General features: G+C 64.3%; 40 protein-coding genes and 3 pseudogenes. 28 read left to right on the top strand and 15 right to left on the bottom strand.

All coding sequences use genetic code 11. The features are described from left to right. Entirely contained in the window at positions 1-474 is a 474-nt protein-coding gene (locus AC5Y21_RS22910; RefSeq protein WP_499915828.1) for an Rv1443c family protein, read from the bottom strand. Positions 475-560: 86 nt separating this feature from the next. Here AC5Y21_RS22910 and AC5Y21_RS22905 point away from each other — a divergent pair. Next, positions 561-1,163 (top strand): annotated as a pseudogene (locus AC5Y21_RS22905) (TetR/AcrR family transcriptional regulator); the annotation flags it as partial. A gap of 19 nt (positions 1,164-1,182) precedes the next feature. Here AC5Y21_RS22905 and bphC read toward each other — a convergent pair. Both bphC and AC5Y21_RS22895 read right to left on the bottom strand, forming a co-directional pair. Then, positions 1,183-2,091 carry a biphenyl-2,3-diol 1,2-dioxygenase gene (gene bphC / locus AC5Y21_RS22900; RefSeq protein WP_499915826.1) on the bottom strand — a complete coding sequence of 303 codons (909 nt, stop codon included), beginning with the start codon at positions 2,089-2,091 and terminating at the stop codon, positions 1,183-1,185. A gap of 9 nt (positions 2,092-2,100) precedes the next feature. Beyond that, positions 2,101-3,291, bottom strand: coding sequence for an acyl-CoA dehydrogenase family protein (locus tag AC5Y21_RS22895; RefSeq protein WP_499915824.1), 1,191 nt, complete (start codon positions 3,289-3,291; stop codon positions 2,101-2,103). Between the two features lie 271 nt (positions 3,292-3,562). On the opposite strand from AC5Y21_RS22895, the gene AC5Y21_RS22890 reads away from it, so the two are divergent. After that, positions 3,563-5,179, top strand: coding sequence for a flavin-containing monooxygenase (locus AC5Y21_RS22890; RefSeq protein ID WP_499915830.1), 1,617 nt, complete (start codon positions 3,563-3,565; stop codon positions 5,177-5,179). Continuing rightward, positions 5,176-5,979: a mycofactocin-coupled SDR family oxidoreductase gene (locus tag AC5Y21_RS22885; RefSeq protein ID WP_499915822.1), complete on the top strand. Its 804-nt coding sequence runs from the start codon at positions 5,176-5,178 to the stop codon at positions 5,977-5,979. The genes AC5Y21_RS22890 and AC5Y21_RS22885 overlap by 4 nt, the downstream gene beginning before the upstream one ends. A gap of 17 nt (positions 5,980-5,996) precedes the next feature. Here AC5Y21_RS22885 and AC5Y21_RS22880 read toward each other — a convergent pair whose 3' ends face one another. The 9 genes and pseudogenes from AC5Y21_RS22880 to AC5Y21_RS22840 form a co-directional block, all read right to left on the bottom strand. Then, complete coding sequence (locus AC5Y21_RS22880) at positions 5,997-8,915, bottom strand: MMPL/RND family transporter (protein WP_499915820.1); 2,919 nt, start codon at positions 8,913-8,915, stop codon at positions 5,997-5,999. Further along, on the bottom strand, positions 8,912-9,340 hold the full coding sequence (locus AC5Y21_RS22875; protein ID WP_499915818.1) for an MmpS family transport accessory protein: 429 nt from the start codon (positions 9,338-9,340) through the stop codon (positions 8,912-8,914). The genes AC5Y21_RS22880 and AC5Y21_RS22875 overlap by 4 nt, the downstream gene beginning before the upstream one ends. A gap of 283 nt (positions 9,341-9,623) precedes the next feature. Further along, positions 9,624-10,235 (bottom strand): TetR family transcriptional regulator, encoded by a 612-nt coding sequence (locus AC5Y21_RS22870; RefSeq protein WP_499915817.1) that lies wholly within the window; start codon positions 10,233-10,235, stop codon positions 9,624-9,626. A gap of 122 nt (positions 10,236-10,357) precedes the next feature. Then, positions 10,358-11,260 (bottom strand): alpha/beta fold hydrolase, encoded by a 903-nt coding sequence (locus tag AC5Y21_RS22865; RefSeq protein ID WP_499915814.1) that lies wholly within the window; start codon positions 11,258-11,260, stop codon positions 10,358-10,360. A 33-nt stretch (positions 11,261-11,293) separates the two neighbouring features. Continuing rightward, a complete protein-coding gene (locus AC5Y21_RS22860; protein WP_499915812.1) occupies positions 11,294-12,187 on the bottom strand; it encodes an alpha/beta fold hydrolase in 894 nt (297 codons plus the stop codon). Between the two features lie 164 nt (positions 12,188-12,351). Then, positions 12,352-13,242, bottom strand: coding sequence for a M48 family metallopeptidase (locus AC5Y21_RS22855; RefSeq protein ID WP_499915810.1), 891 nt, complete (start codon positions 13,240-13,242; stop codon positions 12,352-12,354). Between the two features lie 111 nt (positions 13,243-13,353). Further along, positions 13,354-14,171: pseudogene (locus tag AC5Y21_RS22850) on the bottom strand (SDR family NAD(P)-dependent oxidoreductase). Next, positions 14,171-14,794, bottom strand: a complete 624-nt coding sequence (locus tag AC5Y21_RS22845; protein WP_499915808.1) for a cutinase family protein — start codon at positions 14,792-14,794, stop codon at positions 14,171-14,173. The pseudogene AC5Y21_RS22850 and the gene AC5Y21_RS22845 overlap by 1 nt, the downstream one beginning before the upstream one ends. Before the next feature lie 44 nt (positions 14,795-14,838). Further along, on the bottom strand, positions 14,839-15,714 hold the full coding sequence (locus AC5Y21_RS22840) for an NYN domain-containing protein (RefSeq protein WP_499915806.1): 876 nt from the start codon (positions 15,712-15,714) through the stop codon (positions 14,839-14,841). A gap of 132 nt (positions 15,715-15,846) precedes the next feature. Here AC5Y21_RS22840 and AC5Y21_RS22835 point away from each other — a divergent pair. The 9 genes and pseudogenes from AC5Y21_RS22835 to fadD1 all read left to right on the top strand — a co-directional run bounded on the left by AC5Y21_RS22835 (position 15,847) and on the right by fadD1 (position 25,023). Beyond that, positions 15,847-17,023, top strand: a pseudogene (locus AC5Y21_RS22835) (acyl-CoA dehydrogenase family protein). Positions 17,024-17,038: 15 nt separating this feature from the next. Beyond that, positions 17,039-18,151: an acyl-CoA dehydrogenase family protein gene (locus AC5Y21_RS22830; protein WP_499915804.1), complete on the top strand. Its 1,113-nt coding sequence runs from the start codon at positions 17,039-17,041 to the stop codon at positions 18,149-18,151. After that, positions 18,144-18,644, top strand: coding sequence for a MaoC family dehydratase (locus AC5Y21_RS22825; RefSeq protein ID WP_499915802.1), 501 nt, complete (start codon positions 18,144-18,146; stop codon positions 18,642-18,644). The genes AC5Y21_RS22830 and AC5Y21_RS22825 overlap by 8 nt, the downstream gene beginning before the upstream one ends. 111 nt (positions 18,645-18,755) lie before the next feature. After that, complete coding sequence (locus AC5Y21_RS22820) at positions 18,756-19,199, top strand: MaoC/PaaZ C-terminal domain-containing protein (RefSeq protein WP_499915800.1); 444 nt, start codon at positions 18,756-18,758, stop codon at positions 19,197-19,199. Then, complete coding sequence (locus AC5Y21_RS22815) at positions 19,196-20,398, top strand: thiolase family protein (RefSeq protein WP_499915798.1); 1,203 nt, start codon at positions 19,196-19,198, stop codon at positions 20,396-20,398. Before AC5Y21_RS22820 ends, AC5Y21_RS22815 begins: the two co-directional genes overlap by 4 nt. 2 nt (positions 20,399-20,400) lie before the next feature. Next, the gene (locus tag AC5Y21_RS22810; RefSeq protein WP_499915796.1) at positions 20,401-20,829 is read left to right on the top strand and encodes a Zn-ribbon domain-containing OB-fold protein; all 429 of its coding nucleotides are present in this window, start codon (positions 20,401-20,403) and stop codon (positions 20,827-20,829) included. After that, complete coding sequence (locus AC5Y21_RS22805; protein WP_499915794.1) at positions 20,826-21,800, top strand: alpha/beta hydrolase; 975 nt, start codon at positions 20,826-20,828, stop codon at positions 21,798-21,800. The genes AC5Y21_RS22810 and AC5Y21_RS22805 overlap by 4 nt, the downstream gene beginning before the upstream one ends. Beyond that, positions 21,797-23,389 (top strand): flavin-containing monooxygenase, encoded by a 1,593-nt coding sequence (locus AC5Y21_RS22800; protein WP_499915792.1) that lies wholly within the window; start codon positions 21,797-21,799, stop codon positions 23,387-23,389. The genes AC5Y21_RS22805 and AC5Y21_RS22800 overlap by 4 nt, the downstream gene beginning before the upstream one ends. A gap of 41 nt (positions 23,390-23,430) precedes the next feature. Further along, positions 23,431-25,023, top strand: a complete 1,593-nt coding sequence (fadD1, locus tag AC5Y21_RS22795) for a fatty-acid--CoA ligase FadD1 (RefSeq protein WP_499915790.1) — start codon at positions 23,431-23,433, stop codon at positions 25,021-25,023. Here the strand turns inward: fadD1 and AC5Y21_RS22790 are convergent. Then, positions 24,992-25,915: a DMT family transporter gene (locus AC5Y21_RS22790; RefSeq protein ID WP_499915788.1), complete on the bottom strand. Its 924-nt coding sequence runs from the start codon at positions 25,913-25,915 to the stop codon at positions 24,992-24,994. The genes fadD1 and AC5Y21_RS22790 overlap by 32 nt on opposite strands. Positions 25,916-26,145: 230 nt before the next feature. Between AC5Y21_RS22790 and AC5Y21_RS22785 the strand changes: the two genes are divergently transcribed. The 9 genes from AC5Y21_RS22785 (at position 26,146) to AC5Y21_RS22745 (ending at position 37,468) form a co-directional block, all read left to right on the top strand. Continuing rightward, a complete protein-coding gene (locus AC5Y21_RS22785; protein ID WP_499915786.1) occupies positions 26,146-27,243 on the top strand; it encodes a ferredoxin reductase in 1,098 nt (365 codons plus the stop codon). 14 nt (positions 27,244-27,257) lie between these two features. Next, positions 27,258-28,661 (top strand): fatty acid desaturase family protein, encoded by a 1,404-nt coding sequence (locus AC5Y21_RS22780; protein WP_499915784.1) that lies wholly within the window; start codon positions 27,258-27,260, stop codon positions 28,659-28,661. A 98-nt stretch (positions 28,662-28,759) separates the two neighbouring features. After that, positions 28,760-30,382 carry a class I adenylate-forming enzyme family protein gene (locus tag AC5Y21_RS22775; RefSeq protein ID WP_499915782.1) on the top strand — a complete coding sequence of 541 codons (1,623 nt, stop codon included), beginning with the start codon at positions 28,760-28,762 and terminating at the stop codon, positions 30,380-30,382. Continuing rightward, positions 30,369-31,142: a class II aldolase/adducin family protein gene (locus AC5Y21_RS22770; RefSeq protein WP_499915780.1), complete on the top strand. Its 774-nt coding sequence runs from the start codon at positions 30,369-30,371 to the stop codon at positions 31,140-31,142. The genes AC5Y21_RS22775 and AC5Y21_RS22770 overlap by 14 nt, the downstream gene beginning before the upstream one ends. Before the next feature lie 81 nt (positions 31,143-31,223). After that, complete coding sequence (locus tag AC5Y21_RS22765) at positions 31,224-32,492, top strand: amidohydrolase family protein (protein WP_499915778.1); 1,269 nt, start codon at positions 31,224-31,226, stop codon at positions 32,490-32,492. Between the two features lie 46 nt (positions 32,493-32,538). Continuing rightward, positions 32,539-33,369: a class I SAM-dependent methyltransferase gene (locus tag AC5Y21_RS22760; RefSeq protein ID WP_499915775.1), complete on the top strand. Its 831-nt coding sequence runs from the start codon at positions 32,539-32,541 to the stop codon at positions 33,367-33,369. Positions 33,370-33,522: 153 nt separating this feature from the next. Continuing rightward, positions 33,523-35,136, top strand: coding sequence for an arylsulfatase (locus tag AC5Y21_RS22755; RefSeq protein WP_499915773.1), 1,614 nt, complete (start codon positions 33,523-33,525; stop codon positions 35,134-35,136). Positions 35,137-35,217: 81 nt separating this feature from the next. Then, a complete protein-coding gene (locus AC5Y21_RS22750; RefSeq protein ID WP_499915771.1) occupies positions 35,218-36,441 on the top strand; it encodes an FAD-dependent oxidoreductase in 1,224 nt (407 codons plus the stop codon). A 25-nt stretch (positions 36,442-36,466) separates the two neighbouring features. Next, on the top strand, positions 36,467-37,468 hold the full coding sequence (locus AC5Y21_RS22745; RefSeq protein WP_499915769.1) for a Gfo/Idh/MocA family protein: 1,002 nt from the start codon (positions 36,467-36,469) through the stop codon (positions 37,466-37,468). Between the two features lie 3 nt (positions 37,469-37,471). Here AC5Y21_RS22745 and AC5Y21_RS22740 read toward each other — a convergent pair whose 3' ends face one another. Further along, the gene (locus AC5Y21_RS22740) at positions 37,472-38,290 is read right to left on the bottom strand and encodes a sugar phosphate isomerase/epimerase family protein (protein WP_499915767.1); all 819 of its coding nucleotides are present in this window, start codon (positions 38,288-38,290) and stop codon (positions 37,472-37,474) included. Further along, positions 38,287-38,907, bottom strand: a complete 621-nt coding sequence (locus AC5Y21_RS22735) for a SecDF P1 head subdomain-containing protein (RefSeq protein ID WP_499915765.1) — start codon at positions 38,905-38,907, stop codon at positions 38,287-38,289. The genes AC5Y21_RS22740 and AC5Y21_RS22735 overlap by 4 nt, the downstream gene beginning before the upstream one ends. A 345-nt stretch (positions 38,908-39,252) precedes the next feature. On the opposite strand from AC5Y21_RS22735, the gene AC5Y21_RS22730 reads away from it, so the two are divergent. The 7 genes from AC5Y21_RS22730 (at position 39,253) to AC5Y21_RS22700 (ending at position 47,626) form a co-directional block, all read left to right on the top strand. Then, a complete protein-coding gene (locus AC5Y21_RS22730; RefSeq protein WP_499915763.1) occupies positions 39,253-39,966 on the top strand; it encodes a TetR/AcrR family transcriptional regulator in 714 nt (237 codons plus the stop codon). A gap of 201 nt (positions 39,967-40,167) precedes the next feature. Then, complete coding sequence (locus tag AC5Y21_RS22725; RefSeq protein WP_499915761.1) at positions 40,168-41,370, top strand: cytochrome P450; 1,203 nt, start codon at positions 40,168-40,170, stop codon at positions 41,368-41,370. Beyond that, positions 41,370-42,206, top strand: a complete 837-nt coding sequence (locus AC5Y21_RS22720) for a mycofactocin-coupled SDR family oxidoreductase (RefSeq protein ID WP_499915759.1) — start codon at positions 41,370-41,372, stop codon at positions 42,204-42,206. Before AC5Y21_RS22725 ends, AC5Y21_RS22720 begins: the two co-directional genes overlap by 1 nt. Positions 42,207-42,217: 11 nt before the next feature. Beyond that, positions 42,218-43,189 (top strand): enoyl-CoA hydratase/isomerase family protein, encoded by a 972-nt coding sequence (locus AC5Y21_RS22715; RefSeq protein ID WP_499915757.1) that lies wholly within the window; start codon positions 42,218-42,220, stop codon positions 43,187-43,189. Between the two features lie 7 nt (positions 43,190-43,196). Further along, positions 43,197-45,536, top strand: coding sequence for a CaiB/BaiF CoA transferase family protein (locus tag AC5Y21_RS22710; RefSeq protein ID WP_499915755.1), 2,340 nt, complete (start codon positions 43,197-43,199; stop codon positions 45,534-45,536). Continuing rightward, on the top strand, positions 45,533-46,297 hold the full coding sequence (locus AC5Y21_RS22705) for an SDR family NAD(P)-dependent oxidoreductase (protein ID WP_499915753.1): 765 nt from the start codon (positions 45,533-45,535) through the stop codon (positions 46,295-46,297). The genes AC5Y21_RS22710 and AC5Y21_RS22705 overlap by 4 nt, the downstream gene beginning before the upstream one ends. 3 nt (positions 46,298-46,300) lie before the next feature. Beyond that, positions 46,301-47,626, top strand: coding sequence for a hypothetical protein (locus AC5Y21_RS22700; RefSeq protein ID WP_499915752.1), 1,326 nt, complete (start codon positions 46,301-46,303; stop codon positions 47,624-47,626). The last annotated feature ends 259 nt before the right edge of the window (positions 47,627-47,885 follow it).

Below are 47,885 nucleotides of genomic sequence, written 5' to 3'. Positions count from 1 at the left end.
TCAGCTGGCGTACGCAGGCCCTTGGGCGAGCAAATGCTGGCGCACCAGCTTGTGCCAGCGTCGTTGGCGATATCGAAAAATCCCGATCGCCGCCGTGGCGACGACGCCCGTCGCAGGCCCGGCGTCGATCTCGATGGTGTCGCTGTAGCGGCACGAGTTCTCGTCGACCGCTTCGACGTGCAGAGTGTGGTTCCAAGCCTTGAGCATGCCGCCGTGCTCGTGGGTGCGCACTGTCTTGGTGGCCTCGTCGACCCCGACGATTTCTATCGTGTGCCGGTAAGCGGGTACGACGTGGAAAGCGACCAGCCATCCGGCGCCGCGCTCGCCCGGGCGCAGCGGCTCCGAGCGTCCGGACAGGGCTGGAAAGCCGAACAGGCCTTTGCATAGATAGAGAAAAGTGACTGGAGACAGCATCGCCGGCCAAACGCGGTCGGCGCTGGTAGGCAAGATCGTTTCCAGGTGAACGGTTCGCACGGGCACTCCTGAGCAGCGGTTAGGTTAACCTAATTTTGCTGGTCGCAGCGCCCGTTGACTACTCGCTTTCGCGAAGGAGACCCACCATCGCCCCGCCAGACCGCTTCCGGCAGCGCAAGCAGCCGAAACAGGAACGTGCCGAACAGACCCGGCAACGGATCCTGGACGCCGCAGCTCACGTTTTCGCCGACCACGGCTACGTGGGCGGGACCACCAACCGCATCGCCGAGCAGGCGGGGATATCGATCGGCTCGCTATATCAGTATTTCCCCAACAAGGACGCCATCCTGCGGGCACTTATGGACGCACACGTCGATGCCGGAGCCCGTCTGCTCAGCGAACGCTTGTCCGAGGGCTTGCCGCAAAGCCTCGAGGACGTCCTGCGGCTGTTCGTGCGCGCGACAATCGATAACCACGTAGACAATCCGCGGCTGCATCGGGTGCTGTTCGAAGAGGCGCCCCGGGCGCCGGAGTTCCTGGCGCGGATGCGCGAGTTGGAGCAGCTGTCCGTAGCTGCGGCGGTTCGGCTACTGGAGCAGTATCCCGAGGTGCGCGCCGGCGGCACACTCAACGCCCATATCGTGGTGTCGACCATTGAGTCGCTGGTGCACCGGCTTGTCACATCGCAGACTCCGGTTGATCCGCAAGAGCTCGAAGATGAGATCGTCGACCTGCTCACCGGGTATCTTCGCCGATCCGGGTCCCCTGTCACATCCGCATCGCGGCGGGCATCTCGCCGACCCACTGGTGACCCCAGTAGCTGTCGGCCGTGATCTCCTCTGCGGTGTAATGGGTTTCGTCGACCCGCATACCCTCGGTGCCGAACTCGATGTCCCAGTCGCCGGGTGCGCGGACGTAGAACGAGACCATCTTGTCGTTGGTGTGGCGTCCCAGTGTTGACGACAGTTGAAAGCCCTCAGCGTTGACGCGGTCCAGCGCTTGACCTACCGCGTCCAGCGTGTCGACCTCGACCATGATGTGCACCAGCCGTGGGTCGCGTTGGTGTGCGGCCGGGACGATCGCCAGGCTGTGGTGTCGTTCGTTGATGCCCAGGAAGCGAACCCGCACCGGACCGAACTCTTTCGGTAACGGAACCCGGAATGCGCCGCGGGAGCGGAAACCCAGTGCCTCGGTGTAGAAGTCGAACAGGCCGTTGGGATCGGTGGCCGGCAGCACCACATGGCCCATACCCTGATCGCCGGTGACGAATTTCGCACCGAATGGCGTCACCACCGGACTGTGGTCGAGTACCGCGCCGTGAAATACCTCAAGCGTGATGCCGGCCGGGTCCTCGAAGGTGATCACCTCTTCGACGCGGCGCGCTTCGGCCTCGTCGATGGACAGTTGTTTGGACGCGACCCCCGCACCCTCGAGCGCTGCCAGGACCCGTTGCAGTGCCGCGTGATCGCGCACCTCCCACCCGACGGTAAGCACCCGGTCGCTCTCGCCCGGAACGACGATGATCCGCGCCGCCCGCTCGTCCATCCGCAGATACAGCGCCGACGGGTCGGGACCGGAGCCTTGCGCGAAACCCAGCACCCCGAAGGCGAATTGCCGCCAGCGGTCGATATCTTTGGTCGAAATGGTTATGTAGCCAAGGCTTTTCAGGTCGCTCATCAGGTAACCTCAGATCAGCGCCCGCAGCGGGCCCTGCGGCGGATCGATGCCCAGTGAGCTCAGCGCCGACGCGTGGTACACGGTGCCAGGCACATGGATGGCATGCAGGTGGCCGACATGGACGTCACGCCAGAACCGCTGCAGCGGCTTGTCCATCCGCGCCGCGTTGCCGCCGGAGCGGGCGAAGATCTCGTCGACTGCCGACACCGCGCGCCAGACGGCGCGAATCTGGGTGCGGCGACCGGCCGCGCGGTCCGCAAACGACACCTCCTTGCCGGCGGCGACGATGTCATAGATGCGATCGGCGTTGGCCAACAGCTCTTGGCGTGCGGCGTTGATGTCGGCGGCGGCCTCGCCGATGGAGTGCATGACGTAGGGATCGTCCTTGATCGCGGTTCCGGTGGCCCCGACGCGCTCCCGCTGGTAGTCCAGGTGCGCGGCCAGCGCGCCCTCGGCGATGCCGATGGTGGCCGCGGAGATGCCCAGCGGGAACATCGTCGACCACGGCATCAGATACAGCGGCTCGGTCATGCCAGCTTCGCGCTGGGCGGTGCCGTCCATGACCTTCGTCGCGTCCATGGTCCGGTAGGCCGGGACGAACGCGTCCTTGACGATGACGTCCTTGGAACCGGTGCCGCGCAGCCCCACCACATTCCACGAGTCCTCGACGATCTGATAGTCCTTGCGCGGCAGGATCATGTGCAGCATCTGCGGCGGCATCAGTGGAACGCCTTTCGAGTCGCCGAGCATCGCGCCCAGGATGATCCAGTCGCAATGGTCGGTGCCCGAGCTGAACTGCCAGCGGCCGTTGAAGATGTAGCCGTCGCCACCTTCCACAGGAGTAGCCACCCCTTGCGGCGCATACGGGGAGGCCATCCAGGTGTCGACGTCGTCGGCCCAAACCTCGGCGGGGACCTTCGGGTCCGCATAAGCCAGCTGGTAGGGGTGCACACCAACCACGCCGACGATCCAGCCGGCGGCCGGATCCAGCGCCGCGGTGGCCATCACCGTCTCGGCGAATTCGCGTGGGTGCGCTTCAAACCCGCCGTACTGCTTGGTCTGCAGGAGCCGGATCAACCCGGCCCCTTTCATCATCTTGACGGACTCGTCGGTGAGCCGGCCGATTCGCTCGGCTTCGGCCGCCTGCTCGCGCAGTTGGTCGGCCAGCGCGACCACCTGGTCAAGTACCCGCTCAGTCATGGTGTCGTCCTTACGTGTGTGGGCTTCCTAATGGTGTACCGCAGTCGGTGTCCGGCCTCGTCACCGCTCCCGGTGAGCGGACGCAATGCGGTCAGATACTCCGCTTCCAGCAGCATGTCGGCACCCGCCGCGGGCAGATCCGCCAGCCCGATTGCCGGGAAAATCCGGCCGGACCGTCCGGTGACCGGGACGGGGCTGGTTTCGTTGCACGACGGAGGCCTTACCGTAAGTGCTTGTGAACAACGCCGGTGATCAACTTCTGGACGCCCCCCTGGACGCCCCCCTGGACGTCCCCCTGGACGTGATAGTCGTGGGTGCCGGGTTCGCCGGACTGTATGCCTTGCACAAGCTCCGTAGCCAAGGGCTCTCGGTGCGGGTGCTCGAGGCCGCACCCGAGCTGGGCGGCACCTGGTACTACAACCGGTATCCGGGCGCGCGGTGTGACGTCGAGAGCGTCGACTACTGCTACTCCTTCTCCCACGAACTGCAGCAGGAGTGGAACTGGACCGAGAAGTACGCCACCCAGGCCGAAATCCTCAGCTACCTGAATTGGGTCGCCGACAAATTGGACTTACGTCGCGACATCGCGTTCGACACCCGCGTGGCATCGGCGGTGTTCGACGAGAGAACACTGTGCTGGACATTGAGCACCGACGACGGCCAGGCGATCTCGGCGCGATTCTGCCTGATGGCAACGGGTCCGTTGTCTGCCGCGATCACCCCGGATTTCGCCGGCTTGCACTCCTTCGCGGGCGAGATCTACCACACCGCAGCGTGGCCGCACGAAGCCGTCGACTTCACCGGCAAGCGGGTAGCGGTCATCGGCACCGGATCCGCTGGCATTCAATCGATTCCGATCATCGCCGAGCAGGCCGCCCACCTCTACGTCTTCCAGCGCACTCCCAACTACAGTGTCCCCGCAGGCAATAAGCCCCTGTCAGCCGAGGAACTCGACGACATCAAGACAGGCTACGCGCAGCGGCGACAGGTGTCATGGCGCAGCGGTGGCGGGTCACCGCACATCACCGCACCCAAGCCGACACTGGAGTTCACACCTCACGAACGCCGCGCGGCATTCGAAACACGATGGCAGCTGGGCGGTGTGCTGTTCTCCAAGACCTTCCCGGACCAGATGATCGACCCGGCCGCCAACGAAGAGGCGAGGAAGTTCTACGAGGAGAAGGTCCGCGCCGTCATCGACGACCCCGCTCTCGCGGAAATGCTGATTCCCAACGATCATCCGATCGGAACGAAGCGAATCTGCACGGACAGCAATTACTTTCAGACCTTCAACAAGCCGAACGTGTCGTTGGTCAGCGTGCGCAGCACTCCGGTCGAATCCGTTGACGCGACCGGTATCAACACCACCGACGCGCACTATGATCTCGACGCGATCGTGCTGGCAACGGGTTTCGATGCGATGACGGGTGCGCTGGCCAAGATCGACATCGTCGGACGAGCGGATGCCAAGCTGCGCGACAACTGGGAGCACGGCCCGCGCACCTACCTCGGTTTGGGCGTTGACGGCTTCCCGAACATGTTCCTGATCTCGGGTCCGGGCGCTCCGGCGGTACTGGCGAACATGGTGCTGCATGCGGAAGCTCAGGTGAATTGGATCGCCGCCGCCATCGCGTATCTCGACGAGCACGGTTACGCCGCAATCGAAGCCGCGGCGGATGCTGTCGAGGAATGGGGTGACGAATGCGTGCGACGAGCTGAGGCGACGCTGTTCACCAAGGCGAACTCCTGGTACATGGGTGCCAACGTGCCGGGAAAGCCGCGGGGCTTCATGTTGTTCGTCGGGGGATTCGCGACGTACAACGACATCTGCGACGAGGTCGCCGCCGCCGGCTACAAAGGATTCGATCTGGTCAAGAAGTCGCGATGACCGGATTGCGCGACAAAGTGGTGCTGGTCACCGGTGCGGCCCGGGGCACCGGACGCACCCACTGCGAGCGGTTCGCCGACGAGGGGGCCGACGTGATTGCGCTCGACGCTCCGGCCGCCGCCGATGACTTGCGTCGTCTGGCATCGGCGATCGAACAGCGTGGTCGACGCTGCGCGACGGGCCTGGCCGACGTCAGTGACCGCGATGCCGTCACAGCCGCGGTCGATGCTGGTGTTGCGCAGCTGGGCCGCCTAGACGTCGTCGTCGCCAACGCCGGAATCCACCTGCCGGGTGGACCCGCGTGGGAGATCGACCCGCAGGACTGGCAGCGCACGCTCGATATCAACCTCACCGGCGTCTGGCATACGGTCAGGGCGGGCGTTCCGCACATCGGCGCCGACGGCGGGTCCGTCATTATGATCAGTTCCACCAACGGGATTCGTGGCACCAGCAATTCTGCGCATTACACGGCCAGCAAGCACGCCGTAGTCGGGCTGGCGCGTACGCTCGCCAACGAGCTGGGGCCGCGGAACATTCGGGTCAACACCGTGCACCCCGGACCGGTGGCAACCCCGATGGTGCTCAACGACACGATGTTCAGGCGGCTGCGGCCCGATCTGGAAAATCCGACGGAAGAAGACGCCGCAGCAGTGCTGAGGGCGCGAAACCTACTCCCGGTCCCCTGGGTGGAGCCCGTCGATGTGGCCAACGCCGTCGTCTTCCTTGCCTCCGACCAGGCTCGCTACATCACGGGTACGCAGCTCGTCGTCGATGCCGGTCTCACCCAGAAGACCACCTGACCGACGTGCGGTAGGGGTCACGCGGTGGTCAAGGATTCCGGCGTGCTGACCGGCTTCTGAATCGGATCCGGCCAGGGAGACGGAGCCGGCCGTTGCCGAACCCGTTGCGGCCACCAGAACCACTTGCCCAGCAGCGCGGCGATGGATGGTGTCATCAGCGATCGGACGATCAGAGTGTCGAACAGCAGGCCCAGCCCGATGGTGGTTCCGACCTGGCCGATCACGGTCAGCTCGCTGACTGCCATCGTCATCATCGTGAAGGCGAACACGAGTCCCGCTGAGGTAACCACCGACCCGGTGCCACCCATCGATCGAATGATGCCGGTGTTCAGGCCAGCGTGGATTTCCTCCTTGAACCGGGACACCAATAGCAAGTTGTAGTCCGCGCCCACGGCCAGCAGGATGATGACCGACATCGCGAGCACCATCCAGTGCAGTTCGATGCCGATGAGGTGCTGCCAGATGAGCACCGAAAGCCCGAACGACGCGCCCAGCGACAGCAACACGGTGCCCACGATCACTGCCGACGCCACCACGCTTCGGGTGATGATCAGCATGATGATGAAAATCAAGCACATGGAGGCGATTCCGGCGATCAGCAGGTCGTAGTTGCTGCCGTCCTGCATGTCCTTGAAGGTGGCCGCCGTGCCCCCGAGAAGGATCTTGGAGCCCTCCATCGGGGTGCCCTTGAGCGCCTCGTAGGTGGCCTTCTTGATCGCGTCGATATGCGAAATGCCTTCAGCTGTCATCGGATCGCCGTCGTGGCTGATGATGAAGCGCACGGCGTGGCCGTCCGGCGAGATGAAGTTCTTCATACCCTTCTTGAACTCGGGGTTGTCGAACGTCTCCGGTGGCAGGTAGAACGAGTCGTCGTTCTTGGACGCGTCGAATGCCTTGCCCATGGCGGCCGAGTCGCGCTGCGCCCGCTGCTGCTGCTCCAGTAGACCCTTCTGGGTCGAATACATGGTCAACATCATGGTTTTCATGTTCTTCATGTTCTGGATCATCTCGGGCATCAGCGCATTCATCCGCGGCATCAGCGTGTCCAGGTGCTCCATGACCGGAATCAGGCTCTGGATGTCGTCGGTCATTGTGTCGATGCCGTCGAGGGCGTCGAAGACCGACCGCAACGACCAGCACACCGGGATGTCGAAGCAGTGTTTTTCCCAGTAGAAGTAGGAACGGATGGGCCGGAAGAAGTCCTCGAAATCGGCCATGTGGTCGCGTAATTCGGCAACGTCCAGCGTCATGCTTTTCATCTTGCCGACCATGATGTGCATGTCGTTGGTCATCTGCTGGGTGATGTCCTGCATCTGGACCATGCTGTCGATGGTCGTCTGCATCTCGTCGGACTGACGCCGCATGTCAGCGATCTGATCTTCTTGGTACTTCTGCGTCATCTGCTGACTGACGCCCTGCATGCTGATCTGGAAGGGGATCGAGGTGTGCTCGATCGGCGTGCCCTGGGGTCGGGTGATGGCCTGCACGCGACTGATCCCGGGAACCCGGAAGATGGATTTGGCGATCTTGTCGATGACCAGGAAGTCCGCGGAATTGCGTAGATCGTGGTCACTTTCGATCATCAACAGCTCCGGATTCATCCGGGCCTTGGAGAAGTGTCGATCCGCGGCCGCGTATCCGGCGTTCGCCGGCAGATCGGCGGGCAGGTAGTTGCGGTCGTTGTAGTTCGTCCGGTATCCGGGCAGGGTGAGCAGCCCGACAAGTGCGATACCGATCGTCATGACCAGGATCGGGCCGGGCCACCGCACGACGAGCGCGCCGATCTTGCGCCAGCCGCGAATACGCTGTGCGCGTTTGGGCTCGAGTGTCTGGCGGAAGCGCGATGCCACCGAGATGACCGCGGGGCCAAGCGTCAACGCCGCGAGCACCACCACCACCATGCCGATGGCGAGCGGGATTCCCAGCGTCTGGAAGTAGGGCAGGTTGGTGAAGTGCAGGCAGAACGTCGCGCCGGCGATGGTCAGCCCCGACCCGAGCACGACATGTGCCGTGCCGTGAAACATGGTGTAGTAGGCGTCTTCTCGCGATTCGCCGACGGCTCTGGCTTCCTGATATCGGCCGATCAGGAAGATTGCGTAGTCGGTGGCGGCGGCGATCGCCAGCGTCACCAGTAGATTGCAGGCGAACGTGGACAGGCCGATGATCTTGTAGTAGCCCAGGAAGGCGACCGCGCCGCGGGCGGCGGCCAATTCGAACACGACCATCGCCAACGTGAGCAGCACCGTAACGATCGACCGGTAGACCATCAGCAGCATTGCGATGATGACCAGGAAGGTCACGGCCTCGATCATCTGCAGGCTGCGGTCGCCGGCGAGATGCTGGTCGGCTTCCAGCGCCGAGGGTCCGGTGACATAGGCCTTGACCCCGCTGGGCGGCGACACGCTGCTGACGATGCGCTGAACGGCCTCAACCGAATCGTTGGCTTTCGTCTCACCCATGTTTCCGACGAGGTACACCTGCACGTAGGCGGCCTTGCCGTCGTTGCTCTGCGCGCCGGCCCCGGTGAGTGGATCGCTCCAGAAGTCTTGAACGTGCTCAACGTGTTTGGTGTCGGCCTCGAGTTTTTTGACTATCTGGTCGTAGAAGGCGTGCGCATCGGCGCCCAACGCCTTCTGGCCCTCCAGGACGATCATCACCGAGCTGTTGGACTTGTACTCGTTGAACACCTCGCCGACGCGCTTGGTCGCGATCACCGATTGCGCGTCATCGGGGCTCATCGAGACCGAGCGCAGCTTACCGACCTCGTCGAGCTGGGGGACGACGACGTTGAGCAGCGCGATCAGCGCAATCCAGCCGAGGATGATCGGCACGGCGAACTTGCGGATGAAATGTGGGATCGCCGGGCGGGCCGCGTGTTTGGCAGCGGGGTTCGAGGCGATGGCATCGGTGGGCGCGTCGTGAGTGGTAGTGCTCATGCTGATTTCACCAAGCAGGAGGTCAGGGCGTGCACGCCGTTGGCTGTTTGTTCGTCCTTGACTTCGTCGTCGACGGTGATGCGACAGCCGAGGTAATCGCCGTCGCTTTGCGCGGAGATGTTCGGAAAGAACGAGGGCGCGGTGGTGCTGAGGACCAATGTCCAGGGCAGTGGCGCACCGTCTAAGCGCCGTGGCTCCGCGCTGAGATCTAAGTAGTTCACGTTGGCGCGGCTTGCCGAGCCGAAGATTTCGTACTTGACGACCTTGGGCTTGAACGGCTTGGAATCGTCTACCCGTGCGCTCGTCAGGGTGTCCGCGTTGTCGGCACCGAAAAACGACTTGACTCGGACCACGGCAAAGCCGCCGATCACCACTACTGCCACGATCAGCAGCGGCAACCACGCATTGCGCACAACCTTTGCCATCTGCACCTGAGTGGTCCCTTCCTGGCTAGGCAATGCCGACGTGGTCGCTAGTGTGCTCCGGGTTCGGACTTACGTTGCACCACAGTTGATCTCAGTGGCACGGGGCAACCCGCGTGTACGAACATCAGGTACGCAGGTGATCCCCATGCGCGCCCGATCCAGCCCGATTCGGTAGGGGCGCGTGTTTCGCGTTGGCGCGGCATTGTCGAATACCGCCACCGGAGCATGGATACATGATCTGCATATTTTGCAGAGTACGCAAGTTTATGTGTCGGCGGTCACGTCATCGCTGGGTAAAAATGCTGTTGACCAGGGCGGCGGCGCGTTCGACGTAAGGCATCGGCGTGTCGTCGGTCTCCTCCGGATCGCCGCTGGACCAGCGCTCGATGCCGGAACGTACGGCCGTCAATGCTAACGCAGAGATCAGGGCAGGTATCTCGGCGTCGGACCGCATACCCTGCCGCCGGGCCACGATGTCGGTCAAGTGAGTCTGAAACCGCTCCAAATCGGCCAGAAATGCCGCCAAAACCGCGGGGGTGGTCTTCGCCAGATCCAGCATGCAGACGGCCTGCTCCCGCTCCGGGGGCATGTCGCGGAGATGGTGCGCCGCCAGGGTGATCAGCTCGGCCAGCACCACCGAATAGGGGGCCGGACCGGCCGCGACGAACTCGGCGGCCAGCTCGGCCGGTAGGTCTGACGGACCGTAAGCGATCGCGGCCTCTTTGTTCGGGAAATAGTTGAAGAACGTGCGCGTCGAAATCCCGGCTTCGACGCAGATGTCCTCGATGGTGATCTTGTCCCATTCGCGTTCCTGCGCCAGGTGTACCGCGGCGCCGCGAATGTCCGCGCTGGTCTGACGGCGACGGCGCTCACGAAGACCGATCTGATTCGCCATGGCATTCATCGTTGCACGGACTGTCCGCTCCGCTCGCCACATAGGCCGAGCAGACGCAAAAGCACCCATTTCGGCCGAAAATGGGGCGCTTTTGCGTCTTCTCGCGCGGACAGGTGCACGTCCTACTCCCGTAACAGGAAAGCCAAAACGGTACTTTCGAACGCGGCCTTGGCCTCGATCATTGCCCAGTGCCCGCATTTCGGGAATACGTGGAATTCCGCGTTGGGAATGGTGCGCATCGGAAGAAGCGCCATGTCGGGCGGGCTCACCCGGTCGTCGCGGCCCCACGTCAGCAGGGTGGGAGCGGCCACCTTGTGCATCATGGCCCACGGCATCGGGCCGTCGGCGGCCTCCATTGCCGATGTCATCGCGGCGAATGCTGCCTTTCCGTACATGCGGCGCGCGGCGGCCAATGTCTCTGGATCAGTGGCCAGTTGCCAACGTTCTTCGATCAATTCGTCGGTGACCAGGGACTGGTCGTAGACCATCGATTTGAGCCAGTCGACGAGTCGTTGCCGGGTGGGGTCCTCGGTGAATTCCTGCAGCAGCCGGATGCCTTCGCTGGGACTGGGACTGAAGATGTTGGTGCCGACGCCGCCGATCGTCACCAGGCGATCGATGCGGCCCAGATTGCGGATGGCGAAGTTGATTCCCACGCCGCCGCCCATCGAGTTACCGACGATGCTGACCCGGTCTACACCCAGCGCGTCCAGGAACGGCACCACGGCGCGTTGGGCGGTGACCATCGGGTGGCCGCCGAAGTCGTCGCTGACACCAAAGCCGGGGAATTCCAAGACCAGACAACGGAAGCGCTCGGCGAACGTCGGCACTATGCCGCGGAAGTTGCGCCAGCCGGTGACACCGGGACCGGAGCCGTGCAGGAACAGCAACACCGCTGGTTCTCCGGAATCGGGCCCGCAATCGTAGTAGCGCAAAACGCCAGCCGGAGTGCTGATTTCACGAAGATCCTGCTCGACCCAGGTGTTCGAGGCGGCCCGGGCGGTCCGTCCAGGAGTGTTGGTCACGGATGCCACCCTGCCACGCCGCTTCCGACTAGGTCAGCCGACGTCCGCATGGCGGGACAGGAAGTCCAGGACGGCCTGGGCGAAGATGTCGTTGCGGTCGCCCGCGACCATGTGACCCGCGCCGCGGACATCGACGAACTCGACCTGGGGGAACCGGGAAAGGAAGTCGTCGGCCCGCTCCTGGCTGACCAGGTCACTCATCTGACCTCGCACCAAAAGCACGGGCACGCCGTTGCGCAGAATCGCGTCTACGGCGGCGTGCATGCGGTCGGTGTCAGTCACCTCGAGTGGAGGGAAAGGCGAAGTGCCACTGATGAATTGCGGATCCCAGTGCCAGTACCAGCGATCACCGCGGCGGCGCAGGTTGGTGCGCAGGCCGTCGAGATCGGTGGGGCGGGGCCGATGCGGGTTGTATTCGGCGATCATGTCGGCGACCTCGTCCAGCGAGTCGAAACCCGACGCCACCCGGTCGGCCATGAATGCGTGAATCCGGCTCGCCCCGGACGGGTCCATGTTGGGGACGATGTCGACCAGCACCACCGCGCTGGCGATACCGGGCGATAGCTCACCCGCGAGCAGCATCGAGGTGAACCCACCCAGGGAGGCGCCGACCAGTACCGGCCTGGTCGGTAGCTGGTGCAGCACTTCCTGGACGTCGCGGGCGAAGCTCACCACGCGGTAGTCGCCGTCACTCGACCAGTCCGATTCACCGTGACCCCGCAAGTCCACGGTGACCGCCTGCCAGCCGCGCTCGGCAACGGCGGCAGCGGCCCGACCCCAGGAGCGACGGGTCTGCCCGCCCCCGTGCAGGAACACCACGGCACGCGCCGCGGGATCGCCCAGACGATCGCAGACAATGCGAACGCCGCCCGGCCCGTAGGTCGAGAACAATTCGGGTGTCGCCGGAGTCTCGGAAGTCTCGGTCACTGATGGGATCGTAAGTGCTGCCCGGCTGACGCTCTATCGACCACCCCGATGCCACTCCGTTCCGCGGTCAACCCTTTTTGGTCAGCCGCCTCGTACGGCTTGCCGATGATCGAATGCGCGCCCTCTGCGCCGCCCTTGAGGTGGCAGTGGATTGATCTCGGTGATCAGCGCATCCAGGCCGTTTGGTCGGGCCCGGCGGCCGGCGGCGGCAGCATCGGTACCAGTGGTTTCGGCCGGAAGAACAACGAGCCCGCGATGGCGCGGTTGCGCAGCGCTGCCGCGCGCCAGGTGTTCACCGGATGCGAGTTGCACATATTGGCCAGCCAGACGAAAAATCCGGTCTCCGTCGTGGCCCGGTCGGCCATGGCGTCGAAGTCGACCGACCTAAGCAGGTATTTTCCTGCGCTGAGCACGCCGATGGCCCGGGCAGCGCCGGCAGGGCGCAACGCGTACCCGTAGTTGTCTGCGGTGTATTCCATCGACCGCGACAAAGTCTTACCGAGGAACGGGATCTTCATCGCCAGCTGGCTCAACTGGCGCCAGTAGGACGCGTGGCCGGCGGCGATATGACCTACCTCGTGGCCGATGACGAATGCCAGCGCCTCGGGATCGCGCGCCTTACCGCCGATCTCGAACAGATCGCTGTACACGACCACGTACCGGCGAAAGCCGTGTCCACTCGCGAAGGCATTGATCTTGCCGTTGCCCAGCACGACGTAGGCGTCGGGTACCTCCGCGAGCCCGAACCGCTGGGCCGCCTCGACGACGAGCCAGTAGCCCTCGGGGAACTGAGTGGACGACATTTTCACGCCGTTCACCCGCTGCCTGCCGAAGGTCAGGCCGCGCATCAGGAACAACACCAGCGGAGTGGCCAGAATAGAGAGCCACACCGCGCTCACTGTGCCGGCCATCACGACGGCCAACGCGACCAGATAGAGCACCACGCTGCTCGCAATGACCAGGACGAGAAGGCCGATCTCCCAGGGGTGGCGGTTGGGTTGGTGCCAGGCGGGCGGGGGCGGGTACTGGTTCCCTGTCAATTGCACGGTAGCCATGAGTGCTCGGACTCCTGTGATGTCGTCTAGCCCCGGTCACTCCGGGCGACTTCACGGTCCAAGGCGGGTCTGGAGGGATTCTCTAAAGATTCTTGGAGCCCGGACGCCGGGTCACGGCGCGACGGGCCGATTCGTCCATTCCCGATCGGATCGGCGCGACGAGCGGAACCAGCCGCCGGCGGCGCCGGTACCGCCGTCGGTCGGGATCGTGTGGCCGGTGACGAACCCCGACAAGTCGGAGGCCAGGAACAAGATCACCCGAGCCTGGTCCTCCGGTAGTCCCATCCGTCCGACCGGAACCCATTGCGGCCACTGCGCTTGCTCGTCGGGAGACAGCCACTGCGAGTACGGCACCTGCAGCGACTCGGTGACGTCCGGGCCGATCGCGTTGACCCGCACCCCGTCGCGACCCACCTGGACGGCGAGGCTGCGAGTGAAGTGGATGACGGCCGCTTTGAACGCGGCGTAGACCGGATCTTCCGGGTAGCCGCGCAGCCCTTCGACGGAGGAGACGTTGACGATCGCTCCCGCCCGTCGGCTGACCATCGCCGGCAGGAACGCGCGGGTCACCAGGAAGACGTGATGCAGATTCATCCGGTAGAGCTCATCCCACAGCTGTGGGTCGGTGTCGACGAAGTTGCCGGGATGCCGCAGCCAGTGGCCCACGTTGTTGACCAGCACATCCACCCGCCGTGGCGGTCCAGCACGGTATGCGCCAGGGCGCTGACCTGGTCGGCCTCCCGGACATCGACGGCCACGGCCGATCCGCCGATCTCGTCGGCGATCGCCTGCCCGCGCTTGGTGTCGATTTCCGCGACGATCACGTGGGCCCCGTGCCCGGCGAACAGTCGCGCGGTCGCTGCACCGATGCCGCCTCCACCGCCCGTCACCACCGCGACCCGGTCGGCCAGCAGCTCATCGGTCGTCATCACAATCGACCGACGGCGAAATCCGCGGCCTGACCGACCATGCCGTTGACCGGATACGCGCCGTGCGCAGCGTTCGGTGGCCCGCCGGGAGCACCGTCGCAGATGCTGTCGCCGGCAGCGCACAAGTCGATGGTCTTGCCCGCAAACTGCGGACCGATGACAACCGGCGGCGCACCGAAGGTGCGCAGCCAATTCGCCGACGGCTTACCGAAGAGCGCGACCGCTGCGACGTGGTTTGCCCCATCCGCCGATACGCCGGCCGACGTCATGTTGCCTGTCACGGCAGCGCCCTGGGAGTAGCCGCCGATGATCATTCTCGTGTTGGGGCAGTTGGCCGCCATAGATTGGATGTGGCCGCGTTCGTCGCCGATCCCGGCGTTGTAGCCGCCGCGGAAACCGGGGCTGCCGAAGGCGCCGCTGGCGGGGTAGTTGACGCCATACTCGGCGACCGATCTCCCGCCCGCGCGCCCGCGCACCGCATCGACGAAGGCCTGTCCGACCCCGCCAACGCCGGGCGCCTCGCCGGTGCCGCGGGCGAACACCACCTCGACGTCGGGGCACGCCTGGGCGGATGCGACCTGAACGGGTCCGCCGAGCAGTGTCGCCACGGTTGTCGCGAGCATCGTAAGGACGGAGAGCTGGAACACTCGCCGACGAGAATCTGTGGTCACCGGCTGTCCCCATCGCTGTGCAAGCGCACCAGACGCGTCGTGCTGCTCTCATCGAGGTCGACGATGTCGTTGCGGGAGCGCAGAAAATCGCTGAACGACTTGAACCCCAGCGACTTCTCGCTGAATGACGGGTCCATCCGTTTCATCTGGGCCTTGACCACCGAGTTGTGCAGCCAGTCGGCATCCTCTTTTTGCTGACCTATCCGGAGTGCGCGCTCGAGCAGGCCGGTGGCAGCGGCTTGCGGGTCGGGTGACGGCTCGTCGTCGGGCTCTGTGGTGCTCGCGTGTCGACCGCGTTTCCTGGACTGGCGCGCCGGCGCGCCGACGGTGGGAATCCCGGGCAGCGTGTCGTAGGTGACGAACTCGTCGCAAGCGGCGGCCAGCGACTGGCTGCTGGCCCCGGCCACCCCGATTCCGACGACGTAGCGGCCGAGCCGTTTGCAGCGCTGGGCGAGGGCGATGTAGTCCGAGTCGCCGCCGACAATCACCACGTGCGTCAGGTCGGGCAGCCGAAACATGTCCTCGACAGCGTCCACGGCCAGGCGGATGTCAGCCCCGTTTTTGCCGTAGGCGGCCGCCGGAAACAGTTGCACGAGATCCACCGCGCGGCCCACGAGCTGGCGGTGGTACCGGGCATTGACGTCGGCAGACCAGTCCGCGTACGCACGGGTGAGTACCAGGGTCCCGAACGAGGACGCGAAATCCATGACGGCCCCGAGGTCGACGGTCGCCATTTCCAGCCGCTCGTTCTCCAGTCCTTTCGCCTTGTCCCGCTGGAAGGCGTTGCGACCGTGTACCTGGTCGTAGTGCGAGATCACGATGTTGTCGAAATCGAAGTAGACCGCCACGCGGGTCGCGCCGGATTCGGTCATTCGGTCATCGTGCGCCTCATCGCCGGACTTCATCAAGCTTCTGTCGAATGGATTGAAGAAAGTAGGGTTTGCAACTGCGGCGATCTTTCTCCGATTGCAAGCTCGCCCGCCATCAGCGGCAAAGGGGCCCGAATGGATTTCGAACTCGACGCCGGGCAGCGTGCCTGGTTGGCCGAGGTCCGCGAGTTTCTTCAGGCCAACGTCACCGCGGAATTGCGGGCCGAACTCGCCCAGCATGATCTGGAGCTTCCCCATGGTGAAGTAACACGCTTTCGCCGCAAGATCGGTTCGAAAGGCTGGTTCGGGCTGAACTGGCCGCGCGAATACGGCGGTCTCGGGCTCGGCGCCGTATATCAGCACCTGCTGATGAGTGAATTCGAATATTGGGGTGTGCCCGGGCCTGATCTGACGGTTACCTCGGTGGCGCCGATGATCATGCGGCACGGCACCGAGCAGAACAAAACCGAATGGCTGCCGCTGATCGCTAGAGGCGAAATGATTTGCGCGGTAGGCTATTCCGAACCTGAAGCCGGAACCGATCTGGCCGGCCTGCGCACCCGCGCGACACGCGATGGCCAGGAATGGGTGATCAGCGGCACCAAGATCTGGAACAGCGGAGCCCAGCGCGCCACCCACGAGTGGCTTTGCGTGCGCACCGATCCGGGCAGCGCGCGCCATCGCGGAATCTCGGTGATCGTCGTCCCGATCGACAGCCCCGGTGTGGAGATCCGCCCGCTGTACGCATGGTCGGGCTATCGCACCAACGAGGTGCATTTTCGCGACGTACGGGTCCCGCTGACCAACCTGATAGGCGAGGTCAACCGGGGCTGGACATACATCACCGGCGCGCTCGATCTGGAACGTGGAGCGCTGACCAATGCCGGCGATCTGCGCCGCGGTCGAGGACTTGCGTGAGCTTGCCCTGCATCCGCGGCGCGACGGTACGGTGCCCGCTCACAGCGCGGTACTTCGCCGCCGCCTGGCACAGGCCGAAGCCGACGTGGAAGCGGCCGTGCTGATGGGCTATGAGGCGGCATCGATACTCGACAGCGGCATGATCCCAACCGTCGAAGTCAGCGTCGAGAAGGTCTTCACCAGTGAACTACGCCAGCGCATCGCCGATCTGGCCCTCGATCTACTCGGCCCGGACGGCTTACTGGCGCATCGCAGCGCAGACGCGCCGCTGGCCGGCAAGTTCGAACGGCTTTACCGGGCGGCGCCGTTGATGCGGTTCGGCGGAGGCACCAACGAGGTGTTACGCGACATCATTGCCCAGCGCGGCCATGGAATGCCTTCGTATGGACGCTAACCCCTCAGGAAACGCATGAAAGCCATACCGACCGCTGAGCAACGCGAGTTCGGCTCGAGTTTGCGCGCACTGCTATCGGCGGAGTGCCCGGTGAGTCTGGTTCGGGCGCTGAATGAACCCGGCGCCGCCCCAAGCACTCCGGCGCTGTCGAAGGCGCTCGCTGACGCCGGTGTGTTCGGGCTTGCAATCGCCGAGGAGTACGGCGGCTCCGGTGGCTCACTTGACGATCTCGCCGTCTTCTACACCGAGGCCGGTCGTGCGCTGTGCCCGACGAACGTACACAGCACCGTGCAGGCCGCGCTGGCCATCGACCAACTCGGTACCCCGGCTGTCCGCGCTGCGTGGCTGCCGGCGCTGGCAACCGGGAATGCTCGCGGCACGACGGCACTGTGGAGCGCCCGCGACGCCGCCGACGTCTCGGCCGTGCTGCACGCCGAACCCGTCTCGGCCGGTGGCTGGCGGCTGAGCGGAACCGCCGATTATGTCGCCGATGCCGACGTCGCCGACCTGATCGTGGTTTCCGCTGAAGCACCCGCGGGCACGTTGGTCTTCGTCGTTGACACGCGCACGGCCGGCGTGGACACCAAACCGCTCGCCATGGCCGGTGGGTATCGGGCATTTACCGCGCGGTTCGACGATGTAGTTGTCGGCTCCGACGCGCTTGTCGACGAAGATGTTGCGCCGTCTGCGCTGCGCCGCCTGGCTAACACCGCGGTGGCATTGGGGTCACTCGACCTGGTCGGAGTCGGTCAGGCCGTGTTGGACCGCACGGTCGACTACACCAAACTGCGCTATCAGTTCGGTCGGCCCATCGCGTCCTTCCAGGCGGCCCAGCATCTGGTCGCCAACATGCACATCGCTTTGGCCGCAGCGCGATTGGCCGCCCACTCGGCGGTTTTCTGGATAGCGCGCGGCCGGACAGCGACCAGGGAAACTGCGATCGCGCGCATGCACGCGGCGACCGCCGCCAGGCTGATAACCCTCGATGCCCATCAACTGCACGGTGGGATCGGCTACGTGACCGAGACCGATCTGCATTTGTGGACCGAACGGGCGCGCATCGGCTCGACACTCGGTGGCGGAGCCGACGTCGCCGCAGCATGGCTGGAGGAATGCGTTGATGAGTGAGCAGTCCTTGATCGACGCTGAGTCGGCGTCACGAGTGGGCACCGTCGCCGCATCCGCGACAGGTGAGGTGAACCGACGAGATTGGCAGCGCTGGGCCGCGGCGGTCGGCGACCACAACCCGCTGTGGTTTGATCCGGATTATGCCCGGGCTAACGGCTTTCGGGACGTCATATGCCCGCCGCTGTTTCTGCAATACGCCGTGCTCGGTGTCACCCGTCTGGAGGGATTGCGCCCCGACGGTTCCTCCGGCGCGGTCTCGGGCAGTCTCGCATTTCCACGCGCCCCCAAACGGATGGCCGGCGGCGAAAGCTTCAGCTTTCACCTGCCGGCTTATCACCAAGACCAGATCGACATGGTCCGCACCATTGAGTCAATCGTTGAGAAGCAAGGCCGCTCAGGCAGATTCGTCCTGGTCACCTGGCACACGGTGTATCGCAACCAGCACCGCGACCTGGTCGCGGAAGCGTCGACGTCGATGATCGCCCGGCCGTAGGAATGCTATGAGCCGCGCCGACGACGATGCAGAGTGAAGCGATGAGGAGGAGTGGCGCTATGAGCCGCGCCGACGACGATGCAGAGCGAAGCGATGAGGAGGAGTGGCGCTATGAGCGGCGTGCAGGTGTTTTTTGAGGACGTCAATGTGGGCGAGCAGATTCCCGAACTGAACGTGACCGTGGACGAAACCCAGATGTTCTTCTTCAGCGCCGCTACCTACAACGGCCACCGGATTCACTACGACAAAGAGTGGGCTGAAAACGAAGGCTACGACGGCGTGTTGGTCCAAGGCCCACTTCAGGCGGCCTTGCTGGCCCGTGCAATCGGCGACTGGATTGGCGGACGCGGCCGCCTGGTGTCCTTCTCGGTGCAGAACCGCGCGGTCGCATATCCGGGCCAACCGCTCATCTTCGGTGGAACGATTACCGGCAAGCGCATCGCCGACGACGATGCCGGACTGCTCGATCTCGATATCGCCGGCCGACGCTACTCCACCGTGCTGATGCCGGGCACGGCGACGGTCCGGCTGCCGCGGCGCCGGACGCCGTCATGACCGGTCTGCGTGGCGAGGCGGCCATCGTCGGCATCGCGGAACTGCCCGCAGAACGCCGTCCGAGTCGGCCGCCGATGTTCACCCTCGACCAATACGCGTTGCTGTCGAAGATGGTCGTCGAGGACGCCGGCGTCGATCCCGCATGCATCAACGGGCTGCTGACCCACGGAATCGCCGAATCGACGATGTTCGCGCCGGCGACGCTGTGTGAATATCTCGGGCTCGCTTTGGATTTCGGTGAGCGAGTTGACCTCGGCGGAGCAACGTCAGCGGGAATGGTGTGGAGGGCCGCTGTCGCCGTCGAACTCGGCATCTGCGACGCGGTATTGGCCGTGGTCCCCGGATCCGCGGCCCTGCCCACATCCGGAAACGCGCCGCCCGCAGCTCCGAATTGGTTTGGGGCATCGTCAAACAACTATGGGTCGCCGCAAGCCGAGTTCGAGATCCCATACGGCAACGTGGGTCAGAACGCGCCGTACGCGCAGATCGCGCAGCGCTACGCGGCAGAGTTCGGCTATGACCCGGCGGCGGTCGCCAAGATCGCTGTCGATCAGCGCACCAATGCGTGCGCGCATCCGGGCGCGGTCTTCTACGGCACGCCGATCACCGTCGATGACGTCCTCGCCAGCCCGATGATCGCCGACCCGATCCACATGCTGGAAACGGTGATGCGGGTGCACGGGGGAGTCGGCGTCCTGATCGCCAATGGCGACATCGCGCGACGCGGCCGTCATCGCCCGGTCTGGATCACCGGCTTCGGCGAGCACATCGCCTTCAAAACACCGACCTACGCCGACGATCTGCTGCGCACTCCGATCGCGCGGGCCGCGGACCGGGCGTTCGCGATGTCGGGGTTGAGCCGATCCGATGTCGACGTTGCCTCGATCTACGACTGCTACACCATCACCGTGCTGATGAGCCTGGAAGACGCCGGCTTCTGCGCCAAAGGCGAAGGCATGTCGTGGGTTACCGAGCACGACCTGACCTACCGGGGCGACTTTCCGCTCAACACGGCCGGAGGGCAGCTATCCTTCGGTCAGGCGGGGATGGCCGGCGGCATGCATCACGTCGTCGACGGCGCCAGGCAGATCATGGGCCGGGCCGGGCAGGCGCAGGTGCCGGACTGCCACACCGCGTTCGTGACCGGCAACGGCGGCATCATGAGCGAGCAGGTGGCGCTGCTGATGCGGGGAGACTAGGCATGCCAACAGAACCTCGTCCTCTCCCCGAGCCGACGCCGGTGTCGCGTCCCTTCTGGGACGGCCTGGCGCAGCACCGGATACTGGTGCAGTACTCACCTTCGCTGCAACGCTACGTGTTCTATCCGCGCACCCTGGCGCCGGGGACGCTGGCCGACGACCTGGAATGGCGCGAAATCGACGGTGCGGGAACGCTGTATACGTTCACCATCGCGCGTCGGCCCACCGCGCCGTCATGGGCCGACGCGGTGCCGCAGCTACTTGCGGTGGTGCAGTGGGATGCCGGGCCCAAGGTCAGCACCGAATTGGTCGGCGTAAACCTCGAAGACCCCATGGACCACGGCGGTATCCGGATCGGAATGCGGGTGCGGCCGGTGTTCTACGATCTGCCCGATGCCGGAATCACCCTACTGAAGTACCGTCCGGCATGACCGGCGCAATGGTGCGGACGGAGGCCCACATGGACGAGGCCGTGCAGGCAATGTTGCGTGACCTGGACGCCGGATTTCCTCGTGTCGAGGACATGACCGGCCCGCAGGCCCGCGCCGCCATCGCCCAGCGACGCCTGCCCGTCAGCAACTTGGACGACGTTCACAGCACCGTCGACCGCACGATTCCAGGCCCCGCCGGTGCCATCCCGGTGCGGATCTACTACCCACACGGCGAGTCACCGGAAAGCCGGCCCGGGATCGTGTATTGCCACGGTGGCGGATTTGTTTTCTGTGGCATCGAATCGCACGACGGATTCTGTCGGGCTCTGGCTCGTGGCAGCCAAGCGGTCGTGGTATCGGTCGACTACCGGCTTGCCCCCGAACATCCTGCGCCGGCGGCCGCGCTCGACGCTTTCGCGGCGTTCTGCTGGGTGATAGAACACGCCGGCGAATTGGGCCTCGACCCGACGCGGACCGCGATCGCCGGCGACAGCGCCGGCGGGAATCTCGCCGCGGTCACCGCCATTCTCTGCCGCGAACGGGAAGTCACCGCGCCCATCGCGCAGGTGCTCATCTACCCCGTGATCGACCCCTCATTCGAGACCGAGAGCTACCAACGCTATGCGACCGGATACGTCAACACCCGCGCCGCGATGATGTGGTACTGGCATCAATACCTCGGTGGCACAGCGTGTTTCGAACCACCGTATCTGGTGGCACCGTCCCGAGCAGAGTCGCTTGCAGGCCTGCCGCCGGCAGTGATCGTCACCGCCGGCCTGGATCCGCTGCATAGCGAAGGGTGCGGCTACGCAAGGCGATTGCGCAGCGCAGGGGTGCGCGTCGTACACCGGGATTTCTCTGGATTATTTCACGGTTTCATGACAATCCAATCCTTCGCCGCGGCGACATCGGCGCTGCGGCTGGTCTGCCGCGACCTGCGACAGCTGCTGTATCCGAGCGGCCGAACATGACCGACGTCATCGTCATCGGCGCAGGGTTCGCCGGTCTCTACGCCGTGCATCGAGCGGTGGCGGCGGGCCTTTCGGTGACCGGCCTCGAGGCGGCGCCCGATGTGGGTGGCACCTGGTACTGGAACCGCTATCCCGGCGCGCGCTGCGACGTCGAAAGTGTCGACTACTCTTACTCATTCGACGAAGCGCTGCAGCAGAGCTGGCTGTGGAGCGAACGGTTCGCCGCTCAACCGGAGATCCTGGCCTATCTGCGTCACGTCGCCGAGCGGTACGACCTACGCCGCCACTATCAGTTCGGTTGCGACGTCGTCGCCGCCGAGTTCGACCAGAACGCCGGACGCTGGCATGTTCGCACCGCGGCCGGCGAGACCTACGTCGCACAGTTCCTGTTCTGCGCAACCGGCTGCCTGTCGGCCCTGAATCGCCCGGACATCCCCGGCGTCGACGATTACACCGGAGACGCGTACTTCACGGCCGCCTGGCCACGGCAGGATCCCGACCTGGACGGAAAGCGCGTCGGCGTTATCGGCACGGGTTCGTCTGGCATCCAAGTGATTCCGATCATCGCCAGGCAAGCCGAGACGCTGGTCGTCTTCCAGCGATCGGCGAACTACAGCATTCCGATGCCCAACCGTCCGTGGTCGGCCGAGGAGCAACGGCAGATCCAGGCGGAATATCCCGAACGCCGGCGAATCTCGGCGTACGCGGCGGCGGGCACGCCGCACGGCACCCACCACAAGAACGCCGTCGACACCGAACCACAGGAGCGGGACCGCGCCCTTTGGCGGCGCTGGCGAGAGGGCGGAGTGCTGTTCGCCAAAACCTTCCCCGACCAGAACAGCGACTTGGCGGCCAACGACATTGCCCGGGAGTTCGCCGAGCAGCGGATCCGCGAAATCGTCGATGATCCGCTTGTAGCAGCCGATCTCATCCCGGTCGACCACCCGATCGGCACCAAACGGATTTGCACGGATGCCGGTTACTACGCCACCTTCAACCGTGACAACGTCCGGCTAGTGAACCTGCGCCGCGAGCCGATCGACGCGATCACCGCCGACGGTGTACGGACCACAGCCGCCACATATCCCTGCGATGTACTGGTCTTTGCCACCGGGTTTGACGCCATGACCGGCGCGCTGACCCGCATCGACCCCAGCGGGCCCGGGGGAGAGCGGCTATCCGATACCTGGGCCGACGGCCCGTTGACGTTTCTCGGACTGATGGTGCCCGGGCTGCCGAATTTGTTCACCATCAGCGGTCCAGGTGCACCCTCCGTGCTCGCGAATATGGTGCTGCACGCCGAGGTTCAGGTCGACTGGGCCATCAACCTGGTTCTGACGGCCCGTCGAATCGGGGTGAGCGAGGTCGAACCACGCCTCGATGCCGCCCGGGAATGGACCGACCATGTGGGCGCGGCTGCCGAACGAACCTTGTTTCCCAAGGCGGCATCGTCGTGGTATCTGGGCGCCAATATCGAAGGCAAGAAACGTAACTTCATGCCTTACGCGGGAGGGTTCGGCACCTATCGCCGGCACTGCGATGACGTGGCCCGTCGCGACTATGCCGGCCTGGTGCTGACGACCCGGTGAACGGCATTTTCTAGGATCCGAACACCCCAGAAAGCGAGACAGTGCCGGAGACCGTTCAGCAGCTACTGCGACAGCGCAGACACGACGACACTCCCGCGATGGTCTACGGCGAGCGGACCTGGACCTGGCGCGAACATCTCGCAGAGGCAGAAGCCGAAGCGGCCGCGCTGATCGGACTCGCCGACGCGACACGTCCACTCCACGTCGGCGCCCTGCTCTCCAATTCGCCCGCGATGCTTCGCGCCATGGCCGCCGCGGCGCTGGGCGGGTACGTGCTGTGCGGCATCAACACCACCCGCCGCGGAGCCGGTCTGCTCACCGACATCCGGCGCTCCGACTGTCAACTCCTGCTCGTCGACGCCGAACACCTGCCATTGCTGAATGGCCTGGATCTCAGCGACATTCGGGTGCTCGAGGTGAACGAGACACGTTACGCCGAAGCGGTGGCCGCGGCGCCACCGCTGGTTGCGCACCGAGAGGTCGCCGCTGCCGACACCCTGATGATGATCTTCACCTCGGGCACCAGTGGTGATCCCAAGGCTGTGCGGTTCGCGCACGGGATGGCTGTCATGTGCGGGGCCAGCCTGATCTACCAGTACGACGTCACCGCCGACGACGTCTGCTACCTGTCGATGCCGTTGTGTCATTCCAACGGCGTGGCGGCAGGGTGGGCAGTGGCCGTCGGAAGCGGCGCCACGATGGTCCCGGCCCGGTTCTCGCCGTCGCGTTTCCTCGACGACGTGCGCCGCTACCGGGTGACGTATATGAACTACGTCGGCAAGCCCCTCGCGTTGATCCTGGACACCCCCGAACGTCCCGACGATGCCGACACGACGCTGCGGATGGCATTCGGCAACGAGGCAACAGATCGCGATATCACCGAATTCGCAAGGCGATTCGGTTGCCGCGTGGTGGACAGTTTCGGCTCCAGCGAGTTCGCGGTGATCGTCGTCCGAGAAGACGGCGCACCGCCGGGGTCGATCGGCAAGCCCTACCCGGGAGTGAGCATCTACAACCCGGCGACCCTCACGGAATGCGCCGTCGCGCGGTTCGACGAACACGGAGCGCTGACCAATTTCGAGGATGCCGTCGGCGAACTCGTCAACACCAGCGGCGCGGGACCGTTCACCGGTTACTACAACGACCCGAACGCGACGGCCGAGCGGATGCGGCACGGCATGTACTGGTCGGGCGACCTGGCCTACCGCGACGCAGGCGGCTGGATCTATCTTGCCGGCCGCACCGCGGACTGGATGCGGGTGGATGGCGAGAACCTGGCCGCGGCGCCGATCGAGCGAATTTTGGAACGCCTGCCGCAAGTCAGCCAGGTCGCGGTCTATGCCGTGCCCGACGACAGGGTCGGCGACCAGGCGATGGCGGCCCTGGTGCTCCGCAGCGGAACGCGGTTAGAGCCAGCCGAATTCGAGAAATTTCTTGCTGCTCAACCGGATTTGTCGCCGAAAGCGTGGCCGCGCCATGTGCGCATCAACGAAGACCTGCCGGCGACAGCTACCAACAAGATCCTCAAACGTCGGCTGATCGACGCCGGAGTCAGCGCGGAGGGCGGCACGTTGTGGACGCGCCCCGCCCGCGGCACTACCTTTAGCCCGACGGTCGAGAGTGCGGGCCCGTAGCCGCACCGCCGCCGCGGCCGCCTGCCGAATTAGGCGGCGGACTAACTGTTTTGGCAGAGCTGGGTGCTTCGCCGAAGCGGGCCAGTACCAGTGTTGCCAAAACTGCTATCACAAATCCCGCGACGACCACCCAGCCGAGGCCGTCGCGGGCGCTGTCACCCAACCACACCACCCCGACCAGGGCAGGGGCGATCGTTTCACCGACAACCATGGCGGCCACGGTGGTTGTCACAGACCCGCGTTGTAGTGCAGAGGTGAGTAACAGGAATCCTGCGGCCCCGCCTGCTGCCGCCGCGTAAAGGGCGGGGTTTTGGTAAAACTCGATTTTGGTGGGATTGACCACGTCGATCAAACGCACCCCGATCTCCACGACACCGAATCCGCTCCCTGCGCCGAGCCCCAGAGCAAGTGCGCGCGGACGGTCACTCAATCGACCAGCTACCGCACCCGCGAAGAGTACTGCAGCGACCACGCCCAACAACGCCCAGCCGAGTCCGGCTGGGGCGCGCCGAAAGTGGCCCGGTCCAGCGGCGAGAGCGAGCACGGCCAGGCTCACGCAGACCACGCCGACGGCGGTCCACTCAGTTGGCGACAGTCGTGCCGCAAGCACCCATGCGGACACGACGCCGGTGACTGCGATCGAGGCCGCGAGCGCCGCGGCAACGACATAGATCGGTACCAAGCGCAGTGCCAGCACCTGCAGCAGAAACCCAACCCCGTCAAGACCAATGCCGGCCATGAATCGCCACTGCCGAACGGCCCGCCATAGCAGCACAGCGTCGACGCCCGATTTGCTACCGGCTTCCACCGACCGCGTCCCGGCAGCCTGCATCACCGTTGCAGCGCCATAACACACCGAGCAGCCCAAAGCGAGCAGAAAGCCGACGAGCATGCGACGACGATAGCCCCGCCGCTGTGGAGAGCACGTCGCTCGATGTTTGGGCTGGTCGAAGATGGGCAAGTCAGGTGGACGAGCGCAACGACCGTGGGCAGTCCAGCCAATATCAGGTCAGTGAACATCTGTGCGCTCCGATTCCTGCTGCATAGCGTTGTATAGCGCTGTACACCACTTGGTTCCATCTCTTATTTGAAGTCAGTGAACGGTTGTGTACTGTGTCGACTATGGCTGAACGTGGAGCCCCGCCCGAAGTCCCGCGCGGTCGTAGGTTGTTCCTACGAGCGGTGCGGCGGCTGTTCAGCCCGCTGCAGCCCGACGATTACCTGGAGATGATCAACCCGCTCTGGACGACGAAGGAGTTGCGCGGCAAGGTCGACCGGGTCGATCCGCAAGGGTCCGAAGCGGCGAGTGTTTTGATTCGCCCGGGATATGAATGGCCTGGTCACAAGCCCGGTCAGTACGTGCGCCTCGGAGTCGTTATCGACGGTGTCTACCACTGGCGGGCGTATTCGCTGACGTCGGATCCGTCGCCCGAAGACGGTTTGATCAGCGTGACGCCAAAGAAGGTGGACGGCGGTGTGGTCTCGCCGTACCTGGTGCAAAAAATCCAGCCCGGCGATCTGGTTCGGCTCGGCGAAATAGAAGGCGTGTTCACGCTGCCCGAACCGTTGCCGTCCAAGATGCTGTTCATCAGCGCCGGAAGCGGCATCACGCCGATCATGAGCATGCTGCGCAGCCTCGATCATCGTGGCGAGCTGGGCGACGTCGTGGTCATTCATTCCGCCCGCACGCGCGAACAGGTGATGTTTCTGCCGGTCCTCGAAGACCTCGACGGACGACACGAAGGAATGCGGCTTGATCTGCGACTCACATCGGAGCGGGGTCGCCTCTCGCCGGGTGACCTGGACGACGTCTGTCCGGACTGGCGCGAACGCGAAGCCTTCTGCTCCGGTCCGACTGAAATGCTCGACGCGCTGATCGAGCACTGGGAAAGCAATGGCGATCCGGATCGCCTGCATTTCGAGCGGTTCCAGCCGAAGATCGGCGGTGACGGCGCGGCTGGCGAAGGCGGCGAGGTCCACTTTCTCGACAGCGATAAGACCGCCGAATGCGATGGTGGCACATCGATTTTGGAGACGGGCGAACAAGCCGGCCTAAATCTTGCCTACGGCTGTCGAATCGGAATCTGCCACACCTGCGTTGGCACGCTGAAGTCGGGCAAGCTGCGTGACCTGCGCTCCGGTGACGTCATCGAACCTACCGGGCAGGACGTACGGATCTGTATCAACACCGCCGAAGGTGACGTCGAACTCGAACTGTGACGAAAGGAGCCACGGTGACCAGCACTCTGCAGAGCCGGGAAAGCCCGCTCGCCCACCTAGGCGAACAAGAACGGGAAAAGCTCGCCAAGGAACTCGACGCGATTCATGACGAAGTGTTCGCTGATCTTGGCGAACGCGATCGCCGGTACATCAAGATGGTCATTTCGGTACAGCGGCAAATTGTTGTCGCCGGCCGTGTGCTACTGCTGGGGTCGCGATCTAAAACCGCGTGGGTTCTCGGGACGGCGTGTCTGGGTATGGCCAAGATCCTGGAGAACATGGAGATCGGCCACAATGTGATGCACGGCCAATGGGACTGGATGAACGACCCTGATATCCACTCGTCGGTGTGGGATTGGGACACCGCATCTACCGCCGAGGCGTGGAAGCATTCGCACAACTACATCCACCACACCTACACCAATATCCTGGGCAAGGATAAAGACCTCGGCTACGAGATCATGCGGATCGATCCCAATCAGCAATGGCGCTGGGGATATTTGTTCCAGCCGCTGTACAACTTGCTGCTCACGGCGCTGTTCGAGTGGGGCGTGGCCGTCCACGACATGGACATCGAAGCCATTCGCGCCGGCGAGAAACCGTGGTCGGAGGTGCGGAAGGACCTGAAAGGAATCGGCGTAAAGGCACGCTCACAGATCATCAAGGATTACGTTGGCTGGCCGGTCATCAGTGCCGGCGCGTTTGCACTAGTGCAACTGGCCTCGCGCGGCCGGCTTGATCAGCCAGCGGAGTCGCGCATCGGCCGGCGGCTCCGCAAAATATCGAGCAAAGGCCGGGTCGGCGCCACGGCGACATTTCTCGACCGCACGTTGCCGGGCGTGGAAAGCACCTATCTGCGCACCTTGGCCGCCGACGCAGTGGCCAACATCATTCGTAACGTGTGGGCACACGCCATCATCTTCTGCGGCCATTTTCCCGATCAGACCTACACGTTCACCGAGCCGGAAGTCGAAAACGAGACGCGCGGCGACTGGTATCTGCGCCAATTGGTTGGCGCGGCCAACATCGAAGGCAGCCCGTTGTTCCACGTCATCAGCGGCAACCTGGGTTACCAAGTTGAGCATCATCTGTATCCCGACATGCCGAGCAGTCGATACTCAGAGATCGCTCCGAAAATCAAGGAGATCTGCGAGCGCTACGAACTGCCGTACAACTCCGGAAGGTTTTCGAAGCAGTGGTACACGGTGCACCGCAGCATCTTTCGATTGGCCTTCCCGGGTGGGAAGCCACGGCCGAAACCCGGCCCGTACCGCGGCGACGACCGGCACTCGGGACCAAAGGACCCGGGTGAAGGGCAGCGGTTCCGTGACCGCGTCCCGGCCGAACACCCGTCCGCCGGTCCGGAGCACGAGTCCAGCGGTGTCGAAGTGCAGCCGCCGCCACGCGGCAAGGATTGACCTGCGTTTCTGCAGATTCGGCCGTCAGACGGCGCCGTATAACTAGCAGTAGCTTTACTTCCCGCTGCGCCGCGCGGTGCTTTGCCTATGATCTGGTGATGAGCGGGAGTGGGCTGGAGACCCTGGGATCGCCCGCATTCACTGCCGAAGACGCGGCCCGGTATCGAGCGCAGGGCTGGTGGTCCGACCTCACGCTGTCGGCTGCGGTCCGCGCCAACGCGGCCCGCTCACCCTACCGGCCGGCCTATGTCGACCAACCCGGCGCGCGGCTGACTTGGCGTGAATTCGACTGTGCAGCAACCAGTGTGGCCGAGCAGCTGACCGGCATCGGAGTGTCGCGTGGCGACCGGGTAGCGGTGTGGCATGGTGACTCCGCGGCGATCCATGCGCTGTTCGTCGCGGTCGAGCGCTGCGGCGTTGGCGTCGTCGGCATTGGTGCCCGCGCCGGCATCCGCGAGGCGGCGGCGATCCTGCACAGTTCGCAGCCCAAAATCGTGATCAGCGATCAGCAGCGCAGTGGTCCGGCAGCGGAGGTGGCCGCCGATTTCGGGCTGCCATTGCTGGTCCTGGGTCAGGACGCGGGCGCGCTGCGCCTTAACACCGGTGCCGAGCCCGGGGTGCTGGCACCCGAGTCGCAACTCGGGCCCGACGACGCCTTCCTGATCAACTCCACCTCCGGCACCACAGGACAGCCCAAGTGCGTCGTGCACACCCAGAACCGTTGGTTCTACTTCCACCAGAAGGCGGTCGCCAACGGGCTACTGACGTCCGACGACATATTCTTGCCGGTGATACCAATGCCGTTCGGTTTCGGAATCTGGACCAGCCACACCACCCCGATCTACCTCGGTGCGACCGCGGTGATCCTGGACCGGTTCACGGCGAGGGCGGCCTGCGAAGCCATCGCCCGGCATGCGGTCACAGTGTTGTGCTGTGTCAGTACGCAATTGACGATGTTGATGGCCGACAACGCTTCCCGCGACTACGACCTGAGTTCGTTGCGTGTCGTCTTCGCAGGCGGCGAGGCGTTGCCGTTTCGGCCCGCCGCCGAGTTCGAAGACCTCACCGGCGCCAAGATTCTGCAGTTCTACGGCTCGAACGAGACCGGAATGCTCAGTGCTACCACGCTGGACGACTCCCGCCAACGCCGCCTGGGTACGGCCGGCCGGATCGTGGCGGAAATGTCGGTCCGGCTCTTCGAGGGCGACCGCGACGTCACCGCGACGGGGCGAGGCCAACCCGCGTGCCGAGGCCCCGCGACCAGCCTCGGCTACCTCGGCGGCACCGACCACGACGAGTTGTTCACCCGCGACGGATGGATGCGCATGGGCGATATCTGCCAAATCGACGCCGACGGCTATCTGAGCGTCACGGGCCGAACGTCGGATTTCATCCTGCGGGGCGGGAAGAACATCAGCGCCGCACAGGTTGAGGACGCCGTCACGACCCACCCTGCGATCGCGGTGGCCGCCGCGGTCGCGATGCCCGACCCGGTGTTCGGCGAAAAGGTCTGCGTCTATACCGAACTCGTCGATTCGCACACAATCGATCTGCCTGAGCTCGTCGAGCATTTGTTGACGCTGGGCGTTTCCAAGGAACTGCTCCCCGAGCGACTCATCGTGGTCGACGAACTGCCCCGATCGTCCGGCGGCAAGGTCGCCAAAGGCAAGCTTCGGGAAGACATCCGGACCAGAATGGAGGCCAATCATGAACGCACCTAACGCACGTCGAGGCGGCCTCGAGGTGTGGGCGCCATCGGTGGTCCCCCCGATCGGGGTCGAGCTGTCCAACGAGCAAGCCCTCGCCGTGGCCTTCCGCCACCTCGCCGCGATCGGCTTTGCCGAGAATATGGCCGGACATATCACCTGGCAGCCCCACGGCCAAACAGAGATGCTCGTCAATCCGTGGGGGCTGTGGTGGGCCGAACTCACCGCGTCCGACATCTGCGTGGTGGACACCGACGCGCGGGTGGCCCGTGGTCGTTGGGATGTCACGCCGGCCATTCACATTCGCACCGAATTGCATCGGGTGCGCGATGACGCCCGCGTCGTTATCCACAACCACCCGTACTACGTATGCGTGCTCGCGGCGCTGGGCAGGCTGCCCGAACTGGTGCATCAGACCGGTTCGCTGTTCCTGGACGACCTGTGCCTGGTCGACACCTACGACGGCGAAATCGACAGCGCCTCCCGCGCGGCCGAACTCGCGGCCCGCATCGGAAGCGCCAACCTCACTGTTCTGGCCAACCACGGCGTCATCGCGACCGGCCGCAATCTGCCCGAAGCCGTCTATCGGGCCGCATCGATCGAGCGGGTGTGCAAGCTGGCCTATGACATCATGCTGACCGGTCAGGAGCCGGTACAGATGAACTGGTCGGACATGGCCGGGATGCAACGATCGCTGATTGAACGGGCCGCCGACGTGTATTGGGCGGGGGCAGCCCGCATGACCATCAAAGCCGATCCCGATGTACTCACCTGAACCGCCAAAAGACGCAAAAGCACCCCAATTCTCCTCGAATTGGGTGCTTTTGCGTCTGTTCGCCCAAGGAGATTGCCGACGATGAAACCGATCGACGAGCTGGCTGCCAACCTGAGCTTCACCACCGCCAAGACCGGCGCGGAGCGTTCGGTCACGTTTCTGCCGGACCCACCGCGAGCGCGACGCCGCTACACGGTGATTTCGGCCGACGATCACATCGTCGAACCTCCGGACACGTTCACCGGACGCGTGCCGCGAAAGTTCGCTGACCGTGCGCCGAAAGTCGTGGACACCCAGCAGGGCGGACAGACGTGGGTCTATGACGGTCAGGAATTGCCCAATGTCGGTTTCAACGCCGTGGTCGGGCGACCCGTTTCCGAGTACGGGTTCGAGCCGGTTCGGTTCGACGAAATGCGCAAGGGAGCATGGGATATTCATGCGCGCGTCAAGGACATGGATCTCAACGGCATATACGCGTCACTCAACTTCCCGTCCTTTCTGCCGGGCTTCGCCGGCCAACGGCTGCAACAGTTGACCAAGGATCGCGACCTGGCGTTGGCTTCGGTGCGCGCATGGAACGACTGGCATCTCGAGGTGTGGGCAGGTTCGTATCCAGGCCGGATCATTCCGTGCCAACTGCCTTGGCTGCTTGACCCCGAGGCCGGCGCAAAGATGATCTACGAGAACGCCGAGCGTGGGTTTCACGCGATCACGTTCAGCGAGAACCCGGTGATGCTCGGACTGCCGAGTATTCACTCAGGTCATTGGGACCCGATGATGGCAGCGTGCGCGGAGACCGGCACCGTGGTGAATCTCCACATCGGATCTTCCGGTTCCTCGCCGTCCACCACCGAGGACGCGCCGCCGGACGTACAGGGTGTGTTGTTCTTCGCCTACGCCATTTCGGCGGCGGTCGACTGGCTGTACTCCGGTCTGCCCAGCAGGTTTCCTGATCTCAAGATCTGTCTGTCGGAAGGCGGAATCGGCTGGGTCGCCGGACTGCTCGACCGGCTCGACCACATGCTGAGCTATCACGCGATGTACGGCACCTGGCAGGCGCTGGGTGAGAGTTTGACTCCCGCAGAGGTGTTCACGCGCAACTTCTGGTTCTGCGCAGTCGAGGACAAGTCGTCGTTCGTACAGCGGGACCGGATCGGCGTGGACAACATCATGCTGGAAGCGGACTACCCGCACTGCGACTCGACCTGGCCTCACACCCAGGAAACGATCCATGAACAGGTCGGCGACCTGCCGCAGGAAGCGATTCGCAAGTTCACCTGGGAGAACGCTTCGCGCCTGTACCGCCACCCGGTGCCGGTGGAAATACAACGGGATCCAGAGGCATTCTGACAGCTGCGAGGCAGAGCTGGATCGGTAATGTGCGGTGAGGAGCAAGGTGACGACGGCCAAGGTTGATTTCAGCTCGGTTCAGTGGGGCTCGGTGGAGTGGACGAACCTGGTTACCCTGTACCTGCGCGCGTACGAAAGCCGTTCGCCGCATCCGATTCTGGGTGACCAGGCGGCGGCCGAGGCGGTCGAGCGCATCGACTACGACTTCAAGCGGATAAAACGGTCCTCGGTCCCGGCGTCGAACCAGTATCTGGTCGTACTGCGCGCCAAGCAGCTCGACGACTGGTGCGCGGATTTCCTTGCCCGTCACCCCGACGCCGTTGTCCTGCATCTCGGGTGCGGCTTCGACGGGCGCGCGTACCGCCTCCACCCACCGCCGACCGTGCTTTGGTTCGACCTCGATCAGCCGAGCGTCGTCGAATTGCGCCGCCGGTTGTACACCGAAACCGATCACTACCGGATGCTCGGCTCGTCGGTGACCGATCCACAGTGGCTGGACGGCATTCCGACCGGACGCCCGACGCTTGTCGTGGCCGAGGGGCTGCTGATGTACCTGCCTGAGCGCGAAGTTCGCCAGTTGCTTGATCGCCTGATCGCCCGATTCGACCACGGCGAGCTGCTTTTCGACACGATTTCACCACTGGGGCCGCCAATGTCGAAAGTTTTCACGAATGGCATCGTCAAATGGGGCATTCGCGATGCCCGCGCTATGCAGGCATGGAATCCAGCGCTGCGGTTCCGCGAGCAGATGTCCGTGTTCGCCGGATACGAGAAGATCGGATCGACTCCCATGCGGTGGATCTACAAGCTGCTGTCGATGCTGCCGATCGGCGCCTACGACGTGCTGAATCGCTTCGAATTCGCCGTGGCGGCTTAGTGGATCAGGCTTGCCAGCTTGTTGGCCGGCGCTTGGTTGAGATAGCCAGTGGCGGCTGGGCCCCCGGAGCGGCCGAGATCACCGACGCTCATGCGGAGCGGCCGAGATCACCGACGCTCATGCTAGCAACCCCGGCTGGGTATCGTCGTCAGCGTGAAACGCCCCAACTTCCTGGTGATAGTGGCAGACGACCTCGGATTTTCCGACATCGGCGCGTTCGGCGCCGAGATCAATACGCCGAACCTGGACCGCTTGGCCTATGCGGGATGCCGCTTCACCGATTTTCATTCGGCGCCGGCATGCTCGCCCACCCGGGCGATGCTGCTGACCGGAACCGACCACCACGTCGCCGGCATCGGAACTATGCTCGAGGTCGCCACCCCCGGATTCGCCGGCGCGCCAGGCTATGAAGGCTATCTGAACGACCGCGTCGTCGCCTTGCCCGAGTTACTGCGCGACGCAGGCTATGTGACGTTGATGTCGGGCAAATGGCATCTCGGAGACACGATCGAGACATCGCCGTGGGCACGCGGATTCGAGCGTTCGTTCGCCCTGCTGCCGGCCGGCGCCAGCCACTACGGCGGCGCAAAAGCTGGCGGATTCTCCCCGGTGCCAACGCTTTACACCGAGGATGACCGGTTCGTCACCGTCGGCGACGACTTCTACTCATCGGACTCCTACACCGATACTTTGTTGCGTTACTTGCGTGAACGCTCCGAAGATGACGACCGACCGTTCTTCGCCTACCTGCCCTTCCAGGCGCCGCACTGGCCGCTGCAAGCTCCGCAAGAATCCATCGCGTCATATCACGGCCGCTACGACGCGGGACCCGACGCCTTGCGAGAGGCACGTTTGGCCGCACTCACGCGGCTCGGATTGTGCGAGCCCGATGTCAGACCGCATCCCGTCGTGGCCGACGGCGCTCCCGAGTGGGCCGACATGACGGCCGACGAACGCGCCCGCTCGGCCCGAAGCATGGAGGTCTACGCCGCCATGGTGGAACGCATGGATTGGAACATCGGGCGGGTGACCGCTTACCTTGCCGAGACGGGCGAACTTGACGACACGGTCGTAATCTTCTTGTCCGACAACGGCGCAGAGGGAGCGATCGTCGAAGCGATGCCGCTTCGTGGTGCCCAGATCGCCGCCCAGATCGAAAAGCATTGCGACAACAGCCTGGACAACCTCGGCGGCCCCACCTCCTACATCTGGTACGGCCCGCGCTGGGCACAAGCTGCGACTGCGCCCTCGCGGCTGCACAAGGCGTTCACCACCGAAGGTGGCATCCGCGTGGTGGGCTTCGTCACCTGGCCAGGTTTTGAGCGGCAGCAGCAGATCGGGACCGCGTTCGCGACCGTCATGGACATCGCCCCTACCGTGCTGGAATTGGCGGGCACCCGACACCCCGGGACGGCTTACCGCGGCCGCGAGGTGGCGCCGATGCGTGGCCGCTCACTGGTGCCCTACCTGTCGGGGAACAAAGATGCGGTACACGATGCCGAGACCGGCACGGGCTGGGAATTGTTCGGCAGGCGCGCTATTCGGCAGGGCGACTGGAAGGCGCTGTATCTGCCGCCGCCGTACGGAACGGGGGCCTGGCAGCTCTACGACCTCGGCCGTGACCCGGGCGAGACCGGCGATCTGGCCGCCGCCGAACCCGACAAGCTGGCCGGCCTCCTGGAGCTGTGGGACCGCTACGTCGAGGAGAACGGCGTCATCCTGAACCCCGTTTCGGTTTACGAACTCGACCTGCCGGATTTCTCGTGACACCTTATGCCACAACAGAGTTCGACGGTGAGATTCCGCTGGTTGCCGAATCCGGCCGGGTGCCCCGTATGCTGAGCGCTGATGGCTGACACAACGACGTGCGCGATTATCGGCGGCGGCCCGGCCGGGATGGTCCTCGGGCTGCTGCTGGCCCGGGCTGGTGTCGAGGTCACGCTGCTGGAGAAGCACGGCGACTTCCTGCGCGACTTTCGTGGTGACACGGTGCATCCGACGACGATGCGGCTGCTCGACGAACTCGGCTTGTGGGAGCGCTTCGCGGCTTTGCCCCACACCGAAGTTCACAAGGCGACATTTGAAGCCGACGGCCGCTCGGTGACCTATGTCGACTTCCGACGGCTCGGGCGTTTCGGCCAACCCCACCCATTTGTCGCAATGGTGCCGCAATGGGACCTGCTGAACCTGCTCGCCGAGGCCGCCGAAGCCGAGCCCACCTTCACGTTGCGGATGAACAGCGAGGTCACCGGCCTATTGCGGGAGGCTGGCGAGGTTACCGGTGTGCGCTACAGGGGACCCGAAGGCGCCGGCGAGTTGAAAGCCGAGCTGACCGTTGCGTGCGACGGCCGGTGGTCGATAGCTCGACACGAAGCCGGATTGAAGACCCATGAATACCCGGCCAACTTCGACGTGTGGTGGTTCAGGTTGCCGCATGAGGAAGACACTGAGTTCTCCTTCTTGCCTCGGGTCGGCCCGGGCAAGGCTTTGGGCGTGATCCCGCGCGAACGCTATTACCAGATCGCCTATCTCGGTCCCAAGGGCACCGACGGCGAACTGCGTGGACGCGGCATCGAGGCTTTCCGGCGTGACGTCGGCGCGTTACTGCCCGACATGACCCAGTCGGTGGCAGCACTGACGTCCATGGACGACGTGAAGCATCTCGACGTTCGGGTAGATCGGCTGCGTCGCTGGCACACCGGCGGGCTGCTGTGTATTGGCGACGCCGCCCACGCGATGTCGCCACTGGGCGGCGTCGGCATCAACCTGGCTGTCCAAGACGCCGTCGCGGCGGCAACCATATTGGCCGAACCGCTGCGCCGGCACGAGGTCACCGATCGCGATCTGGCGGCGGTCCGCCGACGCCGGCTATTTCCCACGGCCGTAACCCAAGCGGTGCAACGCGTGCTCCAGCGGGGCCTGCTCGGGCCACTCCTGCGGGGAGCGGACCCCACCCCTCCAACGGCCCTTCTAGGGCTGGTGGAACGGCTGCCTTGGCTGTCGTTTGTGCCTGCCTATTTCATCGGCGTCGGGGTTCGGCCTGAGCGTGCCCCCGCATTCGCGCGTCGTTAACCCGGCGGCTGCTAGCGTTCACCTCGTGGCTGGACAAGACTCTCCGCTGCGGATCGGCGTTTTAGGTGCGGCGCGCATTGCACCAATGGCGCTGATCAACCCGGCCAAAGAAAACACCGAAGCCGTAGTGACGGCAGTGGCTGCACGGGACGTGTCGCGTGCCCAGGCCTTTGCCGCCAAACACGGTGTTGACCGGGTGCACGATAGCTACGACGCACTGATCGGCGACCCCGAACTCGATGCCGTCTACATTCCGCTGCCGAATGGCTTGCACGGCAAATGGACTCGAGCCGCACTGGCGGCCGGAAAGCATGTGCTGTGTGAGAAGCCGTTCACCGCAAACGCTGCCGAAGCGCGCGAGATCGCGGAACTGGCCGCCGCGGCGTCGGATCGCGTCGTGATGGAGGCGTTTCACTACCGCTACCACCCGCTGACTCTGCGCATTGAGGAGATCATTGCGTCGGGCGAGCTGGGGGAGCTACGACGGGTGGAGGCGGCCCTGTGCTTCCCGCTTCCGCGGTTCTCCGACATCCGCTACAACTATTCGCTCGCCGGTGGGGCAACCATGGATGCGGGCTGCTATGCGGTCCACATGGTCCGTACTTTCGGCGGTCCGACCCCGGAAGTCGTTTCGGCGCAGCCGAAATTACGCGATCCTCAGGTCGATCGGGCCATGACTGCCGAAGTGCGGTTCACCGGCGGGCACACCGGCCAGGTCCGCTGTTCGATGTGGTCGAAGCGCCTATTGCAAATCAGCGCGAACGTCGTCGGCGAACACGGTGAATTGCGTGTTCTCAACCCGGTTATGCCACAGTTGTACCATCGGCTCGTGGTCCGGTCACGGGACGGCAAACGTGTCGAGCGATTCCCGCGCCGCGCCTCCTACGCGTATCAGCTCGACGCTTTCGCCGCCGCTGTGCTGCGCGGCGAGCCGGTGCAGACGACACCGCAGGACGCGATCGAGAACATGACCGTCATCGACGCCATCTACGATGCGGCCGGTCTCCCGCTGCGCAAGCCGAGCTGAACGTCAGTGAGCGACTTCGGATAATAATCGGCGTGCCGCGTCGACACACGGGCGGAGACGATCGATGGGGCTGACTCCGGCCGTTGCCAGTGACCTTTGCGGAATCTCGAGTTCGAGCACGATGTCGGCGGGCAACGCGGAGAGAATGTCGCGCAGCGGTAGTTCGCCCTGACCGGGAATCATGCGTTCATACATGGCTTCTTCCATGTAGTTGTCGATGCGTGGCTGCAGGGTTGTGTCGTTGAGCTGGGCGTAGCCGATGTAGTCGGGATTCAGCGCTGCCACGTCGGCGGCCGTGGATCCAGACCGCATCAGGTGCATGGTGTCGATCAACAGCCGGAAGTCCGGTCTCCCAACATGTTCCAAGGCCATTAGTGCGGTGGGCAGATCGCCCACCGTCAGGCCGGGCACGGGTTCGACGACGGTCTGGATGCCACGTTGGGCGGCAAGTTCGGTCAGGGCGGCGAACTGGGCGAACGTGCGACCGAGATCGGGGTCCAGGCTCACGGCGTTTATCCGGGGAACGCCAAGATCCGCCAATGCATCGAGATCCGCGCGGTAGGCGTGCATCTCACCGCCCGGCAGCACCAAAAACCCGTCTCCGAGCGTGATAGTGACGTCGCGATCGTCCATCGCGGCGAGCAAGTCCCTCCGCAGTGCGGCGTCGTCCCTGAGCGAGTACGGCGGATAACCCAGCGGCACCAGCGGCACTCCCTGCACAACAGTCGAGATGTGCCGGCAGTCAAGGTCTGCAGCGAGATGGACGAACTCTATTGGCGGAAGCGCGAATACGCTCAGAAAGCCGATGGCGAGCGTCTTCATTCAGGCTGGCTCGCCAGTCGGGCCAATTCGTCTGCTGCCGGTGCTGTTTGGGTGGTCAGCGCAATCTGTCCAGATGTGACCGCTTCTTGGATGGTCGGTGCTTCCAGGACGAGATCGTCGCGGACGAAGGCGACGTGGGCGTGCAGGTGCTCGGCGGTAAATGACGCCCACGCCGCGGCCGACGCCGGGTCCATGGTCAGATGCACTTCGAAGTAATCTGCGGTCAATGGCTTGGGCGGGTCCACGCGGATCAGCGCCAGCTGCATCGTCTCGGGGCCCAGTCTGTAGAGGGTGGTCCGGGCAAGATCACAGGTGGCCAGAACGTCGGTCGGCGCGACGGGGAGGTTCGGATTTGTCGCCGGGCAGTTGTCGGGCGTGGTCATCTTCGAGCTCTGCACCGGCCGCACCGGTAGCGGCCGAATCCCCGCCGCGGGCGCCACCGATTGAGTCGTCGTTGTCGCCGGCGGCGGTGCGGCAGTGGCCTTCGTGGACGAGGCGGTCGGTGCGGCTGGGTGGCGAGTCGAATGACAGTCGCACAGCAACGAGGCGAGCACAACGGCGGCCGTCAATGCCTTACCCGCACGACGAACCGTCCTGTGGGTTTGGCTTACGCTCACCGCCCCGCCTCCTGTCCAGCCTTTCTCTCGCACAACTCAGCCCAAGGTAGATGACCGTGGCTATCGGTCACGAAGCGCGAAGCGGCGTGTCGTGCGGGGATTTTCATGTATCGACCAGCGAAAAAGCATTGTCTCGTGGCGGGTGGATCGCTGACAGCCCGAAAAGCATTGGCAAGCAATGGGTCTAGAGGCAACAGCATGTTCCGCTGGCCGCGGCCGCACGATTGTCACCCGCGACGTCGCGTCGGGCCGCCAATCACCCTTTACTCACACTACGAATATAGAGTAGTGTTCTGATTCCAGGTATCGGATTTGAAAGACCAGAGCCAGGAAAGTCCACCTCTCATGGCCCAGCACACCGCCGCCGCGTCGCAGCGACGGAAGCCCAATCCTGCGGAGCGCCGCCGGGACCTGTGTGATGCGGCGATTCAGCTGTTGGCTGACGATGGGGCCAAGGGCTTGAGCCATTTGAAGGTCGACCGCAAGGCAACCGTGCCCGCCGGCACCACCTCGTTCTACTTTCGCACCCGCTCGGCGCTGCTGCGCGCCGTCGCGGAGCGGTTGGCCGAGCTGGATCTGGCGAGCCTGCAGTCCGTTGTCGACAGCGCCGACGGCCGGGGCGACAATCCCACGCCGTCGCGGTTGTCCCAAGTGGTGATACAAGCCGGGACCGAGCCGCAGTTGTCCCGCACCAAGGCCAGGTACGAGCTGACAATGCAGGCCACGCGCGACCCGGCGCTGGCCGCGATCATGCAACAGGCCACCGACGGGTTCACCAAGCTGCATCGGGAGATCCTCGTGCAGTTGATGCCGCACGGCGCGCAGCTGGAATCGGCCGTGGTGGAGGATCTGAGCAACGTCACGCTTACCTTCATCAACGGGCTGCTGCAGAGGGTCGCCCACGGCGACCGGATTGTCGACAGTGCCGAACAGCTGGACGGGATATTGGCGGCGATCGCTACCGGCATTCTGAAGAGTCCGAACAAGGGGCGGCTAACCCAGGCTGGTCGACTGCGTCCGGCGCGGCGGCGCCAGGCGGCATCCCGGGCGTCCGGCTGACATGCGCGGATTGGCGAGGGATGGGTGTCGGGATTCGCAGCTCCGTGGATCTTGCCAGAGCATCGGCTATATGGTTCTCTACGCAAATAGAGTATGCCGACGCTTGCCCGTCCGTGGGTCCTTTTCAGTCCCGATCCGTTCAGATTGCGCGAATCCACTGCGGAGTCGGCGTCCGGAAATGGCCTTCGTAGGAGGGGTTTCGTGACGACGAGTACTGACAGCGACGTCCGTTTCGACCCCTACGATGTCTCGCTCATCGCCGATCCGTACCCGACGTTCGCGCGGCTGCGTAACGAGGCGCCGCTCTACTACAACGCCGAATACGACTTCTTCGCGGTTAGCCGGTTCGCCGATGTCAACAAGGTGCTGGTCGACCATGGCACGTTCAGTTCCGCTCGGGGCGTAATCCTGGAATTGATCAAGGCCAACCTCGAGATCCCTTCGGGAATGGTCATCTTCGAGGACCCGCCGATCCACGACGTGCACCGCAAGCTGCTGTCACGGATGTTCACGCCACGCAAAATCAGCGCGCTGGAGCCGATGATCCGCGAGTTCTGCGCTCAGGCACTCGATCCGCTCGTGGAATCGGGACGGTTCGACTTCGTCGCCGACCTGGGAGCGCAGATGCCGATGAAAGTCATCAGCGCGCTGCTCGGCATCCCCGCGGACGACCAGGAGTACATCCGCGACCGCGCCAACGCCCAGGTGCGCACCGAGGCGGGTAAGCCCATGCAGGCGACCGAGAAGGGCCTGTCGGTCGGTGAGCAGTTCGCGGCGTACCTCGACTGGCGCGTGGAGAATCCGTCCGACGACATCATGACCGAGTTGCTCAACGTCGAGTTCGCGGACGAGACCGGCACCATTCGACGGCTGACTCGCGACGAAATACTGGTATACCTCAACGTCGTCGCCGGTGCCGGCAACGAGACGACCACACGACTGATCGGTTGGGCGGGAAAGGTTCTCGCCGAGCATCCCGATCAGCGTCGCGATCTCGTCGCAAACCCGGGACTGATCCCGCAGGCAATCGAGGAGCTGTTGCGTTACGAGCCACCGGCACCTCACGCGTCACGGTATGTGACCGGAGACGTGACTTTCTACGACAAGACGGTGCCGGAAGGAAGCGTGATGATGACTCTCATTGGCTCAGCGTGCCGCGACGAGCGCCAATTCGGGCCTGATGCCGGCAAGTTCGACATTCACCGGGCCGCTCGGCCGCACCTGGCCTTCAGCGTCGGCACGCACTTTTGTCTGGGGTCAGCGCTGGCGCGACTGGAAGGCCGGGTGGCCTTGGAGGAAATCCTCAAACGGTTCCCCGACTGGGAGGTCGATCTGACCAATGCCAAGCTCAGCCCGACATCGACGGTGCGGGGCTGGGAAACGATGCCGGCGGTGGCGGCGTGATGGCCGGTCGAGTTGAGGGGAAGGTCGCGTTCATCAGCGGCGCCGCCCGCGGGCAGGGCCGCAGTCATGCGGTGCGCTTGGCGCAGGAGGGTGCCGACATCATCGCGATCGACATCTGCGGCCCGATCGAGAACATGGCCTACCCGTCGTCGACACCTGAAGATCTCGCCGAAACCGCTGACTTGGTCAAGGCTCTTGACCGGCGCATCGTCACCGCGGAAGTCGACGTGCGTGATTACGACGCACTCAAGGCCGCGGTGGACAGCGGCGTGGAACAACTCGGCCGACTCGACATTATCGTCGCGAATGCGGGCATCGGCACCTTCGGCAACAAACTGCACAAGATTCCGGAGAAGATCTGGCAGGACATGATCGACGTCAACCTGTCAGGCGTGTGGAAGACTGTGAAAGCCGGTGTGCCGCATATCATCGCCGGCGGATGCGGCGGCTCCATCGTGCTGACCGGCTCGGTCGGCTCACACAAGGCGCTTGCCTACACCGGCCACTACATCGCCGCCAAACACGGCGTGATGGGAGTGATGCGCAGCTTCGCCGTCGAGCTGGGCCAGCACAGGATTCGGGTGAACTCGGTGCACCCCAGCCAGGTCAACACACCCATGACCATGAACGACGTGACGTACCGCCTGTTTCGGCCGGACCTGGAGAATCCCGGGCCGGACGACTTCGCACCGTTCTCACAAATGACGCATACCCTACCGGTGCCCTGGGTGGAAGCCGTCGACATCAGCAATGCCGTCTTGTTCCTCGCCTCTGACGAATCTCGTTATATCACTGGCGTTTCGCTGCCCGTCGATGCGGGCGCTTTACTCAAGTAGGGAGACAACCGATGCCCGAGTACGACTACGAAGAGATGAAGAAGGAAGCCGAGCAGTACATCAAGTTCGAAAAGGACGTCAAGAACAGGATCGCTTACATCACCTTCGACCGTCCCGACGCACAGAACTCCACCACGTTGGGGATGCGGCAGAACTACGCCGATTTGATCCACAAGTGCAACGTGGACGACGACGTCAAGGTCGTGGTAATCCGCGGTGAGGGCAAGGATTTCGGTAGCGGCGGAGACTTGCCCGAGCAGCGGGGGATGCTGGAGAACCCGGGCATGCCACTGCTTCACGAGGTCGCCATCAACGATGACGACGTCAAGTACCCACCGGGCGGATCGTACCGCTATCTGTCCACCGTCACCGACTTCTACGCCAAGGCGCGCGCCGGAAACCGTCCGCTGCAAGAGCTTAGGAAGATCAGCATCATCGAGGCCAAGGGCTACTGCTACGGATGGCACTTCTATCAGGCCGGCGACGCCGATCTGGTGATTTCCTCGGACGACGCACTTTTCGGGCATCCGGCCTTCCGCTACGTGGGCTGGGGGCCACGGCTGTGGTGGTGGGCGGAGACGATGGGCCTGCGGAAGTTTTCCGAAATGCTCTTCACCGGCCGGCCGTTCAGCGCCAAGGAAATGTATGAGTGCGGCTTTGTCAACAGTGTGGTGCCTCGCGAGAAATTGGAAGAAGAGACACTGAAGTACGCGATGGCGTGTTCGCGCTCGCGCCCGACGGACACGGTCGCGGTGCAGAAGACCTTCTTGGAGTTGTACAAGCAGCACAAGGGTGAATACTTCGGCAGTCTGCTCACCGGCATGGTCGAGGGAATGCTGCCGATGATCGCCAACGACCAGGAGAACGAAGTCGACCTCACCGAGGGCACTTTCAGCAAGGGCCTCAACAATGTGGTGAAAGACAACGATCTGAACTTCCCGCCGGAGTGGCGCCTGAGTCGCTCCGGGCGAAAGAAGCCGTGATTTCGGCATGCCGGCGCTGGCTGGTATCAGGGTCGTCGAGTTAGCCGAGACTGTCGCGGGGGAGTACTGCGGAAAGCTGCTGGCCGACTTCGGCGCCGAAGTGATCAAGGTTGAGGCGCCGGGGCGCGGCAGCCCGACTCGGAGGATGGCGCCGATCGTCGTTGACGGAATCGACGGCAGCGCGCTGTTTGCCTACTTGAATACGAACAAGCAATCGGTGGAGCTGGACGCTGGCGCGGCGGAACTGAGTCAGCTCATCGGCACGGCCGACGCGGTTATCGAAGACCGTGCGACGGGCTGGGCTGACCGGCACCCGGATGTGGTTTTCTGCTCGATCACTCCGTTTGGTCAGGAGGCGGCCGCGGAGTTCGATAATGCCAAGAGCATCAACGTTTTCCATGCCAGCGGATGGGGTTACCACACGCCCAGCCATGCCGACCCGGTCCAGCCACCGCTCTATGGACCCGGCCGATTTCTCGCAGACTACGAAGCGGGACTCGAGGCGGCGCTGTGCGTAGCGTCAGCGCTGTTCGTGCGTCTGCACACCGGAGCCGGCGAGTCCATCGACATTTCACAGCACGCGGTGCTGGTCTCCCGCGCCGATTGCATATTGGGCCGCTTCATCACCGGCGAGGTTCCCGCGCACGGCACTCGCGACGACTACGACCAGCAGGGCCCGGCAGCCTTTTTCGCCTGCGCCGACGGCTTTGTCTACCTGTACATGACCAGCCGAGCGCACTGGCTGGGCGTCAAGGCGCTGCTGGGTCACCCGGAATGGCTCGACGCCTTCGACGACGATTGGCTGGAGTTCTCCGTCACGGCGGAGAAGGTTGTGGCGTTTCAGCGTGGATTCGCGGAGTGGGTCCGCGGCTTGCCCAAGGAGGTTGCAGCCGAGCAAGCGCAGCGGCTGCACGTGCCGCTGGTGCCGGTCAACGACGCCGCAGACCTGCATGACTCGCCGCAATACCGACACCGTGGCTTTTTCCGCGACGTGCGCCACCCGTTGCTGGGTACCGCCGCGTATCCCACGGTCCCGTATGCGTTGAGCGCGTCCCCGTCGGAAATCGCCTTCGCTGCACCCACTCTCGGTCAGCACACCGCAGCTGTATTGGGCCGGCTCAGCGTACTGCGCACGGCGCCGGCGGTGAAGTCGCCACAACTGAAGGCGCCGAAGAACCGGCGCGGGGGTCCGTTGGAAGGAGTGCGCGTCGTCGAGCTCACCAAGGTGTGGGCCGGACCGTACGCGGGAAAGTTGCTGGCGCTGCTGGGCGCTGAGGTGATCAAGGTTGAGACGCCAACGGCCCCAGAGGAGATGCGCGCCTACGGCGGCACCGACATCAATCACGCGCCGTTCTTCCTGAGCATCAACCCTGAAATCCTCAGTGTCGACCTCGATATCAAGTCCGCTCAGGGTATGGCGCGGCTACGCGAGCTGATCGCCCGCAGTGACATCGTCATCAACAACCTCCGTCCGGGCGCAATGGAACGGCAAGGCTTGGGTTATGAACAGCTGAAGGCGCTTAAGCCGGACATCATCTCAGTGTCGATCAAGATGTGGGGCAACGACGGGCCGCTGGGGCATCAGACCGGCTATGCGCCGTGTTTCGCCGCGCTGGCCGGGCTGGCTGCACTGGTCGGCTACCCCGGCGGCACGCCTCTTGGGGCCAGCATGCGTTACGGGGATTCCACGGTTGGCGCAGCAGCTGCCTTTGCCGCAGTGGTGGCGCTGTTGCATCGCGAGCTCAGCGGCGCAGGGCAATTCGTGGACGTCTCGGCCGTCGAAACCCTCTCCTCGATGATCGGCGACTGCCTGCTGGAGCAGGGTTTGACCGAAGGCCCCTTCGAGCCCAACGGGAATAGCCATCCCGACCTGTGCCCGCATGGCTGCTACCCCTGCCTGGGCAATTCCTGGATCAGCCTGGCCGTCGCCAATGACGATGAATGGCAAAGGATGTGCGAGGTGCTGGATGCGGCGCCGCTGGCCGTGCGCTACCGGACAATGGGCGACCGGCGCGCTGACAATGAGACAGTCGACGCCGAGCTTGCGCGTCTGACCCGACATCATGACGCCGAACAGCTTGCGCACCGTCTACGGATCGCCGGGGTGCCGGCGACCAAGAGCGCCACCGCTGTGGATGTGATCAGCGATCAACGGCTTTGGGACCGCGGTCTGTATCGCTTCGTCTCCGATCACCGCGAAGGGCAGCGTCCGATACTGGGACCGTCTTGGCGAATGGCCCGCGCCGCGGCCCGGATCGAGCGCGGTGCACCCGACCTGGGCGAAGACACCGATTATGTTCTCCACGAGATTCTGCGCGTCGCATCGGGAACTGGAGCCCGGACATGACGCCTAGCCTGGCCGACACCGTGGCTCTGGTGACCGGCGCCAGCAGTGGCATCGGTGCGGCGACAGCCAAGGCGCTGGCCGCCCAGGGTGCCGCGGTGGCACTGTTGGCCCGGCGGGCTGATCGATTGCGGGATCTGCGGGTCGAGATCGAATCAGCCGGGGGCACTGCGCTTGTCGCTCCGGCTGACGTCACCGATGCCGGACAGGTATCGGCAGCCGTGCAGCAGACGGTCACGAAGTTGGGGCGCCTCGACATTGTGGTGAACAACGCCGGGTCGATGCAGTCCGGCCCCGCGGTCGAGGCGGACCTGCAGGACTGGGATGACATGGTGGCGGTCAATGTGCAGGGAGTTCTGTACGTCACCCGCGCCACGCTTCCGCACTTGATTGACGCGGCCGCCGATTCACCGCGCGGGGTAGCCGATTTGGTCACCATCAGCTCGACCGGGGGATGGGTGGCCCGGCCCGGCACCGCCGTGTATTCACTGACCAAATTCGGGGTGAACGCCTTCAGTGAGGGGATCCGCCAGGAGGTGCTGGGGAAGCGGGTGCGTGTCGGCGTGGTGGGGCCGGGAACCGTCGACACCGAGATCTTTGATCACCTGTCGACACCGTCGCGGGAGGCCTTCGAGCGCCAAACCGGCGACATGGTCAAGTTACGTCCGGAGGATATCGCTGACGCGGTGCTCTACATGGTGACGCGCGACCGTCGGGTGGCGGTCAACCACATGTTGGTACGTGCGGCCGAGCAGACCTGGTGATGCATGCACGCGCAGACTGACCGTTGGGTCGCCGGCGACCAGTTCGGGCAGGCGATTCCGGCTGACCCCGACGCGTTGCGCAGCGGTGGCTCACGGTTTCTCACCGATGCTTTTCGGGTGTCGGGTGTGCTCGCAGCGGACAACGCCGTCACCAGAATCAGGCATTTCCGCGAGATCGGCGGCGGCAGCACTGGACGCAAAGTTGTTCTGTCAGTCGACTACGACCGACCTCAGCCGGGCCTGCACCCCGAGTTGTTCGTCAAGTTCTCCCGCGATTTCGACAACCCGATGCGCGACCGCGGAAAGACGCAGATGGAGCCGGAAGTGCGTTTCGCTGCCCTGTCCCGCGCCCCCGGCTTCCCCATCGCGGTCCCTGCCGTGCTGTTCGGGGACTATCACCGCCGGACCGGGACGGGTCTGTTGATCACCGAGCGAATCAGGTTCGGCGCTAATGCAATCGAGCGTCAATACCACAAATGCCTCGATTACGAGATGCCCGAACCTCTCGAGCACTATCATGCGCTGCTCACCGCCGTGGCCCGCCTGGCCGGCTGGCATCGGTCCGGGCGCCTGCCGGTCAACTTGACCGCTCACTTCCCGCTGGACGTACAGGCTGCGACGGTGGGAGAGCGGGTGCCGATCAGCATGGATAAGTTGAACCGACGACTGACTCAACTGGCCGAATTCGCCAAAACCCATCGCGGGCTGCTGCCCGCCAACGTTGATTCGGTTTTCCTGTCCCGCCTGCGCGCCGAGGCGCCACGGCTGGCGGAGCACGAGGCCTTCATCGTGCGCCATCTTGCCGCCGATGATGACTATGTCGCGCTGTGCCATTGGAACGCCAACGTCGATAACGCCTGGTTCTGGCGCGACACCGACGACGTGCTGCGCTGCGGCCTGATGGATTGGGGATGCGTCAGCCAAATGAATATGGGCATGGCCATCTGGGGAGCCATGTCCGGCGCGGAGACCGACCTGTGGGAACAGCATCTCGACGAATTGCTGGATTTGTTCGTCGGCGAGGTTCGTCGTTGCGGCGGCCCGGATCTCGACGCGAGCCGGCTAGCCCGGCAAACTTTGCTCTACGCGGCTTCGATGGGCGTAGCGTGGCTGCTGGATGTACCCGCGTTGTTCCGCAGGCGATTCGGCGCCGCGGCGCCGAGCAGCCGCAACGATCTACGCATCAAAGATGACGAAAGCGTGCGTGCGCCGTTGCAGATGTTGTCAAACGTGTTGAACCTGTGGGAAAGACATCGCGTAGGGGACTTACTCGATGCGGCTATTGCCGAGAGCGTGCCCGAGGGTGACGAAGGACGACGGGTCGGCTAGCCTGCTCCTCCCGGAGAGCACGGCTGGCTCTCTGTAATCCCTTGTGTCACTGTGGTTTCAGTTTTCCCAACGCGGCGATTCTTGTCGGTGGTCGTTCGTAAACTTTGGGGCATGGGTGCGAGCAGTCGCGAAGAGATCGTCGAGGTCTTCGACGCGCTCGACGCCGACGCTGAACGCCTGTGCGAGTTGTCCTTTGACGTGTTGACCACCCCAGAGCGATTGCGGGCATTAGAGCGCCTAGAGCGGGTGACCCGCCGGC

The sequence above is a fragment of the Mycobacterium sp. NGS41 genome (assembly GCF_059812725.1).
This window is presented reverse-complemented; position numbering and strand designations above follow the sequence as displayed.

Excerpts from the sequence above, each read along its gene's own strand:
- bphC (WP_499915826.1), bottom strand. The coding sequence starts at position 2,091 with ATGAGCGACCTGAAAAGCCTTGGCTACATAACCATTTCGACCAAAGAT.
- AC5Y21_RS22895 (WP_499915824.1), bottom strand. The coding sequence starts at position 3,291 with ATGACTGAGCGGGTACTTGACCAGGTGGTCGCGCTGGCCGACCAACTG.
- AC5Y21_RS22885 (WP_499915822.1), top strand. The coding sequence starts at position 5,176 with ATGACCGGATTGCGCGACAAAGTGGTGCTGGTCACCGGTGCGGCCCGG.
- AC5Y21_RS22880 (WP_499915820.1), bottom strand. The coding sequence starts at position 8,915 with ATGAGCACTACCACTCACGACGCGCCCACCGATGCCATCGCCTCGAAC.
- AC5Y21_RS22875 (WP_499915818.1), bottom strand. The coding sequence starts at position 9,340 with ATGGCAAAGGTTGTGCGCAATGCGTGGTTGCCGCTGCTGATCGTGGCA.
- AC5Y21_RS22870 (WP_499915817.1), bottom strand. The coding sequence starts at position 10,235 with ATGGCGAATCAGATCGGTCTTCGTGAGCGCCGTCGCCGTCAGACCAGC.
- AC5Y21_RS22855 (WP_499915810.1), bottom strand. The coding sequence starts at position 13,242 with ATGGCTACCGTGCAATTGACAGGGAACCAGTACCCGCCCCCGCCCGCC.
- AC5Y21_RS22845 (WP_499915808.1), bottom strand. The coding sequence starts at position 14,794 with ATGCTCGCGACAACCGTGGCGACACTGCTCGGCGGACCCGTTCAGGTC.
- AC5Y21_RS22840 (WP_499915806.1), bottom strand. The coding sequence starts at position 15,714 with ATGACCGAATCCGGCGCGACCCGCGTGGCGGTCTACTTCGATTTCGAC.
- AC5Y21_RS22830 (WP_499915804.1), top strand. The coding sequence starts at position 17,039 with ATGAAAGCCATACCGACCGCTGAGCAACGCGAGTTCGGCTCGAGTTTG.
- AC5Y21_RS22825 (WP_499915802.1), top strand. The coding sequence starts at position 18,144 with ATGAGTGAGCAGTCCTTGATCGACGCTGAGTCGGCGTCACGAGTGGGC.
- AC5Y21_RS22820 (WP_499915800.1), top strand. The coding sequence starts at position 18,756 with ATGAGCGGCGTGCAGGTGTTTTTTGAGGACGTCAATGTGGGCGAGCAG.
- AC5Y21_RS22815 (WP_499915798.1), top strand. The coding sequence starts at position 19,196 with ATGACCGGTCTGCGTGGCGAGGCGGCCATCGTCGGCATCGCGGAACTG.
- AC5Y21_RS22810 (WP_499915796.1), top strand. The coding sequence starts at position 20,401 with ATGCCAACAGAACCTCGTCCTCTCCCCGAGCCGACGCCGGTGTCGCGT.
- AC5Y21_RS22805 (WP_499915794.1), top strand. The coding sequence starts at position 20,826 with ATGACCGGCGCAATGGTGCGGACGGAGGCCCACATGGACGAGGCCGTG.
- AC5Y21_RS22800 (WP_499915792.1), top strand. The coding sequence starts at position 21,797 with ATGACCGACGTCATCGTCATCGGCGCAGGGTTCGCCGGTCTCTACGCC.
- AC5Y21_RS22790 (WP_499915788.1), bottom strand. The coding sequence starts at position 25,915 with ATGCTCGTCGGCTTTCTGCTCGCTTTGGGCTGCTCGGTGTGTTATGGC.
- AC5Y21_RS22785 (WP_499915786.1), top strand. The coding sequence starts at position 26,146 with ATGGCTGAACGTGGAGCCCCGCCCGAAGTCCCGCGCGGTCGTAGGTTG.
- AC5Y21_RS22775 (WP_499915782.1), top strand. The coding sequence starts at position 28,760 with ATGAGCGGGAGTGGGCTGGAGACCCTGGGATCGCCCGCATTCACTGCC.
- AC5Y21_RS22770 (WP_499915780.1), top strand. The coding sequence starts at position 30,369 with ATGAACGCACCTAACGCACGTCGAGGCGGCCTCGAGGTGTGGGCGCCA.
- AC5Y21_RS22765 (WP_499915778.1), top strand. The coding sequence starts at position 31,224 with ATGAAACCGATCGACGAGCTGGCTGCCAACCTGAGCTTCACCACCGCC.
- AC5Y21_RS22750 (WP_499915771.1), top strand. The coding sequence starts at position 35,218 with ATGGCTGACACAACGACGTGCGCGATTATCGGCGGCGGCCCGGCCGGG.
- AC5Y21_RS22740 (WP_499915767.1), bottom strand. The coding sequence starts at position 38,290 with ATGAAGACGCTCGCCATCGGCTTTCTGAGCGTATTCGCGCTTCCGCCA.
- AC5Y21_RS22730 (WP_499915763.1), top strand. The coding sequence starts at position 39,253 with ATGGCCCAGCACACCGCCGCCGCGTCGCAGCGACGGAAGCCCAATCCT.
- AC5Y21_RS22720 (WP_499915759.1), top strand. The coding sequence starts at position 41,370 with ATGGCCGGTCGAGTTGAGGGGAAGGTCGCGTTCATCAGCGGCGCCGCC.
- AC5Y21_RS22715 (WP_499915757.1), top strand. The coding sequence starts at position 42,218 with ATGCCCGAGTACGACTACGAAGAGATGAAGAAGGAAGCCGAGCAGTAC.
- AC5Y21_RS22710 (WP_499915755.1), top strand. The coding sequence starts at position 43,197 with ATGCCGGCGCTGGCTGGTATCAGGGTCGTCGAGTTAGCCGAGACTGTC.
- AC5Y21_RS22705 (WP_499915753.1), top strand. The coding sequence starts at position 45,533 with ATGACGCCTAGCCTGGCCGACACCGTGGCTCTGGTGACCGGCGCCAGC.
- AC5Y21_RS22700 (WP_499915752.1), top strand. The coding sequence starts at position 46,301 with ATGCACGCGCAGACTGACCGTTGGGTCGCCGGCGACCAGTTCGGGCAG.